Origin of the sequence: Labrys sp. KB_33_2, from assembly GCF_052114505.1 — a bacterium.
Lineage (GTDB): Bacteria > Pseudomonadota > Alphaproteobacteria > Rhizobiales > Labraceae > Labrys.
The window spans coordinates 569,711-624,762 of record NZ_JBFREW010000001.1 but is presented as its reverse complement, the minus strand read 5'-3'; the positions used below and the strand labels follow the sequence as shown (position 1 = coordinate 624,762).

The window sequence follows — 55,052 nt, the reverse complement described above, 5'->3', positions numbered from 1 at the left end:
GGCTCGCCGTCATCGTCGGCATCGGCCTCTACGCCCTTTCGGCCCATGTGGCGGCGATCCGGCCAGGCTTCCTGTGGACCCATCTTGGCAACTTCACCTCCTTTTTCAGCCGCATCGCCCCGCCGCTCAGCCTCGGCAATTTCGTCGGCGATGTCAGGGAATGGTATTGGGGCTTCGGCAAATGGCTGGTGCTGCTCGGCGATACGCTGCTCGTCGCCTATCTCGGCACGCTGCTCGGCGTGCTCGGTGCGTTCCTCCTGTGCTTTGCGGCTGCCGCCAATCTGACGCGTAGCCGGCTATTGCGCGCGCTGGTGCGCCGCTGGCTTGAGTTCTGCCGCACGGTGCCGACCATCGTCTTCGCCATGATCTTCTTGATCGCCTTCAAGTCCGGGCCGATGGCCGGCGCACTGGCACTCGCCATCCACACCATGGGCGCGCTCGGCAAGCTGTTTGCCGAAGTGGTCGAGAATGCCGACATGAAGCCGGTCGAGGGCACTGTCGCCACCGGTGGATCCTGGCTGGAAAGCATACGCTTTGCCGTGTTGCCCCAGACCCTGCCGAACTTCGCTTCCTATTCCCTGCTCCGCTTCGAGATCAATGTCAGGGAAGCCGGCGTGATGGGCTTCATCGGCGTGGGCGGCATCGGCCAGGAACTCCTGGTCGCCATCCGTACCTTCGCCTATGCCGACGTCAGCGCCATTCTTTTGATGATCATCGTCACGGTCTTCATCATCGATTTCGCCACAGAGAAGCTGCGCCATCGTCTGATCGGTCAGGAGGCGACACCATGAACAACGGCATCAACGGTTCGGCACCGCGTTCGGCAAGCCCTCTCGCCTCCCTCAGCCCCGAAAGGCTCGCCTCCGTGGCAGCCCGCCACCGTGCCCATTTCGAAATCTCCTGGCGGACACGTTTCCTGGCCGGAGGCGTGATAGTCGTCCTGCTCGCCCTTGCCGTCGTCGCCATGGTCCGGCTTGAGGTGACGCCGGAGCGGTTCTTCAGCGGGCTTTCGCGGCTCGGCACCTTCGTCGTGCAGATGTTCCCGCCCAATGACGAGGGTAAGTTCTGGTTCTTCGTGGAGGCTCTCACCGAGACGCTCGCCATCGCCTTTGCCGGCACGCTCACAGCGGCTGTGCTGGCTGCGCCCGTGGCCTTCCTGGCGGCACGCAACGTCATCCCCAATGTCTTCGTCCGCTTTGCCGTCCGCCGTAGCCTCGATGTGATCCGGTCCGTCGATGCGCTGATCTGGGCATTGGTGTGGGTCGGCGTCGTCGGCCTCGGTCCGTTTGCCGGCGTGCTCGCCATCATCTGCGTCGATTTCGGCGCCTTCGGCAAACTGTTCTCGGAAGCCATCGAAACCACCGACAACAGGGCGAGCGAGGGCGTGCTCTCCACGGGAGGCAATCGGATCCACCGCATCCGTTTCGCCCTGATCCCGCAGGTCCTGCCGGTCATGGCGAGCCAGGTGCTCTATTTCTTCGAATCCAATGTCCGCTCGGCCACCATCATCGGCATCGTCGGAGCCGGCGGGGTCGGCCAGTATCTCGCCGAATTGCTGCGGGTGCTCGACCTGCCGCCGCTTGGTGTGCTGATTTTCATGATCCTCGTCACTGTCGCCGTCATCGACGTGATTTCGTCGCGTCTCCGACTTGCGATCATCGGCCAGCCGCAGCGGCCCTGAGGCCTACCCCGCCAGGCCGAATGTTGCATCGAACGCCTTCGCGCCGATGGGCGTGAAGGCGATCACACGCCCCTCCTTGCGTCGGGCCCAATCGCGCTCGATCACCCAGTCGAGGAGCCTCGCGCCAAGGGCGCCGCCGAGATGGCTGCGGCGTTCGCTCCAGTCGAGGCAGCGTCGGCAGACAGGGCGCCGGCTCCTGGCCATGCCCGGGACGTCGAGCCCGAGTCCGACGAAGAAATCCTTGCCCATCGCCGTAACCACGGGATCCTCGTCGCCGCTGATCAAGCCCTGACACACGAAGCCATCCAGCAGGGCAACACCGCGTGCTCCGGCCAAATGGTCGTAGCAGATCCTGGCCGTCCGCATGGCTTCGTCACGCGGGCCGGTCCGCACTCTTATCGCACCGGTGCGCTCGGCCAATTCCATCAGGGCTTCCAGGACCTGGGCCACGTCGTGGCCGGACAGGCGGAAATAGCGGTGCCGCCCCTGCTTTTCGGCGCAGAGCAGGCCGGCGGCATCGAGCTTGGCGAGATGGCCGCTGGCCGTCTGCAGGCTGATGCCACCGGCCTCGGCGAGTTCGCTCACCGTCAGCGCCCGGCCGTCCATCAGCGCAGTGAGCATGTTGGCGCGCGCCGGATCGCCGATCAGGGCGGCAACCGAGGCGATCATCGGTCCGTCTTTCATACTACGACCATAGCCGAAGCATCGACGCTGCTCAATCGCCTAGCCTGTCCCGGTCTCTTTCAACCCGGGACACCATGATGATCGCCTGCTTCACCCGCCATGACGTCGCCCCCTTCAGGCTTGCGCCGCATGAGGGATCGGCGACGACGGCCCATGGGGCCGACAACGCCGGAGACCTTGCCAATTTGGAGATCGTGTCATGACGATGGCTCAGATTGGATGGATTGAGCGATCTTGTTTGCGAGGGAGCGAGACGGAGGGGAGCAAGCCACGGCCGACAACACCGCCGGCAATGCCGAAGAAGGGGTTGCGCGGTCTCTCCGATCGGTTGCTGCGCGACATCGGCGTGATCGACGGTCATGGGAAAAACGACCCGCCCCAGCCTGCCGCCTGCGCCCGAGACCTGATCGATCGCTATCGCTAGAGCATCGCGCCGAAAAGTGGAGACCGGTTTTCGGCAAAACGCATTTTAGCGGAAACCCCATAGGCGCTAACTTTGGGTGGTGGCACCAGTTTGGAGGGTCGATCTCCAGATCGACCATCTTGGAAATGTCGAGCGAGTTAAAGGACAAAGGTGGTCGATCTCGCTCCATCAATTGATGGAGCTGCGGAGATCGACCCTCCACGCTACCGGCGCCTCTGGCCGCAAAGTTAGCGCCTATGGCGGAAACGCCTGTTTGTTCCTGGGTTGGCATATCCAGCCATTGCCTGCTAAAGGGCTGCCTCGCCGTGGCGATCCAGCCGGCATCATGGCAAGAGCATCGAAATGAACAAGCATTCCAGCCTTCGGAGCGCTTCCGATCTGGAAGCCAGCGGGCTCATTTCCTCGGCTGAGCGTCTCGACATTGAAGAGGTGGCGCGGCGTTACTCGGTGGCGATCACCCCGGCGATGACCCACCTCATCACCGGCTCTCCCCAGGACGATGCCATCGCCGCCCAGTTCGTGCCAACCGGCCGCGAACTGATATCGAGCCCAGACGAACTCACCGATCCGATCGGGGATGACGCCTTCTCGCCCGTGAAGGGCATCGTGCACCGCTATCCCGACCGTGTCCTGCTCAAGCCGCTGCATGTCTGCCCGGTCTATTGCCGCTTCTGCTTCCGCCGCGAAATGGTGGGGCCAGAGGGCGATACGCTCACCAGCAGCGAACTCGACGCAGCCCTGGCTTACATCGCCAACAATCCTGCGATCTTCGAGGTCATCGTCACCGGCGGCGATCCTTTCGCGCTGTCGCCGCGGCGCATCGGCCGGATCGTCAAAGCACTATCGGCCATCGACCATATCGGGGTGATCCGGTTTCATACGCGCGTGCCGGTGGTAGCCCCCGAACGGATCACCGCCGAACTCATCGAAAACCTCGACAGCCCGAAGGGCGTGTTCGTCGCCCTGCACGCCAACCATGCGCGCGAACTCACCCCCGCCGCGCGGGAGGCCTGTACGCGGCTGGTGCAGGCGGGCATCGCCATGGTCAGCCAGACCGTGCTGCTCAAGGGTGTCAATGCCACGGCCGAAGCGCTATCGGCCCTCTTCCGGGCTCTGCTCGGCCTGCGCATCAAGCCTTATTATCTGCACCATGGCGACCTCGCCAAGGGCACCGGCCATTTTCGCACCAGCATCGCCGAGGGCCAGGCGGTGATGCGGGAGCTGCGCGGCAGCCTCACCGGCCTCGGCCAGCCCACCTATGTGCTCGACATTCCCGGCGGCCACGGCAAGGTGCCGATTGGACCGAGCTATCTTGCAGCCGAGAGCGAAGACGGCCATCTCGTCACGGACCCGCGTGGCGGCGTGCACGCCTATCGGGGCTAGAGAAAAATGACTTTTCCCCGAATTGTCATCCTTCTCTAACTCTTTGTTTTAACGCGTTTTCTTCATGGAAAAGTCCATCAACTTTTCTGGAAAACGCTCTAGGTGTTACCGTCAGTTCTGGACCACGATTTCGGTACGGTCGGCGGCGAAGAGGCTGAAAATCGCCTGGATCGGCACACCGTCACTATCGACATTGACGCCCTCCACCGTCAGTACCGGGCGGCCCGCCGCAATGTCCAGCCTGGCTGCCTCGTCTGGAGAGGCAAAGCGGGCGCCCAGACGCGTCGCCTGGCGCTTGTAGTCGTCGACGCCGCATTCAGCCAAAGCCGGTGTCACGGCCCCGAAGCGACGATAGGCATCGGCAAAGCCGGCAAAGCGCGGCAGAGGCAAGAAAGTGCTGCCGAACGCGATCGGCACGCCATCCGCCGAACGCAGGGTCAGCAGCCTGAGCACGAGACTGCCGGGCGCGATCGCCAGAAGGCTCGCGAGACGCGGATCGGCCTGGACTTCGCTGGCTTCCAACATCGTGCCCCCCGCTTCGCGCCCCTCCTGGGCCATGTTCTGGCTGAAACGGGTGCGCGCGCCGATCGGATAGGCGAGACGGGAAAGTTCGACGAAAGTGCCCCTGCCCTGCGCAGTGCGCACGAGGCCTTTACCGGCCAACTCGCTCAGAGCGCGGCGTACCGTATGCCGGTTGACGCCGAAACGGGCGGCCAGCACGGCCTCCGTCGGCAATTGAGCGCCGGGCGCCAGCATGCCGCCGACAATCTCGGCCTCGACGAGATCGGCAATCTTGCGCCAGGCCGCGATACCATCGCCGCGAAAGACCGCACCATCCATGGCGATGCCATCGCCCGGCAAAACCGTGCCTTCAGCGGTGGCGCGATCGTCTACTGCGCCCAGCGGCGAAAAATTCCGGGTCGGGACTGGTTTTGTCATGGAAGCGTTGCAAGGTTCCTCATATAGTTGTCTATATCACTAGACAACTTGCTTCGCCAGCCCTGTTTCGAGCCCAGCCTGTTGTGACCGAAGGCAACCCCCATGGTTCCGTCATGAATGAATCCTCTCCAGATCGTCATCGCCAGATGGCAGCCAATCCGGCTGCCGGAGTGAAGGCGCGCCAAGCCGTCATGCGCCTGTGCGCCCATGCTACCGGCCCCGAACTCGATCATGTTCTTTCGGCCCTGGCCCCGCTTCCGGCCCATGTGGCGCTGCGACCAGCCGCAACAGGCCTCGTCATGCTGCAGGGCAGGGTCGGCGGCGACGGTGGCGCCTTCAACCTGGGGGAAGCGAGCACCTCGCGTGCCACCGTCCGGCTGGAGAACGGGCCGATCGGCTTTGCCTATCATCTCGGCCGCGATCGCACCAAGGCCAGCGCCGCCGCCCTGATCGACGCACTCTGGCAAGACGAGCCCCGCCGCGATGCCGTGGAGCGGGCGCTGCGTCCTGTCGCAGCCCGCCTCGCGGCCGATGCGGAGGTTTCAGCCCGCCAAACAGCGGCAACCAGGGTCAATTTCTTCACCATGGTACGAGGAGAGGACTGATGACCAACCTTGCACTGGACCTCGCGCCCGGCTTCGCCAATGCCGCGCTCGAATCCCAGGCGGTCTTCCGGGCCTGCATGAATGCGCTGGCCCGTCCCGCCCGTCCCCTGCCCCTCCAAACAAACCTCGCACCGCCGGCGCCGCTGACGCCGGAACTGGCCGCCCTTGCCCTTGCCTTGGCCGATCACGAGGCCCCTATCTGGCTCGATGCAAGGCTGCAGGCACCGGCGGTGCGCGCCTTTCTCACCTTCCATACCGGAGCCCGCCTGACGGAGGATCCGCAGGAGGCGGCCTTCGCCTTGATCGCAGACGTGGCTGCCTGTCCGGATCTTGCCCATTTCGCCCAGGGCAGCGACGAATATCCCGACCGCTCGACCACGCTGCTGATCGCTCTCGAGCGGCTCGAGCCCGGCCGTGATTTCGTCTTCACCGGACCCGGCATCAAGACGGATGCAGGCCTGGTGCTGGCGCCGCTTCCTGCCGGCTTCCGCCAGCAGCTTGCCGCCAACCATGCCGGCTTCCCGTGTGGCGTTGATGTCGTCCTCGCGGCAGCGGGCAAGATCGCCGGTCTGCCGCGCTCGTCACAAATTCTTGGAGCAGACAAGAAAGTTGGAGTAGCCTGATGTATGTCGCCGTCAAGGGTGGCGAGGAAGCCATCGACAATGCCCATCGCCTGCTCGCCCATGTCAGGCGCGGCGACAAGGCGGTGCCCGATCTTGCCACCGATCAGATCCGCGAACAGCTCACGCTGGGCGTCGACCGTGTGATGGCGGAGGGCTCGCTCTATGATCGTGACCTCGCGGCGCTGGCGATCAAGCAGGCTCGCGGCGACCTGGTCGAAGCGATCTTCCTGGTGCGCGCCTATCGCACCACTCTGCCGCGCTTCGGCATTGGCGTGCCCGTGGACACCGACGAGATGGCCATCCGCCGCCGTATCTCGGCGACCTTCAAGGATCTGCCCGGCGGCCAGGTGCTTGGCCCGACCTTCGACTACACCCACCGCCTGCTCGACTTCATGCTGGCGGCCGGTGCCGAAATCGAACCGCCCCGGGAGAAACCCGCCACCGACGAGAAGACGCCACGCGTCAGCGACCTGCTCGGCGGCGAAGACTTGATCGAACGCAACGCCGATCCCGATCCCGAACGCCCGGTGGGCGACCTCACCCGCGAGCCCCTGTCCTTCCCGGCCGAGCGCGACCTCAGGCTGCAGGCGCTGGCCCGAGGCGACGAGGGCTTTCTCCTCGCGCTCGCCTATTCCAGCCAGCGCGGCTTTGGCCGCACCCATCCCTTTGTCGGTGAGATCCGTCTGGGAGAAGTGGAGGTGGAATTCGTGCCCGAGGAGCTCGGTTTTGCCGTGCCGATGGGGTCGATCACCGTCACCGAGTGCCAGATGGTCAATCAATTCGCTGGTTCTGCCGAGGCCCCACCGCAATTCACGCGCGGCTATGGCCTGGTCTTCGGGCAGGCCGAGCGCAAGGCGATGTCCATGGCGATGGTCGACCGTTCGCTCCGGGCGCGCGAATTCGGCGAGGAGATGACTGCGCCCGCCCAGGACGAAGAATTCGTGATGTCCCATTGCGACAACGTGCAGGCGACCGGCTTCGTCGAGCATCTGAAACTGCCCCATTACGTCGACTTCCAGGCCGAACTCGACCTGGTCCGGCGCCTGCGGGCCGAACATGCCGAACGCCGCAAGGCGGCACTGGCCGAAGTCGGACAGGAGGACGCAGCATGATCGAGACTCAGGCCCTGCCCACCGGCAGCGAGCGCATCCCCGCGGAGGCCGGCTACAATTTCGCCTATCTGGACGAACAGACCAAGCGCATGATCCGCCGGGCGATCCTCAAGGCCATCGCCATTCCCGGCTATCAGGTGCCGTTCGCTTCGCGCGAGATGCCGATGCCCTATGGCTGGGGCACCGGCGGTGTGCAGGTGACGGCCGCCGTCATCGGCCCTGACGACGTGCTCAAGGTGATCGACCAAGGCGCCGACGACACCACCAATGCCGTCTCGATCCGCCGCTTCTTCGCCAAGACGGCCGGCGTTGCCACCACCACCGCGACGCAGGATGCCACCATCATCCAGACACGCCACCGCGTGCCTGAGGCCCCGCTCAAGCCCGACCAGGTTCTGGTCTACCAGGTACCGATCCCCGAGCCGCTGCGCTTCCTGGAACCGCGTGAGACCGAGACCCGCAAGCTGCACGCCCTCGCCGATTACGGCCTGATGCATGTGAAGCTCTACGAGGACATCGCCCGCCACGGCCATATCGCCACCACTTACGCCTATCCGGTGGAAGTCGCCGGGCGCTATGTCATGGACCCCTCGCCGACGCCGAAATTCGACAATCCCAAGATCGACGATTGCGAGGCGCTGCAGCTCTTCGGTGCCGGGCGCGAGAAGCGCATCTATGCTGTGCCGCCGCATACTCGGGTGAGGAGCCTCGATTTTGAGGATCATCCTTTCAGCGTGCAGCGCTTCAAGCAGCCCTGCGCCCTCTGCGCCGCGCAAGGCGTCTATCTCGACGAGGTCGTCCTCGACGATCGCGGCGGCCGCATGTTCGTCTGCTCGGACACCGACCATTGCGAGACCAGGCGGGCAGAGGGACACAAGGGCGCGATGCTGGGCACGGCGCCCGAAACACTGAGCGGCCAGGGTGCGAATTCGCCCTTGCCGGCCGAAGCCGGGAAGACCGCACCATGAGCGCCATCCCTTCCTTATCCGTGCGCATCGGCGGCAAGGCGGACCTGCCCGCCGTGCTCACCCTTTACGGACAGCCCGATTTCAACGGCGACAACGTCCTGACGCTCGAGGAGGCCGAGGACAAGCTCCAGCGCCTCGGCCTCTATCCCGATTACACGCTCCATGTCGTCGAACAGGACGGCAGGATCATCGGCACCTTCTGCCTGATGGCGGTCGACAACCTCGCCCGGCGCGGCACCCCTTTCGCCGTGATCGAGAACGTGGTGATCGCTTCCGACAAGCAAGGCGAAGGCATTGGCCGCCTCATGCTGCAGGCCGCCTTCCGCCTGGCGCAGGAGAAGGGCTGCTACAAGGCCATTCTCGCCTCCAGCCTGCACAATACCGGCGCCCATGCCTTTTACGATTCACTCGGTTTCGAGCGTCACGGCGTGTCCTTCCGCCTATCCTTGCCGGAGAAAGTCGCATGACCTTCAACGATTCCCCGCTGCTCCAGGCACGCGGGTTGACCAAGCATTATGGCACGCGCCTGGGCTGTGCCGACGTCTCCTTCGACCTCTATGAGGGCGAGGTTCTCGCCGTGGTGGGCGAATCCGGATCGGGCAAATCGACCCTGCTCGGTCTCCTGTCCAGTGAAGTCGAACCGACCGCCGGTTCTGTGCATTATCGCATGCGCGACGGCGCCGCTCGCGACCTCTTCTCGCTGAGCGAGGCGGAGCGTCGCTTCCTGCTGCGCACTGACTGGGGCTTCGTGCGCCAGGATGCCCGCGACGGGCTGCGGATGGGCGTCTCGGCCGGCGCAAATGTCGGTGAGCGCCTGATGGCCGTCGGCGCCCGGCACTATGGCCGCATTCGCGAATCGGCCCTGGACTGGCTCGGCCGGGTGGAGATCGAGGCCGACCGCATCGACGACACGCCGGCAAGCTTCTCCGGCGGCATGCGGCAGCGCCTGCAGATCGCCCGCAACCTCGTCACCCGCCCCCGCCTCGTCTTCATGGACGAGCCGACCTCCGGCCTCGACGTTTCGGTGCAGGCTCGCCTGCTCGACCTCCTGCGCGGCCTCGTCGCCGAAACAGGTATCGCGGTCATCATCGTCACGCACGACCTCGCTGTCGCACGGTTGTTATCGCATCGCATCATGGTGATGCGGCAGGGCCGGGTGATCGAGACGGGCTTGACCGACCAGGTCCTCGACGACCCGCACGAGGCCTACACCCAACTCCTGGTTTCTTCGGTGCTGGCAGCATGACCTCCCCCATCCTTACCCTCGAAGGCGTTTCCAAGAGCTTCACCCTGCATCTCCAGGGTGGCCAGAGCATCGGCGTGATGCAGGATGTCAGCTTCACCGTCGCCCCCGGTGAATGCGTCGTGCTGGGCGGTCCGTCCGGAGCCGGCAAATCCTCGATCCTCAAGATGATTTACGGCAACTACCGCTGCGATAGGGGATCGATCCTGCTGCGCGAAGGCGAAGACGCCGTGGATATCGCCACAGCCGAACCTCGGCGTATCCTTGCTTTGCGCCGACGCACCATGGGCTATGTCAGCCAGTTCCTGCGTGTCATCCCGCGTGTCTCGGCCCTCGCCATCGTCACCGAGGCGGCGCGGGAAACCGGCATGGCCGAGGACGCGGCCATTGGGCGCGCCCAGGACCTGCTCCACCGGCTCAACGTGCCGGAACGACTGTGGCGCCTGCCGCCTGCAACCTTCTCGGGCGGTGAGCAGCAGCGTGTCAACATTGCGCGCGGCCTCGCATCCGACCGGCCCCTCCTGCTCCTCGACGAGCCAACCGCCTCGCTCGATGCGGCCAACCGGGCCGTCGTCGTCGAGCTCATCACCGCCAAGAAACAAAATGGCGTCGCAATTGTCGGCATCTTTCATGATGAGGATGTGCGCGAGCGAGTCGCAGACCGCGTGGTCGACGTCACCCAGTTTTCCGCAACCTCACTTGCCGCCTGAACGGACATTTCAATCATGCCTGATCTTGAGCAATTTGTTCTCTCAAACGCCCGCCTCGTCCTGGCGGATCATGTGATCGACAAGGGCTGGATCGCGGTCGACAAGGGCCGCATCGTGGACATGGGCGAGGGAGAGGCGCCGGAAAAAGGCCTGGACATGGCGGGAGACCATATCCTGCCCGGGCTGGTGGAACTTCATACCGACCATCTGGAAGCTCATTACTCGCCGCGCCCCTCGGTGCGCTGGCATGCCCTCAGCGCCGTGATGGCCTATGACGCCCAGATCGCCGCCGCCGGCATCACCACCGTGTTCGATTCCATCCGCCTCGGCTCCGAGACGGAGGAGGGCACGATCTCCAAGGAGGGCACGGCCCTGGCCGGGGCCCTGGAAGAGGCACGCCAGCACGGCCATCTGCGCGTAGAGCATCGCACCCATATTCGCTGCGAGCTCGCCACGCACGATGTCCTCACCGCCTTCCAGGCATTCCGGGAACTCTACCCCGTTCATCTGGCCTCGTTGATGGATCATACGCCCGGCCAGCGCCAGTTTCGCGATCTCGAAACCTGGATGAGCTTCTACTTTCCACGCCGTGCGCGCGGGGAGACCGATGTCGAGAGCTATATCAAGGCCAAGCTCGACAGGCATGCCCGCTTTGCTGCGCACAGCCGCACCAATCTGGTGGCATTGGCGCGCGAACATGGCATCGTGCTCGCCAGCCACGACGATGCGAGCGCGACCCATGTGGACGAAGCCGTGGCCGATGGCGTGGCCATTGCCGAATTCCCGACCACGCTCGAGGCCGCCCTCGCCTCCCACGCCGCCGGTATCAGCGTGATGATGGGTGCGCCGAACGTCGTGCGCGGTGGCTCCCATTCCGGCAACATCGCGGCGGCGGACCTTGCCGGCCAGGGTGTGCTCGACATCCTCTCCTCCGACTATGTGCCCGCCAGCCTGCTCCTGGCCGCCTTCCAGCTGCCTGAGCGGGTGCCCGCGATCGATCTGCCGGCCGCCGTGCGCATGGTCAGCGATACGCCGGCCCGCGCCACGGGCCTCGACGATCGCGGTCGGTTGGAAAAAGGACGGCGGGCCGATCTGGTGCGCGTGACCCAGGTTGCCTCGGGCGCCAGCACCACGCCGATCATCCGCCGCGTCTGGAACGAGGGCAAGATCGCGGCATGACCGACGAACCCGCTTTGATCCAGCCCAAACCTCGGTTCGGCAAACTGATCGCCATCGTCGGACCGAGCGGCGCGGGCAAGGATACGCTGATCGACGCGGCCCGTGCCCATTTCGCCGGCCATCCCGGCCTGATCTTCCCGCGGCGCGTCATCACGCGGGAAAGCAATTCGGCGGAAGATCACGAGACCCTGACCGAGCAGCATTTTGCCGAATTGGAGGCCGAGGGTGGTTTTTCGCTCTCTTGGCGCGCCCACGGCCTCAGCTACGCCCTGCCCCTTGAGGTGCGGCTGGCAACCGAAGAGGGCCGCCACGCCGTCTGCAATCTCTCCCGTTCCAGCCTGCCGGAGGCGCGCCAGCGCTTCGCCGGCCTCAGCGTGGTGCTGATCACCGCACCGGCCGAGATCATCGCCCAGCGTCTGGCTGCCCGCGGCCGCGAAAGCGAAGAGATGATCCGGGCGCGCCTGGCTCGCAAGATCGATCGCGAGGACACCCTCGCCCCCGATCTCATCATCAGCAATGACGGACCGGTGGAAGCGGCGATCGACAGGCTGATCGCCCATCTGCAGGCCGAACTTTCGGGGCAAGCTCAGGCGGTGGAGTAGGCTGGATCGGCCTATTGGGTGTTCAGGCTCGCGGGCCGGCAACAGATCCCCGCAAATCGAGCTGACAGGGCACTTCGACGGCCCGAGGCGCCTCGCCGGGTTCCGCCAGGCGCTGCATGAGCTGGGCCCAGGCAACTTCGGCGATCGCCTCCACCGGCTGTATCACCGCGGCGATCGGCGGGTGGGTCACCTGCATCCATTCGATGTCGTCGAAGCCCACAACCGACAGATCCCTGGGCATGACGAGGCCGCGTCGCTCCACTTCCCGCAGGGCCGCGAGCGTAGCAGGGCTATAGAGCGCGAAGACGGCCGTCGGCAGCTCTCCCCTGTCGAAACGTGCAGCCATGGCCTCCATGGCCGATGCGACATCGGGACCACACAGTAGAACTTCGACATTATCGGCGACGCCCGCCTGGTGTGCCGCTGCCATCGCGCCGTTGACGCGATCGCGCATATTGGTGAGGTCGAGAGAGGAGGGCCCGAGCAGGATGCGCCGGTGTCCCAGGGCCACGAGTTCGCGGATGACTGCAGCACTGGCCTCGATATTGTTGACGCTGACGCGATCGAATCCGGTCTCGTCCGGGACGCGATCGAGCAGGACCGTGGCGACCTTCTGATCGAGCAGCGAGCCTTCCGCCGCCGGGCGCCCATCCGTCGGCACGACGATCATGCCGGCGACGCGCCAGTCGAGCAGCGCCTCGGTCTGGGCGGCCTCCCGCTCGGCCTTCTCGGCGCTGGAAACGGTCACCAGACGATAGCCGCTGCCCTCCGCCAGACGCTCGAAATGGGCAACCATGGAACCGAAGAACGGATTGCGGAAGTCCGGGACGATCAGCCCGACGATCGAACGGCGCGACCGGCGCAGATTGGCAGCCAGCGGGTCCACCCGAAAGCCAAGTTCCCGAACGGCGGCATGAATACGCGCGACACTCTCGGCCTTCACTGCGCCGAGGCCGCGCAGCACTTTGGAAACGGTGGCAGGCGAGACATTCGCAAGCCGGGCAACATCATGAATAGTTGCCCGCTCACCCGGTATCTTGCGCGGCGGTTCGTTGGATTGCATGGCCCCCGCCCCTGTCACGAACGAACACTCACGCGATGATAACACAGATAAATCGATTTTCTTCTGTCAATTGGCTCCCTTCATTGAAGGCTGCCAATTGACGTATTGATATTAAATTACGCCGGATCGACCAGGTGTCAAAGGTCTTTCAAGATCTTCGAACCGAGCGCAATCCATTTGCGCTCAAGTCGCAAAGCGGAAATGCAGAACATCGCCGTCGACGACCACATAATCCTTGCCTTCCAGCCGGAACTTGCCGGCTTCCTTGGCGCCCGCCTCACCGTTGAGAGCGACATAGTCGGCATAGGCGATGGTTTCGGAACGGATGAAACCCTTCTCGAAATCGGAGTGGATCACGCCGGCGGCTTGCGGGGCGCGCATGCCCTTGGTGATGGTCCAGGCCCGTGCCTCCTTCGGCCCCACCGTGAAATAGGTGACGAGGTCGAGCAGTTCATAGCCGGTGCGGATGACGCGGTTGAGACCCGGTTCGCTCAAGCCGATGGCGTCGAGATAATCCTTCTGCTCCTCGGGCGGCAGGATGGCGATCTCACTCTCGATCTTGGCCGATACCACTACCGCCTTGGCGCCTTCCTCGGCAGCACGCTTCTTCACCTTTTCAGACAGGCCATTGCCCTTGTCGGCAGAGGCCTCCTCGACATTGCAGACATAGAGGACCGGCTTGGCGGTAAGAAGCTGCAGCATGTCGAAGGCCCGGCGTTCCTCCGGCTTGACGTCGACCAGGCGAGCCGGCTTGCCCTCACGCAGCAACACCAGCGCCCGGTTGATCAGGTCGAGGCTTTCCTTGGCCTCCTTGTCGCCGCTGCGCGCCTTCTTCTCCAGCGCCACCATGCGACGCTCCAGGCTGTCGAGGTCGGCGATCATCAGTTCGGTCTCGATGGTCTCGATATCGGCCACCGGATCGATCTTGCCTTCGACATGGGTGACGTCGCCGTCCTCGAAGCAGCGCACCACGTGGGCGATGGCATCGCATTCGCGGATATTGCCGAGGAATTGGTTGCCCAGCCCTTCACCCTTGGAGGCGCCGCGCACCAGGCCGGCAATGTCCACGAAGGTCAGCCGTGTCGGAATGATGGTACCGGACTTGGCAATGGCCGCGAGCTTCTCCAGGCGCTCGTCCGGCACCGCCACGTCACCGACATTGGGTTCGATGGTGCAGAAGGGATAGTTGGCCGCCTGTGCCGCCGCCGTCTGCGTCAGCGCATTGAACAGGGTCGACTTGCCGACATTGGGCAGGCCGACAATTCCGCATTTGAAACCCATGGTGATCGCTCGTTCATCTTGTAGCCGGCGCGCTTTTGCCGCCGACGAAATCCGTTAAGGCGCTGGGTAGATAGGAAGCAGCGCAACGTCAATGGCTCGGCCGAGCCGGACGGCTCGTCCAGCCGATTCTTCAAGCCCCTGCGAGCCAATGCAGACCGCGTTTGATCTGCAAGACTTCAAACACTTGCCGGCTTCATCTGCTTCACCCCTTCGTGGATGATGCAGATGAAGCCGGTTTGGTCGCACCGTGTCCCCTTGCCTCCATGAACAGGTGGACCTTGTTCTGGAAGCTCGCCTCCTCCCCGCTCGCCAGCAGCGGTGCCGCGTCTGCGCAGGCGGAGCACAGATCCTCGACCCAGGACCACTCCGCCTTGGCGAAGTCACTGAGCACGAAATGATGCACCAGCGCCTTGTCACCGGGATGACCGATGCCGAGCCGAGCGCGGCGATAGTCGTTGCCGCAATGGGCGGTGATCGATCTCAAGCCATTATGACCGGCATTGCCGCCGCCGACCTTCACGCGCAGCTTGGCGGGCGCCAGATCGAGTTCGTCGTGAAAGACGGTGAGATCGGTAAGACCGATCTTGAAGAAGCGCATGGCCTCGCCAACCGACTGCCCGCTTTCGTTCATATAAGTCTGGGGCTTGAGCAGCATGACACGCTCGCCGCCAATGCTGCCTTCGCTGATCTGGCCCTGGAAGCGAGCGCGCCAGGGCGCGAAACGGTGGCGCCGCGCCATCTCGTCGATGACGAGGAAACCGATATTGTGACGATTGCCGGCATATTTGGCGCCCGGATTACCGAGCCCGACAAAAAGACGCATGGTGGCCCCCACTAGAGCAAAGCGCGTTTAAGCGGATACGCTCTCTTGCTCTAGCTCCTTGTTTCCAAGCCAATCCAGCGGATTGGCTAGAGCGTCTTTGCGGTTCTGGGTGACTCCGTCGAATCGCCAAACGCTCTTGTGCGAATGGCCGGGACGAGCCCGGCCATCGCAGCAATATTCGAAGCCGGATTACTTCTTGGCGGCGTCGGCAGGCTCGGCAGCCACTTCGGCTTCGGGAGCAGCCTCTTCACCGGCCGGCGGCAGGATCGAAACCAGCGTCGCATCGTCCTGGCCGGCGTAGGAAACGCCTTCCGGCAGCTTGATCTGCGAGAGGTGGATCGAATCGTTGATGTCGAGAGCGGCAACGTCGACATCGATCGAATCGGGGATCTTGTCGGCCGGGGCCAGAACCGAGAGCGAATGCGTCACGATATTGACGGAACCGCCACGCTTCACACCCACCGAGGTGGCGGCGTTGACGGCATGGACGGGAACGTCGACGCGCAGACGCGAGCCGGCATCGATGCGCAGGAAGTCGACATGCTCGACGGTGTCCTTCACCGGGTCGAGAGCATAGTCGCGCGGAATAGCGCGGGTCTTGCTGCCATCCACCTCGATCTCGAACACGGTGGTGAGGAAGTGGCCGGCATAAACCAGCCGGTTGGTTTCCTTGGCATCGAGCGCGATGGAAACGGGGGGCTTGCCGGAGCCGTAGATCACGGCCGGCACCTTGCCTTCACGACGAACGGCACGCGCGGCCCCCTTGCCCACTTGCGTGCGAGCCGTGGCGGAAATCTGCTTCACGGACATTGTGTATTCCTAGGTTGTTCAAAGAAAAAGGCCGCTGGCGCGGCCGGTTCGGTCGTCCCGCATTGCCTCCAGGGGTGTCTGGTCGCGGAACGGCGTTCTCATAGACGTATCGGGGGCGAAATGCAAGAAGCGCGATATGCCTTGTGCCAGTTGTGCCTGGAGCGCGGACTTCCAGTCCGCTCTTGGAAACACGGCGTTCATGGAAAGAAGAGCGGATATCGCCCCATGACTTCATGGGGCTGTGATGTCCGCGCTCCAAGAGACGCCCCCCGTTCAATGCCCCTCGAAAGATACCAGTGTGTGGACCGGCACGCCGAGCGCCCGGATCTTGTCGGCCCCCTTCAGGTCCGGCAGGTCGATGATGAAGACCGCCGCCAGGACATCGGCACCGATTTCACGCAACAGCTTGACCGCCGCTTCCGCTGTACCGCCGGTGGCAATGAGATCGTCCACGACAAGGACCCGTTCGCCCGGCTTCACCGCATCCTTGTGGACCTCCATTTCGTCGAGGCCGTATTCCAGGGAATAGGCGATGCGCACGGTTTCGTGCGGCAGCTTGCCTTTCTTACGCACAGGCACGAAGCCGGACGAAAGCTGATGGGCCAGAGCCCCTCCCAGGATGAAGCCACGCGCCTCGATCCCGGCAACCTTGTCGATCTTGGCACCCGCCCAAGGCTGGACCAGTTCGTCGACCGCACGCCGGAAGGCCCAGGCGTCCCCCAGCAAGGTGGTGATATCGCGGAACGCCACTCCCGGCTTGGGATAGTCCGGAATGGTGCGGATCGCGTCCTTGAGGATGCGGGCCGTCGAGCCCGAGAGTTCTGTCTTGGCGGTCATAGTCTGCCTTCCGCGGATTCGATGCCGAAAAAGACCACGCCCTTGCCCAAGAGTCGAGGCCGGGCTGGCGCAGAAAGGCCCGCATTCCCCTTCACAGACGGCCGATTAAAATATGAAGGCCGGGGATCGTCGATCCCCGGCCTTCGTCAATCAAGTCTCGATCGAAGCCCTCAATGAGCGTCGGCCCAAATCTTCTTCTTGGTGTAATAGAGCAGGCCGGCCAGCACGATCAGGAAGATGATGACCACGAAACCGGTCTGCTTGCGCTTTTCAAGCGAGGGATCGGCGGCCCAGGCCAGGAAGGCCGCGACATCGTGGGTATACTGATCCACCGTCTGCGGCGTGCCGTCCGTATATTCAACCTGCCCATCGGCCAACGGCTTGGCCATGCCGATCGAAGCACCGAAGATCTTGTTGTAATGCCCGTTCGGCGGAACGGTGACACCCTCGGGTGGCTTCTCATCGTCCTTCAGATAGCCGTCGGTAATCAGGGCATGGATATAGTCCGGCCCCTGCTCCTGGTACTGGGTGAAGATGTCGAAGACGAAGCCGGGGAAGCCGGACTTCACGCCACGCGCCTTGGCGAGCAGCGACATGTCCGGCGGCACCGCGCCATTGTTGGCGACGGCGGCAGCCTGATCGTTCGGATAGACCAGCGGGAAATAATCCGCCGGACGGCCCTTGCGCTCGAGGACCTCGCCCTTGTCGTTGGGCGCGTCCATGACGGTGTATTCGGCAGCAAGCGCCTTCACCTGCCCCTCGGTGAAGCCGGGGCCGCCGGGATCGGACAGGGTGCGGAAGGCAACGCGATGCAGGCTGTGGCAGGCCGAGCAGACTTCGCGATAGACCTTGAAGCCACGCTGCAGCTGACCCTGATCATAGCGACCGAATGGACCCGCGAAGCTCCACTGCTGGCGGGTCGGCTGCTCGCCGCCCTCCGCCCAGGCGGGCTGGGACAGACCGGCAGCGCCGAACAGGGTGGCCAGGGCGACAGCCAGGCCGGCCACACGTGAAGGTTTGAACATCTCAATCATCTCGTTCGCCCCTCAGCCCTTGCTTTGCGATTCGGCGGTGTTTGCGGCCGGCAGGGGGATGCCGCCCGTTTTCGCCAGAATGGCATCGGCGATCGAAGCGGGAACCGGCTTGGTCTGCTCAAACAACCCCAGCAATGGCAGGGCGATGAGGAAGTAGGAGAAGTACAGCGCGGTCAGAATCTGGCCGATCAGTACCTTCGAGCCTTCCGGCGGCTGCGAGCCGATCCATCCGAGGCCGATGCAAATAGCCACGAAGATGAAGAACACCCAGCGAAACACCGGACGATAGACCGCCGAGCGCACCTTCGATGTGTCGAGCCAGGGCAGCAGCGCCAGCATGACGATCGCGGCGAACATCATGATGACGCCCAGCAGCTTGTCCGGGATGGAACGCAGGATCGCGTAGAAGGGCAGGAAGTACCATTCGGGCACGATATGCGCGGGCGTCTTGCCGGGATCGAAGGTGATGTAGTTCTCCGGATCACCCAGATAGTCCGGCATGTAGAACACGAAATACATGAAGAAGACGAGGAAGCAGGCGATGCCGAAGGCATCCTTCAGCGTCGCATACGGCGTGAAGGGTACCGAGTCCTTGTCTGACTTGATGTCGACGCCGGTCGGATTGTTCTGGCCGACCACATGCAGCGCCCAGATATGCAGCACGACGACGCCGGCGATCATGAACGGCAGCAGATAATGCAGCGAGAAGAAGCGATTCAGGGTCGGATTGCCCACCGAATACCCGCCCCACAGCCAGGTCACGATCGACTTGCCGAACACGGGAATGGCGGAGAACAGGTTGGTGATGACGGTAGCACCCCAGCCCGACATCTGGCCCCAGGGCAGCACATAGCCCATGAAGCCGGTCGCCATCATCAAGAGGAAGATGACGACACCGAGCAGCCACAGCACCTCGCGGGGGCCCTTATAGGAGCCATAATACATGCCGCGGGCAATGTGGAGATAGACGGCGATGAAGAACATCGAGGCGCCGTTGGCGTGCAGCTTCTGGATTAGCCAACCCCAGTTCACGTCGCGACGGATCAAGTCCACCGAGGTGAAGGCCAGGCTCGAATCGGAGACGTAGTGCATCGCCAGCACCACGCCCGTGAGGATCTGCGCACCCAGCATGAAGGAGAGGATGGCGCCGAAGGTCCACATATAATTGAGGTTACGCGGCGTGGGATAGGCGATGAACGAGGAGTGGACGAGCCCGCCGATCGGCAGGCGGCTCTCGAACCACCGTCCAAGGCCGGATTTCGGAGTCCAGGTCGAGGTTCCGCTCATGAATTGTGACCTTAAGCTTGTGCGTTCGATTCGGCGCCGATCATAATCTTGGTCGGGCTCTCGAAATTATAGGGCGGAACTTCCAGGTTGAGCGGAGCCGGACCCTGACGGATGCGTCCCGAGGTATCGTAGACCGAACCATGGCAGGGGCAGAACCAGCCATGATAGGCCCCCTCGTTGACCAACGGGATGCAGCCCAGATGCGTGCAGATTCCGACCACGACGAGCCATTGCGCCTGATCTTTCTTGACCCGGTCCGCATCGGCCTGAGGGTCCTTCAGATCCCCCAGCTTGACGTCCTCGGCCGCAGCAATTTCAGCCTTGGTGCGGTGACGAACGAAGATCGGCTTGCCGCGCCAGAAGATCTTCACCGACTGCCCCTCGGGAATCGGGGTCAGGTCAACCTCGACCGGCACGCCCGCCGCGATGGTTGCCTTGTCCGGATTCATCTGGCTGATGAAAGGCCAAGCTGCGCCAGCGACACCCACAGCACCGACCGCGCCGGTGGCAATGTAAATGAAATCGCGACGAGTGGGCTCTGCGGCGTGTTCGTTCGTGACTGACACGGATCGATCCTTCTCATACGTCGCATCCCGGCCACCGCCGGGATGATGGAGGAACCGGACGCATCAGTCCCGCACCATCCAACTCTGCCAAATCTCGGCCACCCCAGCCGCGCAAAACCGGATCGCGGCGAAACTGGGGCAAACCTTATCAAGGGGCTCATGCCACTCTGTTGCGAAGTTGTCTAGATCGTGCAGCCCGCAAATGGCGCTATGTCGCATGACATCAACGCCAATCATGCAGATTCTCCATGCCCGATACCGGGCAGGTGTCCTATGAAGGCACTCTTCGCTTTCCGCCACGAAAACCCGAATGCCCCTCACTCTCGCCCTCTTCCAGCCCGACATCCCCCAGAACGCCGGCACCATGCTGCGCCTATGCGCCTGCCTCGGGGTAAAGGCGGCCATCATCGAGCCGGCGGCCTTTCCCGTCTCGGACCGGGCCTTCCGCCGGGCCGGCATGGACTATCTCGACCGCCTCGCCATAGACCGCCACATTTCCTTTCCGGCCTTCGAGGCATGGCGAGCCGCGAACAAACAAAGGCTGGTGTTGCTGACGACCAGGGGCGCGGTGCCTCATACCAACCATGTCTTTCAACCGGACGACATCCTGATGGTCGGCAGGGAATCGGCCGGCGTGCCCGATATGGTTCATGCTGCAGCCGACGCGCGGGTGATCGTGCCGATGCGTCCGGGGTTGCGTTCGCTGAACGTGGCTGTCGCCGCCGCCATGGTGCTCGGCGAGGCCCTGCGCCAGACCGATGGCTTCCCTTCCCCGGCAGATTCTGCTTGATCGAACACCGGCCTTCCTCCGGCCGTCATTGATCCTGCGCAATTGCCTGCTGGTAGAAACGGACTATAGAGGCAGCATGACAAAGCCCGCTTCCGCCCCACTTTACGCCGAGATCGCCGCCCATCAGGCCGAGGCCCGTGTCTGGTTCGAATCGCTGCGCGATCAGATCTGCACCGCCTTCGAGGCCATCGAGGAAGCGTTGCCGCAGGCCCGAGCGCCGGCCGGCACCACAGCGGGACACTTCAAACGCACGCCCTGGCAACGCACCGACCACACGGGCCGCCCCGGCGGCGGCGGCGTGATGGCGATGATGCATGGCAGGGTGTTCGAGAAGGTGGGCGTGCATTGCTCGACCGTCCATGGCGAATTCTCGCCCGAATTCCGCACCGAGATCCCCGGTGCCGCCGAAGATCCGCGGTTTTGGGCCTCCGGCATCTCCCTGATCGCCCATCCCTGGAACCCCCACGTGCCGACGGTGCACATGAACACCCGCTTCGTGGTGACTACCAAGGCCTGGTTCGGCGGCGGCGCGGACCTGACGCCGATGCTCGACAGGCGCCGCACGCAGGAAGACCCGGACACCCAGGATTTCCACGCCGCCCTGCGCCGGGCTTGCGAGGCCCATCCCGTGGCGGACTATGCCCGATACAAGAAATGGTGCGACGACTATTTCTTCCTCAAGCATCGCAATGAGTCGCGCGGCATCGGCGGCATTTTCTATGATGGGCTGGCCAGCGGCGACTGGCAGGCCGATTTCGCCTTCACCCAGGCGGTGGGCACCGCCTTCGCCGCCATCTATCCGGAGATCGTCACGCGCAATTTCGACAAGCCCTGGACAGAGGCGGAACGCGACGAGCAACTGGTGCGCCGCGGGCGTTACGTCGAATTCAACCTGCTCTATGACCGCGGTACGCTGTTCGGCCTCAAGACCGGCGGCAATGTTTCCTCTATCCTGTCCTCGATGCCACCCACGGTGAAATGGCCTTGACCCGCTAAGCGGAATTTCCCGGAAAGGTCCGCAGCCTGCTTCTAAACCAAAGCGTTTTGCGATTTGACGGAATCGCCTCAAATCGCAAAGTCGCGTCGAAATGGTGAGTTAGAGCAAAGTGGGTTCGGAGAAACCGCACTTTGCTCTCGTGCAGCGCAGCCTGTTGCTGCCATCGACAAGATCGGGCCACAATGTCTCTGACAGATGCGCGTCGATCCCGGAGACCCTGCTGCATGCCCCGCCCGACGACCGCTCTGGAGGCTTTTGCCGCCGCCGTCTTTTTGACGATCTCGACCGGAACGGGCAACGCCCTGGCTCAGCCCTCGGGAGCTGCGGTCGCGAGCGCCTGCACGCTGCTGGCCGATGTGGCAACCGGCAAGCTGCTCACTCAGGAAGGCAGTTGCGACCAGCCGATTACGCCAGCCTCGACCTTCAAGATTGCCATCAGCCTGATGGGCTATGATTCGGGCCTGTTGAAGAACGAGCATGTGCCGGCCCTGCCCTTTCGCGAAGGCTATGCCGATTGGGTGCCGGAATGGCGTACCAGCACCGACCCCACGAGCTGGATGAAGAATTCGGTGGTCTGGTACTCGCAACAGGTCACGCGCAGCCTCGGCAAGCTGCGATTCAAGCGCTACGTCGCCGAATTCGATTATGGCAACCAGGACGTCGCGGGCGATCCGGGCAAGCAGAACGGCCTCACCCATGCCTGGTTGAGCTCGTCCCTGAAGATCACGCCGCTCCAGCAGCTCCGGTTCCTGGAGCGGATGGTGCGCCACCAACTGCCGGTCTCGAACCGAGCCTATGACATGACCACCCGCATCCTGGAACTGGCGCCACTGCCCAATGGCTGGGAAGTTCATGGCAAGACCGGTTCCGGCGCGCCCCGGCGCTCCGACGGCAAGCTCGACCTCGATCATGCCTATGGCTGGTTCGTCGGCTGGGCCAACAGGAACGGACGCAACGTAGCCTTCGTGCGCCAGGTGCAACTGGCCGGCAAAGGCGATATCCGAGCCGGCCTCCAGGCGCGCGATGCCTTCCTGGCGGAACTGCCTGCCCTGCTGGACCGGCTGTAACCGAGCCCACGCCGATCACGCCATGCCTCCATCACAGAAAATCCTCCCCGCCTAGATAATTTTGCAGGAATGAAGGGACGCGAACCCGCCCCTGTGGCGTCTGGTGGTTCTCGATCAAGGGCACCAGGATGCGCGGTGTCGCAATCGCGGTGTTGTTCAGCGTGTGGCAGAAGCGAACCCGTCCCTTCCGGTCGCGCCAGCGGATATTGGCACGCCGCGCCTGCCATTCATGCAGGCTGGAGCAGCTATGGGTTTCCCGGTAGCATGTGAGGCTCGGCACCCAGGTTTCGATGTCGTTCATTCGCACCTTGCCGGGGCCCATGTCTCCAGTGGAGCATTCGACGACCCGATAGGGCAGACCCAGATCCCGCAGGATGTTCTCGGCATTGGCGAGCAGCCGGGCGTGCCAATATGCGGTCTCCTCGGGATCGTCGCGGCAGATCACATATTGCTCCACCTTGTAGAACTGGTGGACCCTGAGCAGGCCGCGCACGTCGCGTCCTCCGCTGCCGGCTTCGCGGCGGAAGCAGGGAGAAAAACCCGCATAGAGCAGGGGTAAATCGCGCTCCTCGATGATCTCGCCGCCATGCAGGCCGGTCAGGGCGATCTCGGCCGTGCCGGCGAGATAGGCTCCGTCGCGCGGGAGTTCGAACGTATCCTCCCTGGCGAAGGGGAAATGGCCGGTATTGACGAAGGCGTCCCCACGAACCAAAGCCGGGACGGAGATGGGTTGGAACCCCTCTTGGGCGAGCCGGCGGGAGGTGTCGAACAGCAGAGCCTGCTCCAGCAGGGCAAGGCGCCCCTTCAGCACATAGCTTCGAGCCCCCGCAACCTTGGCGATCCGAGGCGGATCGATCCAGCCACGCCTGTCGGCAATGGCAACATGATCGAGCGGCGTGAAGGCAAAATCGGGCCGATCGCCAACGACACGCACCACCTGATTGCTCTTTTCATCCGGCCCTATCGGCGCCCCCTGCCACGGCAGGTTGGGAACCGTCAGCAAGAGCTCGCGCAGAGCCTGCTCCATCTCCGTCACACGGCCCTGGAGGGCGGAAAGCTCGCCGGCGATCGCCCGGGAATGTTCGGCACTGGCGGCACGCAAGGGCTCGGCAGCCGTGAGGAACTCGGCCGCGATCCGATTTCGTTCCGCCCGCAGGGTTTCAAGCCGTGTCTTGTCGCGACGCAGCGCAGCGTCGAGGGCCAGAATCTGATCCAGATCCACGGTCATGCCCTTGGCGTGGGCCGCCGCCGCGACGGCGGCGGCGTTGTTACGAATGAAAGCGATATCCAGCAATGTTGCCTCCTGATGCTGGCGGCGCGCAGCGGCAGGCGCAAACGAAAAGGCCCTGCCGGATGGCGGGGCCCTGGTTGAAACGCGATGGCGGAGAGAGTTCAGCGCATGCGACTGCAACCCGGCCCCGGGGGGTCGGACGAGATCAGCAGCGAGTTCGATCGATAGAACCTGAACATGATGTCACTCTGCCAGCGACGTCGACGAAAATCAATTGGCCCCTGCCGCGAAAGCCGCCCTTCTCAATCGGCGGTCGGCAAATGGCGCATGGTGACGAAGATCTGCCCGTCTGGCAGTTCTTCCCAGTATTCGATCTCGGTCATATAGGCTGCCTTGGGGTAGCGAGTAAACAGATCACGCGCCTTGGCGCGTGCTTCCTCGCGCGGCAAAGTAAAACTTTCGCGCCGGAACCCCAGCGACATCTGCGACCGTCGGTCTGCATGGCGCTTGGCCAGCGTCCCTGGCCGGATCTCGTCGCTACGCATTCTCGTATCCTCGGCCCATTCCGTTGAGGCAGGCCCGATCGGAAACCTGCATTTGCAATTTAGGGCCTCACGGCTCAAGAGTCGAATCGCAACGTCGCGTGCGGCAGGCGCTAAATCCTGCCCATCGAGCAGCATCAGCGCTTTGGAATCACCGGCCTTCCCGGGCCCAGAGCAGCGTGACGCCGCCGAGCAGCAAGGCGAGGCCCAGCAGCCCTGCGAAGAGTGGGATGGTGTCGATACCCTGCACCACCGATGCTTCGCTGCGCTTGAGGCCGATCCAGCCACTGCCACCGTAGGCGGAGCCGGCACCGACTGCGCGGACCGCCGGGATCGACAGGCCGGACGCGGTGGCGAGACGTTCCACGCTGCCGCCGGTCTCGCCAACCAGGCCCTTCAGCCTGTCAGGCGTGGAGAGCAGATCCTGGAATTCGCGTGGATTGGCGGGGCCGACATTGGTGATCGCCTGCAAGGCGCCGTCCTGGGCTCGCCACAGCCCCATCACGTCGGTGGAATAGACCGCGCTCCACAGGCCGGGCTTCTCCGCTTTGAGGGCGAGCCGGACCTTTTCGCCGTTCGGGCCAGTCAGTTCGACAGGCGCCGCCGTCTCCGCCATGGTCTGGCGCTCGATGGTGATATCGCGGCCAACAGCCCGTGCACGCAACGCTTCCTCGTCGAGATCCGGCTCCTTCAAGAGCCAGTGCGACAGGCGCCGCAGCAGATCGACATGGGGACCGCCGCCCTCATAGCCGCGCGCCCACAGCCAGGCATGGTCCGACAGCAGCAAGGCCACCCTCCCCTTGCCCTGATGAGCCAGCACGAGTAGCGGATCGCCCTGTGCGCCGGTCATCACAGCGCTGCCCTCGCGCAGCTTGGTCTCCACCGTGGTGAACCATTGGCCCCAGGCCGGCGGATTGGCATTGCCGCCCGGCAGGTCCCGCGTCACCGGATGGCGTTTGCCGAGCGGGCTGATCTCGGGCCGATAAGGCTGATAGAGCACATTGCCTGAAGGCGCGGCCGGCAGGATCTCTGCCAGGCCGGTGCCCCACAGACTGTTCTCTGAGGCGTAATCGGCGCCCGACGCGAGCAGAATGGCGCCGCCATTGCGCACGAATTCCGTCATGTTGTCGAAATAGGCGGCCGGCAGCAGGCCCTCCTGAGCATAACGGTCGAAGATGATCAGGTCGAAGCGGCTGATCTCCTCGTCGAACAGACGATGGGTCGGGAACTGGATCAGGGAGAGCTCGTTGATCGGGGTGCCATCACCCTTTTGCGGTGGCCGGAGAATGGTGAAGTGCACGAGTTCGACATTAGCGTCGGCCTTAAGCAGGTTGCGCCAGGTGCGCTCGCCTGCATTGGGTTCCCCCGACACCAGCAGGACGCGCATCTTCTCGCGGATGCCCTCGATCTGCAGCACGGCCCGGTTGTTCACGGGCGAGAGCTCGCCCGGCACGGTTTCGGCCTCGAGCTCGACCACGTTCACGCCGGCATGCTCGATCGGCACCTGCAGCGAGGACAATTCGCCGACCGGTACGGTGGTGCGCGCGATCTCCTCGCCATCACGGCGCAGGATCACTGCCGCCGTCGACGGCATGTTCGGGCCGCGATCGATGACCCGGAAGCGGATGGTGGTGGCCTGCTTCACCAGGCCGAAACGTGGCGCCTCGACCAGGGTGATCTGGCGGTCGCGTTCATCCTCGCGGCCCGTGATCAAGGCATGGAGCGGCGCCTTGAAGCCGAGGGCTGCCGCCCGTGCCGGCACGTCGTGGACCACGCCGTCCGTCAGCAGGATGGCGCCGCCGACCCGGTCGGGCGGCACGTCGGACAAGGCGGTGGCCAAGGGAGCGAAAAGCTGGGTGCCGTCAGCGCCGGAGTTGACGCCGCCGCCCGCTTCGACCACGCGCAGCTCGGTATTGCCCAACGCCTTGATCTGCCGGCTCAGCGCGTCGCGCGCCTCGTCCGTCTGCCGCGTCCTTTCGTCCAGCGACTGGGACGCGGAGCGGTCGACCACCAGCGCCACCACATTGGGCAGCACGGCGCGCTGCTCGCGCGTCAGAATGGGCCCGGTCAGAGCAAGGACGAACAGGCCCAGCACCAGCGTGCGCAGCCAGGCCCCGCGCAACCGCGCCAGCAGGCACAGCCCCGCGACGGCAGCAGCCAGCACGGCCAGTCCGATGACGACAGGCCAGGGCAGCAGAGGCAGGAATTGGAGGGAGAAATCGCTCATCAGCGTCCGAGCCTCTCCAGCAGATCCTGCACATGCACCTGATCCGCCTTGTAATTGCCGGTCAGCGCATACATCACCATGTTCACGCCGGCGCGATAGGCCAGCTCACGCTGGCGCTCCAGCCCGGTGGAAACAGGAAAGAGCGGGTTCATCTGGGCATCCACGGCCCAGGCCCCAGCCAGATCGTTGGAGGTGATGATCAGGGGCGATACGCCGTCTCCCCCCAGCACCGGCTTGTCGCTGTCCTCCGACGTCGGCGCGGTGGCCTGCACCCAGGTCTCGCCATTGTCATAGCGCCCGACGAATTTATCGAGCAGGTAGAAGGTCTTGGTCAGCACGTGCTTGGCCGGGATGGGCTCGAGTTCGGGAATGTCGAGCCCCGAGAGCAGGCGCTTGAGCGTTTCGCCGGCCGGCGTCGCTGCCCCGCCGGCATCCTGTTGTACCGCGTCGCGCGTATCGAAAATGACGGTGCCGCCCGATTTCATGAACGCGTCGATACGCGCCATCACCGCCGGCGGCGGAGGTTCCTTGCCCGGCACGATCGGCCAGTAGATCAGAGGATAGAAGGCAAGTTCGTCCTTGGCTGGATCGATACCATCGGGCGGCCCCGGCTCCAACGCCGTGCGCTCGGCGATATAGGCGGTCAGGCCCTTGAGGCCGGCGAGGCTGGTTTCATCCGTCTCCTTGTCGCCGGTCACGATATAGGCAAGGCGCGTCTTCAGTGCCGCGTCGAAGGGACGGCTCTGCGCCTGGGCGTCCGGCGGCGCGAGCAAGGTCAGAGCCAACACAACCAAAGCCGCCGAACCAGCGCCGGCGCGGGCAAGGCGCGTCCAGCCGCCCGCCATGAAGAAGACGATCAATGCATCGGCCAGCAGCAGCGCCAAGGCGACCAGCAGCAGGACGGGCCCAAGGGCGACCGGCTTGGCAACCGTATAATCGGCCAGGGAGGCATTCAGCGCCTTGTAGTCCAGGGGTTTCAACACGGCATTGGCTGCCAATGCATTGACGGCCACCAGACCATCGGGCGGCCCATAGAAACCGGGCGGATGATCGGGTCGGCCGATGCCGGGCTGGTCCACCCGCACGGGCTGGGCGGTCGCCGGCGGGACCTGGAAGGCCCCCAGCCCGTCGAGCGTCCGGCTCGGCGCCGCATAGACCGGTGCCGCAGCGCCCGCCGGCGTTGCGGATGCGCCCGCAACCGGCGCAGATTTGGCCAGCCCCACCACCTTGCGCAGCATCTCCACGAAGGTCCCCGACAAGACAAGATTGGACCAGGTAGTGTCCGCCGTCACGTGAAAGAGCACAACGACGCCATTGCCCCGTTTCTCGGCAGTGACCAACGGCGTGCCGTCGGCCAAGGCGGCCCAGGTCCGGCCGGGCAGATCGATATCGGGCTCGGCCAGCAATTGGCGCTTGACGCTGACGTCATCCGGCAAGGCCAGGCCGGCGAAGGGAGAGTTGGCGTCGAAACTGCCGAGCTTTTGCGGCTTCTCCCAGGAGAGCGTCCCGCCCAGCGTGCGCCCGCCCTGGCGCAACTTCACCGGCAGCAGCGTATTTTCGGCGGCGGCAAGACGCGAACCGGCGAAGCGTACCAGAACACCGCCATTCTCGATCCAGGCGGAAAGCTTGGCTTCCGCATCGCCGAGATTGCCGACATCGGCCAGCATCAACACCGGCAGCTTGTCGTCGAGAAAGCGGCCGATCGCCTCGGCCGGAGACGTTCCCTCGGCGGTCCTCACATCGGCATAGGGTTCGAGCGCTCGCGTGAGGTAGTAGTTCGCCGAGAGCAGGGGCTGGCTGACATCCTTGTCCTGCCCCGAGACGATGCCGACCATGCGGCGGCGCCAGGTGCGGTCGAGCAGTTGCGCCGCGCCGGCCGAGGCATCGCCGACGATTTCGAGCCGCGCCACATCGTTGCGGATGTCCACAGGCAAGTCGAGCTGGGCCGTCGTCTCGGCCGCGCCCGCCGGGAAGTTGAAATCGGCCTGGCCGACCGGCAGGTTCTTGAGGTCGAGTGCCCTGACCGTGCCGGACAAGGTGCGGTCGAGCTTGCTCATGCGCAGGACGCGCACCGAGATGCCGCTTGGCGAATTGGACGCGCCGGCGAGCGCCAGGGAGCTGCGGGCATCGTCACGATAGACCGTCACGCGCCCCTGCTTGCCGGCTTCCGACAGAGTGGCGAGAAAGACGTCGTCGCCGTCATCAGCCAGACCATCGGAGAACCAGACGATCTCGGTCTCTGGCGCGGCGCGCAGGAAGGAAGCGATGGCGGGCGCATAGGCACCGCGACTGGCCTGCCAGGGCTGGGGAGCCAGCGCCGCAAGGCGAGGACCGAGGCTCGCGGCGGGGCTGAGCGAGAGATCCGTGAGCGGTTCGGCCAGGGCCGCGATCGCCACCGGGCGGCGATCCTGATCGGCTGCTGCAAGCGTGGCCTGGATCACTTCCTGGCGCTTTGCCCAGGTCGCTGCGGAACCCCAGCCATTGTCGATAAGGAACAAGAGCGGCGCCGCACGCGTCGGCCCGGCCTGATTGAAAGGCCGAAGCGTCGGCACGGCCAGCATGGCAATTACCAAGGCGGCGAGCGCCAGACGCAGAGCCGTCAGCCACCAGGGGGAGCGTGCTGCCACGCGTCCGCGTGGCAACAGGCCGTAGAGCAGGCGCAACGGTGGAAAGTCGATGCGCTGCGGCCGCGGCGGCACCAGGCGCAGCAGAAGCCAGATCGCCGGCAGCAGGGCCAGCGCCGCCAGCATCCAGGGTGATGCGAGAGCCAGCGAACCTAGCATCGATCAAGCCTCTCGATCGCCACCATCACACACCCTCTCCCTGCTGCAGCAGCGGATGCAGGGCGAGCACGGCTTGGGAAGCCGGCTTGTCGGTGCGGTGCAGAGTCATGCTCCAGCCATAGCGGTGCGTGATCGCCCGCAGGGCATCGCGATGGGCCGAAAGCCGATCCTCATAGGCCTGGCGGATATCCTGCGCACGCGGGGCCTGGAACTTGGCTCCGGTTTCGGGATCGATGAGCTCGGTGCGGCCGGCGAAGGGGAAGGTCTCCTCGATGGGGTCGGCGATGACCAGGAGATGGCCGCGCGCACCGCGCGCCGCCAAGGCGGCGATGGTGCCGGCCGTCACCTCCGGCTCGTCGAGAAAATCGCCGATCAGGATGGCTTCGCTGCGGGGGCCGAGCGCGATACGCTCGGGCAGGCCGCTGCGCTCCGCCCTAGCGGGCAGAGCCGCCGTCATCAAGGCGAGGGCAAATTTTTCGATGATCGCCCGCTGCGAGGTCGGCCGGGCCAGGCCGATCAGGCCGACGCGCTCCCCCCCCTGCACCAAGAGGTCGGCAAAAGCCAGACACAGCACCAAGGCCCGTTCGAGCTTGGAGGTCTGCGCCAGGCTGGAAGCGAGATTCATCGAGATCGAACGATCGACCCACAGCCACAGGGTCTGGGCCGCGTCCCATTCATGTTCGCGCACATAGAGTTCGTCGCCGCGCGCCGAACGGCGCCAGTCGACATTGGCGGCGGCCTCTCCCGGAGCAAAGTGGCGGAACTGCCAGAAATTCTCGCCCTGCCCGGCACGGCGGCGGCCATGCAGGCCGTGCAGCGCCGTCGCCGCCACGCGGCGTGCCTCCAAGGCAAGTCTGGGCATGGCTTCGGCCAGATCGAGCGCAGCCTGCTGCAGGCCAGCGGATCTGACCGCCTTGTGCTCGTCGATCAGCCGCGTGGAAACCACCATCCGGCTCAGCCCAATTTGCGCGCGAGGCGCCCGATCACGCCCTCAATGCTTTCACCATCGGCCCGGGCAGCGAAGCTGAGGGCCATGCGGTGCTTGAGCACCGGTTCGGCGAGGGCAACCACATCGTCGATCGAGGGCGAGAACCGGCCCTGCACCAGAGCCCGCGCCCGCACCGCGAGCATCAGGGCCTGGCTGGCGCGCGGCCCCGGTCCCCAGGCGATCTTGCCGGCAAGGTCGGGGGTCTCGCCAGGACGGGCTGAGCGCACCAGCGTGAGGATCGCTTCCACCACCGATTCGCCAACCGGCAGCCGCCGGACCAGGCGTTGCGCGCTCAGAAGATCCTCGAAACTCATGGCAGGCCGCGCGGGGCTCTCCTCGACGCCAGTGGTGAAGAGCAGAATGCGCTTCTCATCCTCGCGATCGGGATAGGGCACGTCGATCTGCATCAGGAAACGGTCGAGCTGGGCTTCCGGCAGGGGATAGGTGCCTTCCTGCTCGAGCGGGTTCTGGGTTGCCAGGACATGGAAGGGCTTGGGCAGGTCATGGCGCTCGCCCGCCACGGTGATGTGATATTCCTGCATGGCCTGCAACAGGGCCGACTGCGTGCGCGGCGAGGCGCGGTTGATTTCGTCCGCCATCAGCAATTGCGCGAAAACCGGCCCGCGCACGAAACGGAAACTGCGCTTGCCGGTCTCGCTGGCATCGAGCACTTCGGTGCCGAGGATGTCGGAAGGCATCAGGTCAGGCGTGAATTGCACGCGCTTGGCATCGAGCCCGAGCACCACACCGAGCGTCTCGACCAGCTTGGTCTTGGCAAGGCCGGGCACGCCGACGAGCAGACCGTGGCCACCGGACAGCAAGGTGATCAGGGCGCCATCGACCACGGCCTCCTGGCCGAAGATCACGCCATGCACCGCTTCGCGGGCCTGCCTGATGAGATCAGCGGTGGTTTCCGCCGAACGGATGATGGCTTCGTCGAGATTGGTGGCAGTATCGGCCGTCATCATGCCTCGCAGGAAGGGCGCCGGGCGGCGGCGCTTAAGAATGGGAAGCTTGCACGATTCCCTTGTATCGCAGGATACTAGAGAGCAACTAAGGCAGGAGCGAGAGTTTCTCTGCCGTTTTCACGTCCGTTTTATCACCGAGTGATTTCGAATATGGCCCAGACCGATCTGGCCGGATTGACCAAAGCCATCAAGGAGGCCGGCAAGCAAGCTGGCGCCCGTCCCGTGCATCTGTGGAATCCTCCCTTCTGCGGGGATATCGACATGCGCATCGCAGCCGATGGCAGCTGGCACTACATGAAGAGCCCGATCGGACGGATCGAGCTCGTCAAGCTGTTTGCCTCGATCCTGCGCCGCGACGAGGATCGCTATGTCCTGGTGACGCCGGTGGAGCGCGTCGGCATCGTGGTTGATGACGTGCCCTTCGTCGCCGTGGAGATGCGCGTGGAAGAGGGTGCAAGCGGGCGAACTCTGGCCTTCCGCACCAATGTCGACGACTGGACCGAAGCCGGCCCGGATCATCCGATGCGGTTCGAGATCGGGGCTTCCGAAGGGCTCAAGCCCTATGTGCATGTGCGTGCCGGCCTTTGGGCCCGGGTCAACCGTGCTTTGTATTACGACCTTGCCGATCTCGGCGAAGTTCGCGAGATAGACGGTGTCGCCATGTTCGGCGTCACCTCAGGCGGCAGCTTCTTTGCCATGGCGCCCGCGGATGAAATCGGCGCCGAGGCATGATGTGTGAAGTCATGATGATGTGCCAAGCCCTGATGTGCCAAGCCCTGATGTGTCAGGTCCCGACATGCTGACCGCCCTTCCCCCGTCGACCCACCATCCCGAGCTCGAAGCCTTTCTCGAACGGGCCCGGCACCGGCTTGCCGCGGAGCCGCCAGTCGGGCTCCATCTCGACAGCGTGCCCGATCATGGCGATCACCGCTTCTCCCCCGGCCTGCTCGCCGAATTGCCCGCGACGCCCTCCAAGCCGGCCGCCGTGCTGATCGCGCTCATCGACCGGCCCGACGGGCCGACGGTGCTGCTCACCCACCGCTCGAGCGCGCTGCGCAACCATTCGGGCCAGATCGCCTTTCCCGGCGGTCGCATCGATCCCGACGACGGCAGCGTGCTCGCGGCCGCCTTGCGCGAGGCCGAGGAGGAGGTCGGCCTGTCTGCCAGCCTGATCAGGCCGATCGGCTATCTCGATCTCTATCTCACCGGCTCTGGCTATCGTATCGCGCCGGTGGTGGCTCTGGCCGATCCGGGCATGGTGCTGCGTCTCAATCCCGCCGAGGTCGACAGCGTGTTCGAATGCCCGCTGGCCTTCCTGATGAATCCGGTCAATCACATTGCCGAAAGCCGCGAATGGCGCGGCGCCATGCGCCAATATTATGCAATTCCCTGGCAGGACCACTATATCTGGGGTGTGACGGCGGGGATCATCCATACCCTCTACGAGCGGCTCTATGGCTGAGACGATGAAAGTCGCACGCTGATGTTCCGGCCTTTCCTGTTCGAGGCAGTACTGTTCATTCTGCCTTTCCTGATTTACGGGATCTGGCTGCTGCTGCGCGGCGAGCGGCCCGACGCCCCCGCACCGACGGGGATCCCGCTGCTGCGGCTGATCGCGCTTGGTGTGATGTGCATGGCGGCCGGCCTCGCTCTCTTTGCCCATTATGGCGGAGCTCCTGCCGGGAGTGCCTACGTCCCTGCGCATATGGAAAATGGCAAGCTGGTCGAGCCTGAGACGCGATAGCGCGCAAAGTGCGATTTCTCCGAATCGAGCCTTGCTCTAACCTATTGTTTTGACGCATTTTCTTAGTCGAAAGGCCTGTCAGCTTTTCCAGAAAATGCTTTTGGATGCATGATCGGATGGATGAGCGTTTTCCCTGGCTCGACCAGCCTCCCTTGTCGATGCTGCTTGCGGCTCTGAACCGCGACGGGGAAGAAGCACGGGTGGTGGGAGGAGCCGTGCGCAATGCCCTGCTGGGCGAGGCCGTCGCCGACTGGGACATCGCCACCACCGCCCTGCCCACCGAGACCCAGGCCCGGGCCAGGGCCCGGGGTTGGAAAGTCATACCAACAGGCATCGAGCACGGCACGGTGACCGTGGTCATCGACGGCCAACCCCTCGAAGTCACGACGCTGCGGGAGGACATCGAGACGGATGGTCGCCGCGCCATCGTGCATTTCGGCCGCGACTTTCGGGCCGACGCCTTCCGGCGCGACTTTACCATCAACGCCCTCTCGCTCTCCCCCGATGGCCGGTTGCATGACTATGCCAGTGGCCTCACCGACATTGCCGACCGGCGCGTGCGCTTTCTCGGCGATGCCGATCAGCGCATCGCCGAGGATTACCTAAGGATCCTGCGCCTGTTTCGCTTCCATGCCCGTTTCGGCACGGGACCGCTCGACGGGGCGAGTTTTGCGGCGGCGATACGCGGGCGCGCGGGCCTGCGCCAGCTCTCGGCCGAACGCATAAGGGCCGAACTCCTCAAATTACTCACAGCCCCCCAGGCGGCGGGGGTCCTCGCCGAGATCGACGATGCCGGCTTTCTCGGCATTCTGCTGGGGGGTGTGGCACGTGTCGAGGCGTTCCGGCGCATCGCAGGGCTGGAGGCCAGGGGCCTGGTGGAACCAGACGCTATCAGGCGGCTGGCCGCCCTCAGCCTGTTCACGCGCCTCGATGCCGAGCGTCTGGCGGCACGGCTGCGCCTTTCCAACGCCGAAGCCAAGCGCCTCGCGGCGATTGCCATGGTGCTGGAGCGCGTCAGGCGCGCTCCGACGCTTCCCATGGCCCGGGAGTGGCTCTATCGCCTGGGTCCCGAGCTTTATCGCGACGCCATGCTGGTCGCGGCCGCGCATCACGCCGACGAGGATTTTACCGAGGTTCTCATTTTGCCGGATCGCTGGGTCGTTCCCGATGCGCCCTTCAGCGGCAGGGATCTGGCGCGCCTCGGCATCGAGCCCGGCCCGCGCATCGGTCGCATTCTTGCCCGCGCAGAAAAAGCTTGGATCGACGGCGGCTTTGCCGAGGATGGCGCGCAGCGCCAAGCTATCCTGGAAGAAGCCGTGCGTAAGACCGCATAACCGGCTGCTCCGTGGGGATCAGGCGGCCGTGATCAGCAGCCGCGGGCAGCGCCCGTGACCCCCTCGAAGGCCCCCTCGACGAGCTCTTTCACCAGGAAACGCATCGGATCGACCGGTCCGGGCAGCAGTACTCTTCCCGGCGCGATGCGCTTGAAGCCGACACGGCTGTAATAGGGCTCGTCGCCCACCAGAATGACCAGCCGATGCCCGATCTTCGCGGCTTCGGTCAGGCTGGCCTGCATCAGCGTGAGACCGATGCCGAGCGAGCGGAACGCAGGCTCCACCGTCAAAGGTCCGAGCAGCAGGGCCGAGGTTTCGCCGACATGGATGGGCGTCAGCCGGATCGAACCCACGATCATCGAACCGATGCGTGCCACGAAGGACAATTTGGGATGGGGCGGCACTCCCTCGCGCAAGCGAAAGGCCGTGCGGGCGAAGCGTCCGGGACCAAAAGCCCGTTCGTGCAACTTGTCGATGACGGCGCCGTCGTCAGGCGTCTCCAGGGTGAGGTCGATGGCGATTTCAGGCATTTGCGATGGTTCCGACAGGCAGAGGCGCCCGCCGGCTCAACGGTTCAGGCGCGCGAAAGGGAGTGGAGCGAAACCACGGTTCGTCGTCGCAGCTGAAGGCTCTTCGTCATCATGGCCGGCGCGTACAACAAAAGCGGTCGCCTTACAACCGGATTTAGCGATCGAACGATATTTTGGCGCGCCGATCGTGCCATTTCGAGAATCGACCTGCTCCAGATGCGGCCGAAGTGGGTCACCGTGTCACCACAGGCCATCCGGCCGGCGCCGTCCCGCCACTTCATCGAGCCGGCGGCGGGTCGCCTTGGTGGTATCTTCCGGCAGGGCATTGAGGGCGAAGAAGCCTGCCTCGGCGATCTCGTGATCCGCCAGGCGGGGTTGCGCCTGGGCGTAGTGCCGGACCACGAAGAAGGCGACATGATCGCGACGGCTGACCTCCCGGTTCCAATAGAGGCCCTGCAGCTCAGGCGGCCCCTTGAGACGGATATGCCCCTCCTCCTCCAACTCCCGGGCCAAGGCTTCCAGCGCAGTTTCTCCGGTCTCGACGCCACCGCCCGGCAGATACCAGCCCGGCACATAGGTATGTCGCACCAGAAAGACCCTGTCCTCTCCGTCGAGCACGGCGGCACGCACCCCCAAAGTCATACCGCGCTGCATTCGAAAAAAGATCATGAAAAGCGGAGTCACCAGACGTCCGATCTTCTGTCGTAATGTAATTGAAGAAGAAATCATCCGTCGATGCTCAGTGATTGAAAGAGAACGGCTAAGGCTTGTTCGAGATAGCAGCGGCAAAAAACTTCCAGCACCCTGCCATCCCGCCCATGCATGGCTGTCCAGCGTGCCAAGCAGCCTTTATCGGATGGTAAAATACCTAATCTTACGTTATAGAAGCCGTGACCCTAATAGAGGAGACCCAGGGGCCTTCGCCCCGGTAGAGATCAATGTTGACCTATTTCCGGCTGCTTGCCAGCGCCGTTCGTATTCATGCCCAGACCCAGGCTACCCGCGACACTGTCGCATTGCTGACCTTCAGCAAAGCTTAACGATCGTCCCGCCGCACAACGGTGGTCGATGATCCCCGGCCGAAACGACGCCTGCCGTTCACGAGAACGCGCAGGCGTTTTGCGTTGACACAGACAGGTCCTATGGCCACGCTAGAGCAAAGCACGTTCACGACTGAACGCACTTTGCTCTAGCCTCTTGTTTCAACGCCTTTTTGCGGTCCTCGGTGGCTCCGTCGAATCGCAAAACGCCATAGCATCATCGGTTGTCGCTTCGTGATACCTGCCTCCCCGATTGTCTCCTGATGTTCAAGCTCGCGCATCTTTCAGACCCCCATATCGGGCCTTTGCCGCGAGCCAGGGCCAAGGAACTGGCGGGAAAGCGGGTTCTGGGCTGGATCAACTGGAATCGAGGGCGGCGCGACGTCCATCGCATGGATGTGCTGCAGCAGCTCCTCGCAGACCTGCATGCACAATCGCCTGACCACATCGCCCTGACTGGCGACGTGGTCAATCTCGCTCTGCCCGGCGAATACCCGGCGGCGCGCGCCTTTCTTGAAACGGTCGGCGCGCCGGACTTCGTCTCGCTGGTGCCCGGTAATCATGACGCCTACACCAAGGGCGGCGCCCTCCACTTGCTCTCGGCCTTCGATCCCTGGATGCGTGGCGACAACACCGGTGCCCATCCGCTCGACGAAGACGAACGCTTTCCCTATGTACGCATCCGCGGAAAGGTGGCTCTCGTCGGCCTGTCCAGCGCCATTCCGACAGCGCCTTTCATGGCGACCGGCAAGCTCGGCCCACGACAGATCGCCAAGCTCGGTCCCATTCTCGAACATCTGGAGCATGAGGGCTATTGCCGGGTGGTCATGCTGCACCACCCTGTGCGCCGCCAAGATGCCGGGCCGACCGCGATGCTGATCGATTGCGACCGGCTGAACGCCGTGCTGCGCCGGACGGGCGCGGAGCTCGTCCTGCACGGGCATATCCATACCGGACTGGTGCATCGTCTCAAGGGCCCGAAGGGAACGATCCCGGTGGTCTGCACGCCCTCGGCCTCGGCTGCGCCGGAGCGTGCCCGCTGGCCGGCCTCCTACAATCTCTTCTCGATCACCGGCAAGCAGAAGAACTGGAAAATCGGACTGACCGTCCGTGGCTTCGTAGCCGCCGGCCACCCGCCTGAAGAGCTGCGCTCGCAAGAGCTGGCCTGAAAAGCAGCGGAGACGCTAGGGGCGGACGAGGCCGCCCCTTTCAGACCTTCAGCCAGGATCAGCCGCTACGTGATTAATTCACCGACAGGCGATCACAGCAAACCGCGCTTGGCGAGATTACGCAGGAGGTGGCTGGCGCCGAAAGTCCAGGGCGGTGCATCCGAGCTGCGCACCATGCGATTGGTAAGCGAGCCGAGTTCCGGGGCCGCGATGGTGACGACGTCGCCGATCTTGTGGGTGAAGCCCTTGCCCTTCTCGTCGCGGTCGTCGATAGGCGCGAACATGGTACCCAGGAAGAGAACTGCACCATCGGGATATTGATGGTTCACGCCGATCATCTGGGAAACGAGGTCGCCGGGATCGCGGCTGATCTTGGAGATCGAACTGACACCCGTTAGCCGGTAGCCCTCGGGCCCGCGCACCTCGAGCGTCACATCGGCACGCCTGACATGATCGAGCGAGAAGGTGGAATCGAACAGGCGCACGAAGGGACCGATCGCCGCCGAGGCATTGTTGTCCTTGGCTTTGGAAAGCAGAAGGGCCGAACGCCCCTCGAAATCGCGCAGATTGACGTCATTGCCCAGCGTTGCTCCGACGATCTTGCCGGCCGAAGACACCACCAAGACCACTTCGGGTTCGGGATTGTTCCAGGTGGAGTTCGGATGAAGGCCGGCATCGGCGCCGGTGCCGACGGCTGCCATGGGCTGGGCCTTGCTGAAGATCTCGGCATCCGGTCCGATACCGACCTCCAGATATTGCGACCAGGCACCTTGGGCGATCAGCACCTCCTTCAACCGCGCCGCCTCGGCCGAGCCGGGACGCAGGCGCGCAAGGTCGTCACCGACCAGCTTGACGATCTCGGCCCTGAGGGATGCCGCCGCAGCCGAGTTCCCTCGCGCCTTTTCCTCGATCACCCGCTCGAGCATCGAAACCACGAAAGTGACACCCGCCGCCTTGATGGCCTGCAGATCGATCGGCGCCAGCAACCAGGGCTTGCGCAGGTCGCGGTTGGCCGGCGGCGTATTGGCGAGGATTTCGGCGAGGGGGCCGATCTCGGTCGAGGGGGCCGCCTTGGCGGCCTGGGCCGGATTTCGGGCCTCGCAGAGATCCCTGACCGTGGGGAAGCTGGAGGTGATGTCATGCAGACCATCCTCCTTGGCAACCACGACGGCCGGCCCTTCGACATCCGGCAGCCAGACACGCCCGATCAATGTCCCGGCGACACCGTCGACCGGGAGGGTATTTTCGGGGGTGAGCGTGAACGACATTGCGGGCCTCGCGAGTGGTGAGAACTCTATCAACCTGCCCTTAGCGTCAACCGTGCGGAGGGGCAAGACTTGCATAAGCGGTATACAAAGATATGCGCCCTATGAATGTGGACTAACTCAACAGCCATAAAGCGGTAGCCAAAATTGACTATCATCGTATTCTCATGATTTTTAGCGATCATCTAATATACAACGAGATGGATACAAAATATTTCAAAAAATGAAACGTTAATATTTTCGTATTAGGCTTTGTTTTAAAAGTTTAACACACAAAACTTAGCGTTTACGTCCCAGTTCGGCCATCTCCCACATGCGACTAGTCGGACGAATTCACCAGGATAGGGCGCATCTTAGGTATTAAAGTACGTGCTATGGAAGTTTCGAGATTGCAAAAAAGCTCCGAAAATCTTCCGGCGTGTCCAAGCTGGAATCATAAACAGGATTGCGTGTAGGAAAAGCCGCGATTTGGTCGGGATAATCGGCAATCAGACTTTCACTCGAAAGATCAATGCCCCCTACGTCGAAATCCGGCGGTACCATCACAGGGTAACCCCGCCTGTCACCACGCACCGGAACCAGCGCCTTGCGCCGGTCGCCGGCGCGGTACTGTTCGATCAACCCGGCAATTTCACGTTCCGTCAGGCGCGGCTGGTCGCCGACACATAACATGATACCGTCGCAGCCCCTTTTGGCCGCCAACAGGCCTGCCCGCTCAAAAGCACGCCGGATCGCCGCCGCCGGACCATCGGCCGAGGGCGAGTCCACGAATTCGACCGGCGTACGAACGAGCACCTCCTCGATGCGTTCCCGCTGGTGACCGGTCACGACAATGACATCGGCGATGACGCCGCGGATGGTCTCGACGACATGGCGGATCATCGGGCGGGCGGAAATGTCGAGCAACAGCTTGTTGCGCCCCATGCGTCGCCCCTCGCCGCCGGCAAGAACGATCGCAATGTAATTCGCCAAAGGCTGATCATCGTCCGAGGGCATGGATGACACTTCGCTCTTTGGGAAAGGCAAAGCCGAATACACGGTTTTACCATGCTTGGCCATCATGGAAGCGTCTCGCGTCGACGAAATCAATCACGGCCGCGCGGTTAACGCTTCTTTTTGAAAATGGCCGTTAAGCTGCGGCCATGTTGCGTCGCGTTGTGTGTTCTCTCGTGCTGGGTACGGTTCTCGGTAGCCTGGCTGGTTGCGGGTCGTTCTTCAATCTCGAAGAGCGTGAGCCCTGGCGTGCCCAGGCGGAGTCGCAGTGCCTGGCCTCGGGCGCGGTCCGGGAAAGCGCCGGCATTCGCATCGCCCAGGCGATCGAGGGGCCTGGGGTATGCGGTGTCGACCATCCCTTCCGTGTCACAGCCCTCAATACCAATGGCGGACAGTCCGCCCCGGTCTACGCGACCCTTCAGCCTCGGGCGCCAGAAACCGTGGCCCCGCAGCCCAATTACGCACCTCAGCCTCAGCAACAATATGCGCCTCCGGCTTCGGGGACACCAGACGGCTTGCTGCCACCCGCAGCCGTCGGCGACCAGACCGGCGCACTCGGCGATAGCGGCGCTTCCGCGCCGATGTCCTACCGGGCAGCCCCGTCGCCTGGTCCCGTCCGTATTGCCGATGGCGGCCCCTTCGCGGTTTCGATGGACCGCAGCCTGGTGCTGTCCTGCTCCATGATCCCGGCCCTGACCCGCTGGCTGGTTCAGGACGTGCAGCCAGCGGCGATGGCGAATTTCGGCTCACCCATCGTGGAGATGACGACGTTCGGCAGCTATTCCTGCCGCCGGCGCAACAACGGCCATTTCGGCCGCATGTCCGAACATGCTTTTGCCAATGCTGTCGACGTCAAGGGCTTCAAACTGGCCGACGGACGCGAGACGCGCATCCTGACCGGCTGGCGCGGCTCGGCCCAGGAGCGCAGCTTCTGGCGTGACATCGCCTTTGGCGCCTGCCCTAAATTCACCACCGTGCTCGGGCCCGGCGCCCCCTTGCACGACAATCATCTGCATCTCGATCTTGCACGTCATGGCGCGCGCAGCAAGAGCATCTGCCGTCCGCGCGCTCCCGCCGGCTGGGTGGCCGCCGCGCAACGTGGTGCCGGCGGTGCGCCGCCGCCTTCCGATGACTATACCGGCTCGATCCAGGAGGTTCCGGCCGGCGGCTACGACGAATAACGGCGCTCTAAGCCAGAAGCGCTGCCTCTTCCACCCCAATCACACCCAACCGCGTCGCCGCCAGCAGAAGATGGCGGCGCATGGCGTTGCGCGCATTGGCAGCCGAACACGCCTCGACCGCGCGGTAGATGTCGCCATGTTCCTCGATGACGCTGTCGACGTGGGCCGGGCCTTTCTGCAGGGTATTGTTGCGGGCGACGGTCACGCTCTGGTGCAGCAGCAAGGATAGATAGCGCTGGAAATCGGCAACCTTGCCATTGCCGCTCGCCGCCGCCACGGCCCGGTGAAACTCGATATCGGCGCCAACACCGAGATCCTGGCCGAGCTTGGTGCGGTCCATCTCCTCCAGCCAATGCCGGAGTGCGGCCAGGTCGTCCTGCGAACGACGGATCGCCGCAAGCCCGGCCCCCTCCACTTCGAGACACAGGCGCAGTTCGAAGATCTCGCGCAGGGCCACGCCGCTGCCGACTTCTGCGTCTCGGATCCGGAAGGAACGCTGCAGCGGGGCGGCGCTGACGAAGACCCCAGCTCCCTGCCGGCTGACCACGATGCCGTCGGCCTTAAGGCGGGACACCGCCTCGCGGATGACCGTGCGGCTGACGCCGAAGCTGGCGGCAAGTTCGGGTTCGGTGGGCAGGCGGGCCCCAGCTTCGAAGCGCCCCTTCTCGATGTCCTCCTGCAGTGCGGCGACCACCCGATCGGCCAGAGGAAGCGGGCGCCCCAGACGCCTGTCCGCCTCACCATCTTGCCCGGCAGGTTCCGGGGCCGGGCGCACTCGCTCTTTGAGGGCCAAACACCCCTCCTCTTCGGCTTTCGGACAGAGCCCTGCCCGGTTTCAGGATGTTATGCGGATCGATTGCTCGTTTCAAAACACACAGAAACAGAATTCATCATATGACCATGTCACCATGTGATATTGACATGTTCTTACCATTGTGGAAGCCTTCCGCCAACTTCGCAAGTCAGGACACACGACCCGATCGCGAGCATGGTTGCGCAGCCTGGCTGCCTCGCCTGGTCGAATGATCGTCGGCGCAGGAGGACATGACGATGGCACCCACCGATCGGGGCGCGAACGAGACCATCTTCACCCTGGAGGCAACGCAGCTCAAATTCGGCAACGGGGCGGTCGAGGAACTCGACTGGGAGCTCAAGCGCCTTGGGCTTCGCAAGATATTGCTGGTCGCCGACCCAAGGTTGCGCCGGCTAGGAATTACCGAACGTGTCACCGAAATCATCGCGCGCGCCGGCGTCGAGATCAGCGTCTTCGAAAGCATTCTCGTCGAACCAACCATAGAGTCGCTGGGGGAGGCTGCCGCCTTCGCTTCATCCCAGGACGTCGATGGCTTCGTCGCCCTGGGCGGCGGCTCCACCATCGACACCGCCAAGGTCGCCAACCTCATCCGCAGCCATGGCGGCGCCATTATCGACTATGTCAATGCGCCCGTCGGAGGGGGCCGCAAGCCACCTTCACCCCTGCGTCCCCTGATCGCCATCCCGACCACCTCCGGCTCGGGCTCGGAGGCGACCACGGTCGCCGTCCTCGATATTCCCGAATTCAAGATGAAGACCGGTATCTCGCACCGCTATATGCGGCCGACGCTGGCCATCGTCGATCCCGAACTGGCGCGCACCACGCCGGGAGCCGTCACGGCCTCATGCGGCCTCGACGTGGTCTGCCACGCGGTGGAATCCTTCATTTCCCGCCCCTTCGACGCCCGACCGCGCCCTGCCACGCCGGATGACCGTCCGCCCTATCAGGGCAGCAACCCGGTGGCCGACATCTGGTCCCTCAAGGCGATCGAATTCGGCGGGCATTTTCTCGAGCGCGCCGTACGCGACGGCAACGACCTGGAAGCGCGCGGCACCATGATGCTCGGCGCCACCATGGCAGGCATCGGCTTCGGCACGGCGGGCGTGCACATCCCCCATGCCTGTGCCTATCCCCTCGCCGGCCTCAAGCACAGCTACAGCGCCCCCGGCTACGAGACGAGCCACAATTTCGTGCCACATGGCTTCTCGGTGATCGTCACCTCCCCGGCGGTATTCCGCTTCACCTATGATGCTGCACCGGACAAGCACATCCAGGCTGCCGAGTTGCTCAATGCCGGACCGATCGCCAATCCAGGCCCGGACTCGCTGCCGGACACCCTGATCAGGCTGATGAAGGCGGTCGGCGCGCCATCGGGCATCGCCGAACTCGGCTATGGCGAGGAAGACATTCCAGCCTTGGTGCAGGGCGCGCTCAAGCAGCAGCGCCTCCTGGTCGGTGCCCCCAAACCCATCGACGCCGCCGGGATCGAGGCCGTCATGCGCCAATCCCTGCGCAACTGGTAGGCGTGCTGACGGAAGAAAGACCAGGAGGAAACCATGGGTGAGATCGAACTGCACATGTTCCAGTGCGGCACGCTGAAGTGCAAGCTGCACAACATCAAGATGAACCAGGGCGCCAACACCGACTACGAAATTCCGGTCCCCTGGTATCTGCTCAAGCATCCCAAGGGGCTGGTGGTGATCGATGGCGGCAATGCCGTCGAGTGTGCCAGCGATCCGCGCGGCTATTGGGGCGGCATTTCCAGGACCTATTGGCCGGTGATGCAGGAAAGCGATGGCTGCGTGCAGAAGCTGCAAGCCATGGGCATCCGGCCCGATGACGTCACCCATGTCGTGCAGTCGCATCTGCATCTCGACCATACCGGCGCGATCGGCCGCTTCCCCAATGCCGTGCATGTCGTCCAGCGCCGCGAATACGAATATGCCTACGCACCCGACTGGTTCGCGGCCGGCGGCTATATCCGCAAGGATTTCGACCGGCCTGGCCTGAAATGGCAGTTCCTGGAGGCCGAGGCCACCGATGGCTATGATTTGTTCGGCGACGGTACGCTCAAGATGATCTTCACACCCGGCCATGCCCCGGGCCATCAATCCTTCCTGGTCACCCTGCCCAACAGCGGCGCCATCCTGCTGGCGGTCGATGCCGCCTACACGCTCGACCATTGGAATGAGAAGGCCCTGCCCGGCTTCCTTGCCTCGACCGTGGACACGGTGCGCTCGGTGCAGAAGCTGCGGTCCCTCGCTGCCAAGACCGAGGCCAAGGTGGTCACCGGCCACGACCCGGACGCCTGGCCGGCCTTCAAGCAATCACCGGGCTTCTACGACTAAAGCCCCGACGGGCGCCTGGACTATCCAGGCGCCAACGGCAGACCTCGTCGAAAAGCATGACAGTTGATAGACCTGGAGATCTGGCGGCGTCGACAATCCGCCGAACTCCGAAAGCTGCTGCATGAAAACGCCCATTACAGCCCGCCAGCGTCTCGTCGATCATCTCGGGGGCATCGCCGGCTATAATGACAAGGGCTATCTGTGGAGCGGGCATACACCTGCCGAGGTACAGGCCAATCAGGACGAGGCGCAGGCCGTCATTCTCAGACTGATCGGTGAGGTCGGAGAGGCGGCCTTCAGCCGGAGCCTGCTCGCCAAACTTCAATCCGGTGCTGGAGCCCGCGATGATTCCGGCGATCTGGCCGAATGGGCACGCCGGGAGTTGCTGCCATGAGCGTTGGCGATCACCTTTCCAGGCCGCCGGCCATTTCCGAGCCGGCTTTCGCCGAATTGCTTACGGCCTATCGGGATCCGCGCCGACATTATCACGATATCGGCCATATCGAGGCCATGCTGGCGGGCTTTCAGGACTGTCGCCCCCTCCTCCATGATGCCGGAGCCATCGAACTCGCAATCTGGTTCCACGATGCCGTGTACGATGCAGCGGCCCCGGACAATGAGGAGCGCAGCGCCGATCTCGCCCGACAGGTTCTCGATAGGCGGCTCGAACCGGAAAGACTGGAACGGGTGGCAGCGCTGATCCTGGCCACCAAAAAGCATGAATTCACTGACGGCACAGGAGCTGAGGAGCGATCCGACCTGGCCTATTTCCTCGATCTCGACCTGCAGATCCTCGGCGCAGAAGCGGAACGCTTCGATGCCTATGAGGCCGCGGTGCGCCGAGAATATGCGCATGTGCCTGAAACGGCCTGGCGCATCGGGCGGACTGCCGTGCTGCAGCGCTTCATGGTCCGGCCAAGGCTCTATTTCAGCAATCTCTTCGCCGAAAAGCTGGAGGAAAGAGCGCGCGCCAATCTCGCGCGCTCCCTCGCAAACCTGTCAGGCGACCAGCCTCCTCAGGCCAGCGTGTAGCTGGTCTTCACCGTGGTGTAGAACTCCGCGGCGTAGCGGCCCTGCTCGCGCGAGCCGTAGCTCGAGCCCTTCCGACCGCCGAACGGTACGTGATAGTCGACGCCCGCCGTCGGCAGGTTGACCATCACCATGCCGGCCTGGACATTGCGCTTGAAATGCGTGGCGTATTTCAGGCTGGTGGTGGCAATGCCGGCGGAGAGGCCGAATTCGGTGTCGTTGGCGGCGGAGAGTGCCTCGTCGTAATCCTTGACGCGCACCACGGCGGCAACCGGCCCGAAAATCTCCTCGCGGGCGATACGCATGTCGTTGCTGGCGCCGGTGAACAGGGCCGGCGTCAGATAGAAGCCGGGCGCCTCGCGCTTTACCAGATCGCCGCCGAAGGCCAGGTTGGCGCCCTCTTCCTTGCCGATCTTGATGTAGTTCAGGTCCTGGTCGAGCTGGCTCTGGTCGACCACCGGGCCGATATGGGTGCCGCTCTTCATGGCGTCGTCGACGCTGAGGCCCTTGAGGCGCTCGACCAACGCCGCCACGAAGGCATCGTGGATACCGTCGGTGACGATCAGGCGCGAAGAGGCGGTGCAGCGCTGGCCGGTGGAGAAGAAGGCACCGTTGACGGCGGCCTCCACGGCCACCTTGACGTCGGCATCGTCGAGCACGACGAAGGGGTTCTTGCCGCCCATTTCGAGCTGCACCTTCTTCATCGGCGAAGAAGCGACGCAGGTCGCGGCAATCTTGCGACCGGTACCGACCGAGCCGGTGAAGGAGATGGCATCGACGTCAGGCGAGGACAAGAGCGCCTCGCCGACCACCGAGCCGCGGCCCATCACCAGATTGAACACGCCGGCGGGCAGGCCGGAACGCGCGATGATCTCGCCCAATGCATGGGCGGTGGCTGGCACGAGATCGGCCGGCTTCAACACCACGGTGTTGCCGTAGCACAGCGCCGGCGCGATCTTCCAGGCCGGAATGGCGGCAGGGAAGTTCCAGGGCGTGATCAGGCCGACCACGCCGATGCCTTCGCGTGTGACCTCGACGCCGACGCCGGGGCGCACCGAACCGATGATCTCGCCGGCCAAACGCAGGGCTTCACCGGCGAAGAATCCGAAGATCTGGCCGGCCCGCGCCACCTCGCCGATGCCTTCGGGCAGGGTCTTGCCTTCCTCGCGCGAAAGGATGGCGCCGAGTTCTTCCTTGCGCGCCAGGATCTCGTCGCTGATGCGCTTGAGCACATCATGGCGCTCCTGCAGGGTCGAGCGGCTCCAGCCCGGGAACGCAGCCTTGGCGGCAGCGATGGCTTTTTCGGCCTCGGCCTTGGTCGCCCGCGGGAAATGCCCGACGATCTCGGCGGTGTTGGAGGGATTCACGTCCGGCGCGAGATCGGACGAGGCGACCCATTCGCCGGCGATGAAGTTACGGGCGTGCAGTGTCATCGATGCAATCCTGAAGATAGAGAAACTGGCCGGACATTAGTCTAACCAATGCCCGGCGCAAACCGGCAGCTTGACGCGGCCAGCCATTTTCCAGCGCCACCTGTTCAGGCAGCCGCAACGGCCGTCACGCGCCGGCGCACGATCAGGAGGGCGATCAGCGCGGCGACGATGCCGGTGAGGCCGGAGAAGAGGAAGGCCTCGACATAGCTTCCCTGCAGCACCCGCATATAGCCGGCCAGGGCCGCGGCGCTGGCCGCGCCGATCTGGTGCCCTGCCGCGATCCATCCGAATACGACGGGGGCATCGCGATCGCCGAAGGCCTCGTTGGTCAGGCGCACGGTCGGCGGCACTGTGGCGATCCAGTCGAGGCCGTAGAACACGCCGAAGACGGTGAGCGTATAGATGTTGAAGCCGCTGAAGGGCAGATAGATCAGGGCAATGCCACGCAGGCCGTAATAGACGAAGAGCAGCTTGCGCGGATCGTAGCGATCGGTCAGCCAGCCCGAGAAAGTGGTACCGAAGAGGTCGAAGATCCCCATCATCGCCATCAGGCTGGCAGCCTGCACCTCGGGGATGCCCATGTCGCCGCAAAAGGAGATCAGATGCATGCCCACCAGGCCGTTGGTGGTGAAACCGCAAATGAAGAAGGTGGCGAAGAGATACCAGAAGGTGCGCGTGCGGGCCGCCCGCACCAGCGCGCCGAACGAAGCATCGATGAGACCGGTCTGGGCCTGCGGCGGCTCAACCGGGGCCGAGGGATCGGCGCCATAGGGGCGCTGACCGATGTCGCTGGGGTGGTTGGGCACCAGGAAGAAGGCAAGCGGAATCAAGACGGCGCAAGCGATCGCCACCGCCGCCACCACCAATTGCCAGCCACCGATCTCGGAGAGCTTGGCGAGCCCGGGCTGGAAGATCAGCGTGCCCGTTGCCGCGCTGGCCGCCATCAGCCCCATGATCAGGCCGCGATTGGTCTTGAACCAGCGATTGGCGATCGTGGCGCCGAGCACCATGGCGACGCATCCGGACCCGAGACCTGAGAGCACGCCCCAGGTCGCGATCAACTGCCAGGATTCCGTCATCAGCAGGCTGAGGCCGATGGAGCCCGCCATCAGCGTCAGGGCGATGACCAGCACCTGACGTATGCCGAAGCGGTTCATCAGGGCCGCGGCAAACGGGCCGACCAGGCCGTAGAGGAGGATGCCGATCGAACCGGAGAGCGAAATCGTGTCGATACCCCAGCCGAACGCCTTGTGCAGAGGCTGAAGCAGCAGCCCGGGAGAGGCTCGCACGCCGGCCGCCACCAGCAGGCAAAGAAAGATGACGGCGACCACGACGAAGGCATATTTCTGGCCGAAAGGCCGACGGCTCACGGGCTGCATCGGAAGACCTGCACTGTCGAGATTGACTTGATACGTACCGGTCTGTAACATCGTTGTTGGAAATTGGAAAGAGGCAAATGACCGGATCTGCAAACGTCGCTTCGCCGCCGCAGCCACGCGCGGCAGATCGCATCCTCAAGACCGCCCGCGAGCTCTTCTACAAGGAGGGAATCCGGGCTGTCGGCGTCGACACCATCGCCTCGGAAGCTGGCGTGACCAAACCCACGCTCTATCGCTGTTTCAACTCGAAGGACGAATTGGCCGCCGCCTATGTCCGGGTCTACGATGCCGAGTTCTGGGCCCGCTTCGAGGGTGCAGGCGTCGGCTTCGAGAACGACCCGCGCACCCATCTGCGCAACTACCTGACAGGCCTTGGCGAAAGGGCGACCCTGGCGGGCTATCGCGGCTGCGGGCTGAGCAATGCCGCGGTGGAATATCCGGAAGAGGACAATCCCGCCCGCATGGTCGCCGAGGGCGGCAAGGTATTGCTGCGCGAGCGCCTGGAAGGCATGGCCGAGCGCATGGGCGCCAGGAAGCCGGGCTTGCTTGCAGACGGGCTGCTGCTGCTGATCGAAGGCGCTTTCATCAGCGGCCAGATCTTTCACGAAGGCGGACCGGCCAGCTCCGTCGCCGTGATCGCCGACATGCTGATCGATGCAAGCCTGAAGGAATAGCGTCAAAAACGCTCACGCCGCCCCGAAGCGGCGGCGATAATCGCCCGGGGTGAGCCCCATCGTCCGCACGAAGATCTTGCGGAAGGAGACCGGGTCGCCATAGCCGACATTCCAGGCGATGCGATCGAAGGAAAGCCGCGTCGTCTCCAGCATGTCGCGGGCCTTGGCAACGCGAAGCTGCTGGCAGTATTCGACAGGCCTCAGACCCGTGGCCTTGCCGAAGCGGCGCAGGAACGTCCGTCTCTCCAGCCCTGCCTTGGTTGCCATAGCCGATACGTCGATCTCACCGGCATAGGCCTGCTGGAGCCAGTGCTGAACCACGAGAATGGGTTCGTCGCCATGATTGAGCCGGGGCGAGAACACACTGTAATGGCGCTGTTCGCGCCCCAGGGGATCCACCAGCATGGCACGCCCGGTCTCCACCATGACGCTGGTGCCGAGCAGCCTTTCCACCAGCTTCAGGCCGAGATCGGTCCAGGACATCAGCCCCGCTGCGGTAACGATATCGCCATCATCGATCACGATCTTGGCCGAATCCACCCGGACCTTGCCGAAACGCTCGGCGAGAAGCTCGGCATAGCTCCAATGGGTGGTCGCCTGACGCCCGTCCAGCAAGCCGGTTTCAGCGAGCAGGAAAGCACCGACGCAGACCGAGGCCAGCACGCTGCCGCGGCCATGGCAGCGACGAAGGAAGTCGGCCAGATCAGCGGTCCAGGCCTCGCTCGGCGGCTTTGCCAAGCTCGGCGGCAGAATGATCATGCTCGGGATTGCGCTGTCGTCGCCGTCACGATTGCGGACCTGGCCGCTGTCGTCACACTCCCAGCGGCTCACCCGCAGCAGCGGACCACTGCCTTCCCTGCGCTCCCTGGCGATCCTGTCGGCGATGGCGAAGAGATCGGCCAGACCATAGAGCGCTGCCAGCTGTACGTCGGGATAGGCCAACAGGCCGATCTCGGAGGGAGGCATGGTCATTTGTCACTTTCGCCCTGATTTTTGTCACATGTGCCAATCGGCATTCTGCCCGGGGCGTCCTATTTCAGCAATCACAACGTCTGTTGAAACTGGAGAAATACCCCATGTCCAAGCGTGCCTTGATCCTCGTTGATATTCAGAACGACTATTTCCCGGGCGGCAAATGGACCCTGTCCGGCATCGAGGCAGCCACCGCCAACGCCGCGCGCCTGCTGGAGGCGGCCCGGGCGAAGGATGAAGTCGTGGTGCATGTACGCCATGAAGCAGCCAAGCCGGATGCTCCCTTCTTCGTGGCCGGTACGCCGGGCGCCGAGATCAACCCGGGCGTAGCCAACCGCGCTGGCGAGCAGGTCGTCGTCAAGAACTTCCCCAATTCCTTCAGGGATACCGGCCTCAAGAAACTGCTCGACGATGCCGGCGTCACCGACGTCCTGATCGCCGGCGCAATGAGCCATATGTGCATCGAGGCGACGACCCGGGCAGCGGCCGATTTCGGCTATGCGGTCACCGTCGCCCATGACGCCGCGGCCACGCGGGACCTGGAATTCGGCGGCGTCACCGTGCCGGCTGCGCAGGTCCATGCCGCCGCCATGGCATCGCTCGCCTTCGGCTATGCCAAGCTCGTCTCGACCGACGAACTGCTGGCGGGGTAAGGGGGAGTAGAAAGAGGCGCGGCTTACCTTCTCCCCTTGCGGGACCTGGCACTTCCTTTGGAAGTGCCTTGGGTGGCATTGCGGTGCAATGACGGATGAGGGGTGTCGGCGAACGTTTGGATGGGGCATGTTTCACCCCTCATCCGCCCCTTCGGGGCACCTTCTCCCCCTGCGGGAGAAGGGCCTCGCGCTTCATTCGTCTCGGTCAGAACCGACGAATGTCGTAGTTTCGTGCCTCACACCCCCCAGCGCAGGGCCGGCGTATGCACCGGCGCATCCCACAGCGCCTTGGCCTGCTCGTCCAGCACCGACACCGTCAGCGAGCAGCCGGCCATGTCGAGCGAAGTGACATAGGAGCCCGTCAGAGAGCGGGCTACCTTGATGCCCTTGGCGTCGAGCCATTTACGCGCCCGATCCTGCATCAGATAGAGCTCCATCAAGGGCGTACCGCCGAAGCCGTTGACGAAGAGCAGGATTTCGGTGGCAGAGGTCAGCGACAGGTCGCCCACGATGGCGCCCAGCATCTCGTCGACGATGGCATCGGCACAAGCCAGCTTGACGCGGCGCCGGCCGGGCTCGCCATGGATGCCGACGCCCATCTCCATCTCGTCCTCGCCGAGGTTGAAGGTCGGCTTGCCGGCCGCCGGCACCGTGCAGGAGGTGAGCGCCACACCCATCGAGCGCGTATGGCTGTTGACGCGCGCGCCCAGCGCCTTGAGGCTGGCGAGGTCGTCGCCGCGCTCGGCCGCGGCGCCAAGCATCTTCTCGACGATCAGCGTGCCGGCGACACCGCGCCGGCCGGTGGTCCAGGTCGAGTTCTCCACGGCGACGTCGTCGTCGAGGATCAGGCTTTCGACAGGGCCCGACGCCATCTCCGCCGCCATGGCGAAGTTCATCACGTCGCCCTCGTAGTTCTTGACGATATAGAGCGTGCCGGCGCCGCCATCGACGGCCTCGGCAGCGGCCATCATCTGGTCGGGCGTGGGCGAGGTGAAGACTTGGCCGGGGCAGGCTGCGTCGAGCATGCCGAAGCCGACGAAGCCGGCATGCAGCGGCTCATGACCGGAACCACCGCCCGAAATCAGGGCCACCTTGCCCGGCTTGACCTGGCGGCGGCGCACGAATTTACGCTCTTCGCCCAGGGTGACGAGATCGGCGTGAGCCGCCGCGAATCCGTCCAGGCTCTGCGCCAGCACGTCGTCGACTGCGTTGATGAGCTTTTTCATTCCATGGGCCTCCCTTTGTTCTTGGTTAGGACGTGTCGGAGCAGGAACCGATCTCCGGCTGTCAATTCTGAACCTGGCTGTCTCCGGATTCATCGGATGCCGGTTCCTCCTCCCCCTTGCTCTTGCGATCGAGTGCACGCGTGTAGTGGACCAGGCTTGTGACGAAATCGAGAATGGCCTTATCCATCGCCTGATTGCGCCTGACATCGCCGAGATCCGGCAGGGTCAGCGTCAGGCTACGCCCTTGTGCCGGCCTGCCCTGAGCCTGCGTCCGCCCTGGATGGGCGGCCTGATAGGCCTTGAGGAATTCCGCCTTCTCGGCCGGCGCGAGGTGGCAGACTTCGAAAATGACGTCGAGGTGCTGGGCCGGGATCGGAATGGGGTAGCCGGGATTGGTGATCTGCGAAATGAAGGATCTGTTGGTGCCGAGCGCCGCAGCCAGTTTCAGCCTCGTGCCCGAGGGGCGATTGTCCAGCGCGCGCCGCAGCAGCGCCTTGTAGGCGGCTATCGAGCGCGTGCTGGCATCGCGGGCGTCAGACATGTTTGAGATCCGCAATCGCCGCCTTGACGGCTCCCACCAGAGCAGGCGGCACGGACAGGCAGGTCAGGCCGACGCCGAGCAGTTTCGGCACCAGGCGCACCTCGCCGGCGGCATCGCCACAGATCGAGACCGGAACCTTGCGGGCCTTGCCGGCCCCAACCGCGCGGGCCATCAATTCGAGCACGGCCGGATCGCCGGCATCGTTGAGGCCGGCGACATCGGCAATGTCGCGGGCTGCGGCCATGGTGTATTGCGTGAGATCGTTGGAGCCGATCGAATAGAAATCCGCCGGGAAACGCAGCGCCCCGAGGGCGGCAGCGGGAACCTCGACCATGATGCCGAGCGGCGGCCGGCGGCAGGGCGTGCCTTCGGCGATGAGGGAAGCCACCACCTCGTCGAGCAGGGCGGAGGCCTCGGCCAATTCTCCCGGCACCGTCACCATCGGCAGCATGATGCGGATCTCGTGATGCAGGCTGGCCCGCGCCAAGGCCCTGAGCTGGACGCGGAAGGTTTCCGGACGAGCCAGCGACAGCCGCAATCCACGCAGACCCAGGAAAGGATTGGACTCGCCATCGCTGGTGACCCCGGCGATCGGCTTGTCGCCACCGGCGTCGAGGGTGCGTATCGTCACCGGCCGCCCGGCCGCCCAGGCGGCGATGGCGACATAGGCGGCATATTGGGCTTCCTCGTCCGGCAGGGGGCGGCCAGGCTCGAACAGGAACTCGGTGCGCACCAGGCCGATGCCATCGCAAATCTGAGGCGAAATGCCCTTGAGATCATCCGGCGAGGCGACGTTGATCATGATGTCGACGCGAGTGCCATTGGGAAGAAACACCGGCTCGCTTTTCATTGTCTCCGCCCGGGCATCGGCTTCGTGCCGGCGTGCGAGGGCCGGGCCGAAATCGGCGAGCGAGGCACTGTCGGGATCGAAGGTCACCGTTCCCGCCGCCCCGTCGACGATGGCCTGGCTTGCCTCCCCGAGCACGCCTAGCCCGGTCACCATCGGCACGCGGCGGCTGCGCGCGAGCATGGCGACATGGGAGGATGGCGAACCGGCACCCAGGGCGATCGCGCCGCCCTTGCTCCAGTCGACCGACAGGAACAGGGATGGCGGCAGGTCCTCGCCCACCAGGACCGAACCGGGCGGCACCTTCTCGCTTTCGGCTGCTCCGGTGAGATGGGCGAGCACGCGGTCGCGGATATCGGCGAGGTCGGTGCCACGCGCGCGAAAATAGGCATCCTCGCTGCGTTCGTAATCGGCAATTTCCGCGTCGAGGGCCGAACGCCAGGCGTGAACGGGCCCCACCCCGGCTGCGATCGCATCGAAGGCGCCCTCCGACAGGGCCTCGTCCTCGAGCATGGCGATCTGGAAGCCGATGATGTCGGCTCCTTCTTCATCGACGGCCTCGACCAGGGACACCAGATCGACCAGCGCCGCATCGATGGCGGTCCGCAAGGCGGCGTCGCCATCTTCCTGCACTGGTGCTTTCGCGGTCCGCGGCCTCGGCTTGCCGATCATGAAGACGGGTCCGGAGGCAAGCCCAGGCGATGCAGGACGTCCCGCCATCCGCCGTTCAGTCATGACACCCTCCTTGGCAGCCCCCCGGATGCAGCATCGTCACTCTTCTCCGAACTTGTCCTCGATCAGTCCCAGAATAGCCGATAGCGCTGTCTCGGCATCCGGTCCGTTCGCTGCAAAATGCAGCACCGTGCCCTTGGGCGCCTTCACCCGCATCACCTTGACCGGGCTCTTGGCATCGACCCAGGGTCCCGCTGCATCGGTGGCCAGCTCGATGCTCGACTGGAAGCTCTTGGCGAGCTGGGTCAGCTTCACGCTCGGCCTGGCATGCAGCCCGATCGCGTTGGTCAGCTCGGCCTTGCCCTTCAATGCTCCGTTGATATCCGGCATATCGATCCTATCCATAGAGATCTTCGGCGGCGGAGCGAACCGCCGCCAGGGAGGAATTTCCGGAGGCCTCCGTTGCGGCGATGACCGCCCCTTCCACCACCGGCGCATTGCAGATGACCACGAGGTCGCGCTTGTGCTCGTCGAGCATCTCGACGGCCATCTCGGCGTTGGTCTCGGCACCGCCGAGGTCGACGACGACGGCGACGCCTTCCTGCGACCAGACGCTGTCGATGGCGGCGATGATCTTGGCGACATCGGTACCGAGTCCGCCGCCGGGGTCGCCGCCCGTCCAGGCGACGCGCACGCTATCGCCTACCATCTGCCTCACCATGTCGGCCGCGCCTTCGGCGACCTTGGGCGAGTGCGATACGATCACCAGGCTCACGGTCATGGCATCAGCCCTTGCTTGTTGAGTTCGTCCGCCACGGTGGCGATGAGCAACGAGGAAGATCGGGCGCCCGGATCCATATGGCCGACCGAGCGCTCGCCGAGGAAGGAAGCGCGCCCACGGATCGCCTGCATCGGCACCGTCTTGTCGGCGGCGGCGATGGCTTCCGCCTTGAGCGCGGCTGCGTCGGCACCGGCAGCCAAGGCCGCTTGCACCGGGACGAGGACATCGAGCAGCGTCTTCTGCCCGGCTTCGGAGCGGCCACGCGCCTTCACGCCCTCGACCGCCTTGGCGAAGGCGGCGACCAGCGCAGCTCGATCGGGCTCGGTGCCGACAGCCTTGCCAAATTCCATGAAGAAGGTACCGAAAAGCGGGCCGGAAGCACCGCCAACCTTCATCACCATGGCCATGCCCGCCGCCTTGAGCAGGTCCGGCCAGGATTTTTCGGCAAGGCCCGGCAATTCGGCGGTAACGGCCTCGAAGCCCCGCTTGAGATTCAGGCCGTGATCACCATCGCCGATCGCCTGATCGAGCGCCGTGAGTTCTTCGGAATGTTGGAATATGGTTGCTGCAACCGCACGAATGAGCTGCTCTCTTGCTTGGCTGTCCATCGTCCGGCCTCCGCCCCGCAGTCTTATGATGGCCGGTCATTGCCGGCTCGTGGTTTGCTTATTTGTTTAGTTGATCATCGAACCCTAAACATTGCAAGCGAAACTATCGCCTTGCGGCACCGGACTGAGGAACTCCTGCGGGCCACCCTGTACTGAACATTCCCGCGACGGCTGCGCGGTGCGTCCTCGACCACTCCCGCGCGAGCGTATCCCCTTCTGCCGTCACATTCCTGTATCCCCAGCCACCTAAGCAGGTGCCTATCTTAACGTCAGTATTGGTGCCATATCGCCATTGACGAAGCTTGCCCGGATGGCCAAGACTAGCGCCAAGCAAGATTTAGAAGCGCTAAGCAGATTCCCCCTGCTCGAGCA

General features: G+C 64.2%; 56 protein-coding genes and 1 pseudogene (1 of these 57 cut by a window edge). 28 read left to right on the top strand and 29 right to left on the bottom strand.

The genetic code is table 11. The annotated features are described in order from the left end of the window. Both phnE (AB4037_RS02970) and phnE (AB4037_RS02965) read left to right on the top strand, forming a co-directional pair. Window positions 1-791, top strand: the 3' portion of a protein-coding gene (phnE, locus tag AB4037_RS02970; RefSeq protein ID WP_441770471.1) for a phosphonate ABC transporter, permease protein PhnE. Its footprint begins 91 nt before the window's first position; the window shows 791 of its 882 coding nt (coding positions 92-882); its start codon lies beyond the left edge, outside the window; it ends in the stop codon at window positions 789-791. Then, the gene (gene phnE / locus AB4037_RS02965) at window positions 788-1,681 is read left to right on the top strand and encodes a phosphonate ABC transporter, permease protein PhnE (RefSeq protein ID WP_441770470.1); all 894 of its coding nucleotides are present in this window, start codon (window positions 788-790) and stop codon (window positions 1,679-1,681) included. The genes phnE (AB4037_RS02970) and phnE (AB4037_RS02965) overlap by 4 nt, the downstream gene beginning before the upstream one ends. Before the next feature lie 3 nt (window positions 1,682-1,684). Here the strand turns inward: phnE (AB4037_RS02965) and AB4037_RS02960 are convergent, their stop codons facing one another. Then, entirely contained in the window at window positions 1,685-2,365 is a 681-nt protein-coding gene (locus AB4037_RS02960) for an ArsR/SmtB family transcription factor (RefSeq protein ID WP_441770469.1), read from the bottom strand. Between the two features lie 74 nt (window positions 2,366-2,439). On the opposite strand from AB4037_RS02960, the gene AB4037_RS02955 reads away from it, so the two are divergent. Beyond that, window positions 2,440-2,568: a hypothetical protein gene (locus tag AB4037_RS02955; RefSeq protein ID WP_441770468.1), complete on the top strand. Its 129-nt coding sequence runs from the start codon at window positions 2,440-2,442 to the stop codon at window positions 2,566-2,568. Window positions 2,569-3,131: 563 nt separating this feature from the next. Next, window positions 3,132-4,172, top strand: a complete 1,041-nt coding sequence (locus tag AB4037_RS02950) for a lysine-2,3-aminomutase-like protein (protein WP_441770467.1) — start codon at window positions 3,132-3,134, stop codon at window positions 4,170-4,172. A gap of 111 nt (window positions 4,173-4,283) precedes the next feature. Here the strand turns inward: AB4037_RS02950 and phnF are convergent, their stop codons facing one another. Next, window positions 4,284-5,111 (bottom strand): phosphonate metabolism transcriptional regulator PhnF, encoded by an 828-nt coding sequence (gene phnF / locus AB4037_RS02945; protein WP_441770466.1) that lies wholly within the window; start codon window positions 5,109-5,111, stop codon window positions 4,284-4,286. 146 nt (window positions 5,112-5,257) lie between these two features. On the opposite strand from phnF, the gene phnG reads away from it, so the two are divergent. Genes phnG through phnN form a run of 9 tightly spaced genes read left to right on the top strand, consistent with a single transcriptional unit; the run spans window position 5,258 to window position 12,153 of the window. Beyond that, window positions 5,258-5,716: a phosphonate C-P lyase system protein PhnG gene (gene phnG, locus AB4037_RS02940; RefSeq protein ID WP_441770533.1), complete on the top strand. Its 459-nt coding sequence runs from the start codon at window positions 5,258-5,260 to the stop codon at window positions 5,714-5,716. Further along, window positions 5,716-6,339, top strand: coding sequence for a phosphonate C-P lyase system protein PhnH (gene phnH, locus AB4037_RS02935; protein ID WP_441770465.1), 624 nt, complete (start codon window positions 5,716-5,718; stop codon window positions 6,337-6,339). Before phnG ends, phnH begins: the two co-directional genes overlap by 1 nt. After that, window positions 6,339-7,451, top strand: coding sequence for a carbon-phosphorus lyase complex subunit PhnI (locus tag AB4037_RS02930; protein ID WP_434957507.1), 1,113 nt, complete (start codon window positions 6,339-6,341; stop codon window positions 7,449-7,451). Before phnH ends, AB4037_RS02930 begins: the two co-directional genes overlap by 1 nt. Beyond that, window positions 7,448-8,419, top strand: coding sequence for an alpha-D-ribose 1-methylphosphonate 5-phosphate C-P-lyase PhnJ (locus AB4037_RS02925; RefSeq protein WP_441770464.1), 972 nt, complete (start codon window positions 7,448-7,450; stop codon window positions 8,417-8,419). Before AB4037_RS02930 ends, AB4037_RS02925 begins: the two co-directional genes overlap by 4 nt. Next, window positions 8,416-8,886: a GNAT family N-acetyltransferase gene (locus AB4037_RS02920; RefSeq protein ID WP_434957509.1), complete on the top strand. Its 471-nt coding sequence runs from the start codon at window positions 8,416-8,418 to the stop codon at window positions 8,884-8,886. Before AB4037_RS02925 ends, AB4037_RS02920 begins: the two co-directional genes overlap by 4 nt. Beyond that, window positions 8,883-9,665, top strand: coding sequence for a phosphonate C-P lyase system protein PhnK (gene phnK, locus AB4037_RS02915; RefSeq protein ID WP_434957510.1), 783 nt, complete (start codon window positions 8,883-8,885; stop codon window positions 9,663-9,665). Before AB4037_RS02920 ends, phnK begins: the two co-directional genes overlap by 4 nt. Next, window positions 9,662-10,372 carry a phosphonate C-P lyase system protein PhnL gene (gene phnL / locus AB4037_RS02910; RefSeq protein WP_434957511.1) on the top strand — a complete coding sequence of 237 codons (711 nt, stop codon included), beginning with the start codon at window positions 9,662-9,664 and terminating at the stop codon, window positions 10,370-10,372. The genes phnK and phnL overlap by 4 nt, the downstream gene beginning before the upstream one ends. A 15-nt stretch (window positions 10,373-10,387) precedes the next feature. After that, complete coding sequence (locus AB4037_RS02905) at window positions 10,388-11,551, top strand: alpha-D-ribose 1-methylphosphonate 5-triphosphate diphosphatase (RefSeq protein ID WP_441770463.1); 1,164 nt, start codon at window positions 10,388-10,390, stop codon at window positions 11,549-11,551. Beyond that, window positions 11,548-12,153 carry a phosphonate metabolism protein/1,5-bisphosphokinase (PRPP-forming) PhnN gene (gene phnN / locus AB4037_RS02900; protein WP_434957513.1) on the top strand — a complete coding sequence of 202 codons (606 nt, stop codon included), beginning with the start codon at window positions 11,548-11,550 and terminating at the stop codon, window positions 12,151-12,153. The genes AB4037_RS02905 and phnN overlap by 4 nt, the downstream gene beginning before the upstream one ends. A gap of 22 nt (window positions 12,154-12,175) precedes the next feature. On the opposite strand, the gene AB4037_RS02895 is transcribed toward phnN, so the two are convergent. The 7 genes and pseudogenes from AB4037_RS02895 to petA form a co-directional block, all read right to left on the bottom strand. Next, a complete protein-coding gene (locus tag AB4037_RS02895; protein ID WP_434957514.1) occupies window positions 12,176-13,216 on the bottom strand; it encodes a LacI family DNA-binding transcriptional regulator in 1,041 nt (346 codons plus the stop codon). 183 nt (window positions 13,217-13,399) lie between these two features. Then, window positions 13,400-14,497, bottom strand: coding sequence for a redox-regulated ATPase YchF (gene ychF, locus AB4037_RS02890; RefSeq protein ID WP_441770462.1), 1,098 nt, complete (start codon window positions 14,495-14,497; stop codon window positions 13,400-13,402). 202 nt (window positions 14,498-14,699) lie between these two features. Then, window positions 14,700-15,320: an aminoacyl-tRNA hydrolase gene (gene pth / locus AB4037_RS02885; RefSeq protein ID WP_441770461.1), complete on the bottom strand. Its 621-nt coding sequence runs from the start codon at window positions 15,318-15,320 to the stop codon at window positions 14,700-14,702. A gap of 189 nt (window positions 15,321-15,509) precedes the next feature. Next, window positions 15,510-16,130, bottom strand: coding sequence for a 50S ribosomal protein L25/general stress protein Ctc (locus AB4037_RS02880; RefSeq protein WP_441770460.1), 621 nt, complete (start codon window positions 16,128-16,130; stop codon window positions 15,510-15,512). A gap of 273 nt (window positions 16,131-16,403) precedes the next feature. Continuing rightward, window positions 16,404-16,967, bottom strand: a complete 564-nt coding sequence (locus AB4037_RS02875; protein WP_434957518.1) for an adenine phosphoribosyltransferase — start codon at window positions 16,965-16,967, stop codon at window positions 16,404-16,406. A gap of 170 nt (window positions 16,968-17,137) precedes the next feature. Beyond that, a pseudogene (locus AB4037_RS02870) lies at window positions 17,138-19,288 on the bottom strand (cytochrome c1). Window positions 19,289-19,299: 11 nt separating this feature from the next. Continuing rightward, window positions 19,300-19,854 (bottom strand): ubiquinol-cytochrome c reductase iron-sulfur subunit, encoded by a 555-nt coding sequence (gene petA / locus AB4037_RS02865; protein ID WP_434957519.1) that lies wholly within the window; start codon window positions 19,852-19,854, stop codon window positions 19,300-19,302. Between the two features lie 310 nt (window positions 19,855-20,164). On the opposite strand from petA, the gene AB4037_RS02860 reads away from it, so the two are divergent. From AB4037_RS02860 to blaOXA, 3 genes are all read left to right on the top strand, one after another. Then, complete coding sequence (locus tag AB4037_RS02860) at window positions 20,165-20,644, top strand: tRNA (cytidine(34)-2'-O)-methyltransferase (protein ID WP_441770459.1); 480 nt, start codon at window positions 20,165-20,167, stop codon at window positions 20,642-20,644. A 76-nt stretch (window positions 20,645-20,720) separates the two neighbouring features. After that, entirely contained in the window at window positions 20,721-21,632 is a 912-nt protein-coding gene (hemF, locus tag AB4037_RS02855; RefSeq protein WP_441770458.1) for an oxygen-dependent coproporphyrinogen oxidase, read from the top strand. A 233-nt stretch (window positions 21,633-21,865) separates the two neighbouring features. Continuing rightward, complete coding sequence (blaOXA, locus tag AB4037_RS02850; RefSeq protein WP_441770457.1) at window positions 21,866-22,708, top strand: class D beta-lactamase; 843 nt, start codon at window positions 21,866-21,868, stop codon at window positions 22,706-22,708. A 31-nt stretch (window positions 22,709-22,739) separates the two neighbouring features. Here the strand turns inward: blaOXA and serS are convergent, their stop codons facing one another. The 6 genes from serS to AB4037_RS02820 all read right to left on the bottom strand — a co-directional run bounded on the left by serS (window position 22,740) and on the right by AB4037_RS02820 (window position 31,444). After that, window positions 22,740-24,002 carry a serine--tRNA ligase gene (gene serS, locus AB4037_RS02845; RefSeq protein WP_441770456.1) on the bottom strand — a complete coding sequence of 421 codons (1,263 nt, stop codon included), beginning with the start codon at window positions 24,000-24,002 and terminating at the stop codon, window positions 22,740-22,742. A 239-nt stretch (window positions 24,003-24,241) separates the two neighbouring features. After that, a complete protein-coding gene (locus tag AB4037_RS02840; protein ID WP_434957524.1) occupies window positions 24,242-24,484 on the bottom strand; it encodes a hypothetical protein in 243 nt (80 codons plus the stop codon). Between the two features lie 148 nt (window positions 24,485-24,632). After that, window positions 24,633-26,708, bottom strand: a complete 2,076-nt coding sequence (locus AB4037_RS02835; RefSeq protein ID WP_434957525.1) for a hypothetical protein — start codon at window positions 26,706-26,708, stop codon at window positions 24,633-24,635. Beyond that, window positions 26,708-29,491, bottom strand: a complete 2,784-nt coding sequence (locus AB4037_RS02830; RefSeq protein ID WP_434957526.1) for a DUF4159 domain-containing protein — start codon at window positions 29,489-29,491, stop codon at window positions 26,708-26,710. Before AB4037_RS02830 ends, AB4037_RS02835 begins: the two co-directional genes overlap by 1 nt. A gap of 25 nt (window positions 29,492-29,516) precedes the next feature. Beyond that, window positions 29,517-30,437 (bottom strand): DUF58 domain-containing protein, encoded by a 921-nt coding sequence (locus AB4037_RS02825; protein ID WP_441770532.1) that lies wholly within the window; start codon window positions 30,435-30,437, stop codon window positions 29,517-29,519. An 8-nt stretch (window positions 30,438-30,445) separates the two neighbouring features. Then, window positions 30,446-31,444 (bottom strand): AAA family ATPase, encoded by a 999-nt coding sequence (locus AB4037_RS02820; RefSeq protein ID WP_441770455.1) that lies wholly within the window; start codon window positions 31,442-31,444, stop codon window positions 30,446-30,448. Between the two features lie 153 nt (window positions 31,445-31,597). Here AB4037_RS02820 and AB4037_RS02815 point away from each other — a divergent pair, with 153 nt between their 5' ends. From AB4037_RS02815 to AB4037_RS02800, 4 genes are all read left to right on the top strand, one after another. Then, window positions 31,598-32,179: a DUF1285 domain-containing protein gene (locus AB4037_RS02815; protein ID WP_441770454.1), complete on the top strand. Its 582-nt coding sequence runs from the start codon at window positions 31,598-31,600 to the stop codon at window positions 32,177-32,179. 64 nt (window positions 32,180-32,243) lie between these two features. After that, window positions 32,244-32,909, top strand: coding sequence for a CoA pyrophosphatase (locus tag AB4037_RS02810; RefSeq protein ID WP_434957529.1), 666 nt, complete (start codon window positions 32,244-32,246; stop codon window positions 32,907-32,909). A gap of 21 nt (window positions 32,910-32,930) precedes the next feature. Next, a complete protein-coding gene (locus AB4037_RS02805; protein ID WP_434957530.1) occupies window positions 32,931-33,191 on the top strand; it encodes a DUF6111 family protein in 261 nt (86 codons plus the stop codon). Window positions 33,192-33,307: 116 nt separating this feature from the next. After that, window positions 33,308-34,525: a CCA tRNA nucleotidyltransferase gene (locus AB4037_RS02800; RefSeq protein WP_441770453.1), complete on the top strand. Its 1,218-nt coding sequence runs from the start codon at window positions 33,308-33,310 to the stop codon at window positions 34,523-34,525. Between the two features lie 32 nt (window positions 34,526-34,557). On the opposite strand, the gene AB4037_RS02795 is transcribed toward AB4037_RS02800, so the two are convergent. Both AB4037_RS02795 and AB4037_RS02790 read right to left on the bottom strand, forming a co-directional pair. Then, window positions 34,558-35,055: a GNAT family N-acetyltransferase gene (locus tag AB4037_RS02795; protein ID WP_441770452.1), complete on the bottom strand. Its 498-nt coding sequence runs from the start codon at window positions 35,053-35,055 to the stop codon at window positions 34,558-34,560. A 240-nt stretch (window positions 35,056-35,295) separates the two neighbouring features. Then, window positions 35,296-35,697: an NUDIX domain-containing protein gene (locus tag AB4037_RS02790; RefSeq protein ID WP_441770451.1), complete on the bottom strand. Its 402-nt coding sequence runs from the start codon at window positions 35,695-35,697 to the stop codon at window positions 35,296-35,298. 661 nt (window positions 35,698-36,358) lie between these two features. On the opposite strand from AB4037_RS02790, the gene AB4037_RS02785 reads away from it, so the two are divergent. Further along, window positions 36,359-37,264 (top strand): metallophosphoesterase family protein, encoded by a 906-nt coding sequence (locus tag AB4037_RS02785; RefSeq protein ID WP_434957534.1) that lies wholly within the window; start codon window positions 36,359-36,361, stop codon window positions 37,262-37,264. Window positions 37,265-37,356: 92 nt separating this feature from the next. On the opposite strand, the gene AB4037_RS02780 is transcribed toward AB4037_RS02785, so the two are convergent. Together AB4037_RS02780 and AB4037_RS02775 are read right to left on the bottom strand one after the other, a co-directional pair. Next, on the bottom strand, window positions 37,357-38,532 hold the full coding sequence (locus AB4037_RS02780; protein ID WP_441770450.1) for a fumarylacetoacetate hydrolase family protein: 1,176 nt from the start codon (window positions 38,530-38,532) through the stop codon (window positions 37,357-37,359). 369 nt (window positions 38,533-38,901) lie between these two features. Continuing rightward, window positions 38,902-39,591, bottom strand: coding sequence for a nucleotidyltransferase family protein (locus AB4037_RS02775; RefSeq protein WP_441770449.1), 690 nt, complete (start codon window positions 39,589-39,591; stop codon window positions 38,902-38,904). An 80-nt stretch (window positions 39,592-39,671) separates the two neighbouring features. Between AB4037_RS02775 and AB4037_RS02770 the strand changes: the two genes are divergently transcribed. Further along, window positions 39,672-40,703: an extensin-like domain-containing protein gene (locus AB4037_RS02770; protein ID WP_434957537.1), complete on the top strand. Its 1,032-nt coding sequence runs from the start codon at window positions 39,672-39,674 to the stop codon at window positions 40,701-40,703. Window positions 40,704-40,710: 7 nt separating this feature from the next. Here the strand turns inward: AB4037_RS02770 and AB4037_RS02765 are convergent, their stop codons facing one another. Next, a complete protein-coding gene (locus AB4037_RS02765) occupies window positions 40,711-41,496 on the bottom strand; it encodes a FadR/GntR family transcriptional regulator (RefSeq protein ID WP_434957538.1) in 786 nt (261 codons plus the stop codon). A gap of 251 nt (window positions 41,497-41,747) precedes the next feature. Between AB4037_RS02765 and AB4037_RS02760 the strand changes: the two genes are divergently transcribed. The 4 genes from AB4037_RS02760 (at window position 41,748) to AB4037_RS02745 (ending at window position 44,897) form a co-directional block, all read left to right on the top strand. After that, a complete protein-coding gene (locus AB4037_RS02760) occupies window positions 41,748-43,040 on the top strand; it encodes a hydroxyacid-oxoacid transhydrogenase (RefSeq protein WP_441770448.1) in 1,293 nt (430 codons plus the stop codon). Between the two features lie 33 nt (window positions 43,041-43,073). Then, the gene (gene attM, locus AB4037_RS02755) at window positions 43,074-43,865 is read left to right on the top strand and encodes an AttM family quorum-quenching N-acyl homoserine lactonase (RefSeq protein ID WP_434957540.1); all 792 of its coding nucleotides are present in this window, start codon (window positions 43,074-43,076) and stop codon (window positions 43,863-43,865) included. Between the two features lie 121 nt (window positions 43,866-43,986). Continuing rightward, window positions 43,987-44,259 carry a hypothetical protein gene (locus AB4037_RS02750; protein ID WP_434957541.1) on the top strand — a complete coding sequence of 91 codons (273 nt, stop codon included), beginning with the start codon at window positions 43,987-43,989 and terminating at the stop codon, window positions 44,257-44,259. Continuing rightward, complete coding sequence (locus AB4037_RS02745) at window positions 44,256-44,897, top strand: HD domain-containing protein (RefSeq protein WP_441770447.1); 642 nt, start codon at window positions 44,256-44,258, stop codon at window positions 44,895-44,897. Before AB4037_RS02750 ends, AB4037_RS02745 begins: the two co-directional genes overlap by 4 nt. On the opposite strand, the gene AB4037_RS02740 is transcribed toward AB4037_RS02745, so the two are convergent. Together AB4037_RS02740 and AB4037_RS02735 are read right to left on the bottom strand one after the other, a co-directional pair. Beyond that, a complete protein-coding gene (locus AB4037_RS02740) occupies window positions 44,882-46,327 on the bottom strand; it encodes an aldehyde dehydrogenase family protein (RefSeq protein WP_441770446.1) in 1,446 nt (481 codons plus the stop codon). The two genes, AB4037_RS02745 and AB4037_RS02740, sit on opposite strands and share 16 nt — an antisense overlap. A 104-nt stretch (window positions 46,328-46,431) precedes the next feature. Next, window positions 46,432-47,706 carry an MFS transporter gene (locus AB4037_RS02735; RefSeq protein WP_441770445.1) on the bottom strand — a complete coding sequence of 425 codons (1,275 nt, stop codon included), beginning with the start codon at window positions 47,704-47,706 and terminating at the stop codon, window positions 46,432-46,434. A 77-nt stretch (window positions 47,707-47,783) separates the two neighbouring features. Between AB4037_RS02735 and AB4037_RS02730 the strand changes: the two genes are divergently transcribed. Further along, window positions 47,784-48,380: a TetR/AcrR family transcriptional regulator gene (locus AB4037_RS02730; protein ID WP_434957545.1), complete on the top strand. Its 597-nt coding sequence runs from the start codon at window positions 47,784-47,786 to the stop codon at window positions 48,378-48,380. 12 nt (window positions 48,381-48,392) lie between these two features. On the opposite strand, the gene AB4037_RS02725 is transcribed toward AB4037_RS02730, so the two are convergent. Continuing rightward, a complete protein-coding gene (locus tag AB4037_RS02725) occupies window positions 48,393-49,352 on the bottom strand; it encodes a GlxA family transcriptional regulator (protein ID WP_434957546.1) in 960 nt (319 codons plus the stop codon). A gap of 104 nt (window positions 49,353-49,456) precedes the next feature. Between AB4037_RS02725 and AB4037_RS02720 the strand changes: the two genes are divergently transcribed. Then, window positions 49,457-50,005, top strand: coding sequence for a cysteine hydrolase family protein (locus tag AB4037_RS02720; protein WP_441770444.1), 549 nt, complete (start codon window positions 49,457-49,459; stop codon window positions 50,003-50,005). A 236-nt stretch (window positions 50,006-50,241) separates the two neighbouring features. Here the strand turns inward: AB4037_RS02720 and dhaK are convergent, their stop codons facing one another. The 6 genes from dhaK to dhaL all read right to left on the bottom strand — a co-directional run bounded on the left by dhaK (window position 50,242) and on the right by dhaL (window position 54,680). After that, window positions 50,242-51,231 carry a dihydroxyacetone kinase subunit DhaK gene (dhaK, locus tag AB4037_RS02715; protein WP_441770443.1) on the bottom strand — a complete coding sequence of 330 codons (990 nt, stop codon included), beginning with the start codon at window positions 51,229-51,231 and terminating at the stop codon, window positions 50,242-50,244. A gap of 61 nt (window positions 51,232-51,292) precedes the next feature. Continuing rightward, window positions 51,293-51,772 carry a hypothetical protein gene (locus AB4037_RS02710; protein WP_441770442.1) on the bottom strand — a complete coding sequence of 160 codons (480 nt, stop codon included), beginning with the start codon at window positions 51,770-51,772 and terminating at the stop codon, window positions 51,293-51,295. Further along, window positions 51,765-53,354 carry a putative PEP-binding protein gene (locus AB4037_RS02705; protein ID WP_434957550.1) on the bottom strand — a complete coding sequence of 530 codons (1,590 nt, stop codon included), beginning with the start codon at window positions 53,352-53,354 and terminating at the stop codon, window positions 51,765-51,767. Before AB4037_RS02705 ends, AB4037_RS02710 begins: the two co-directional genes overlap by 8 nt. 36 nt (window positions 53,355-53,390) lie before the next feature. Continuing rightward, the gene (locus AB4037_RS02700; protein WP_441770441.1) at window positions 53,391-53,681 is read right to left on the bottom strand and encodes an HPr family phosphocarrier protein; all 291 of its coding nucleotides are present in this window, start codon (window positions 53,679-53,681) and stop codon (window positions 53,391-53,393) included. Between the two features lie 7 nt (window positions 53,682-53,688). Beyond that, on the bottom strand, window positions 53,689-54,072 hold the full coding sequence (dhaM, locus tag AB4037_RS02695; protein WP_434957552.1) for a dihydroxyacetone kinase phosphoryl donor subunit DhaM: 384 nt from the start codon (window positions 54,070-54,072) through the stop codon (window positions 53,689-53,691). Continuing rightward, a complete protein-coding gene (dhaL, locus tag AB4037_RS02690) occupies window positions 54,069-54,680 on the bottom strand; it encodes a dihydroxyacetone kinase subunit DhaL (RefSeq protein ID WP_434957553.1) in 612 nt (203 codons plus the stop codon). The genes dhaM and dhaL overlap by 4 nt, the downstream gene beginning before the upstream one ends. Window positions 54,681-55,052: the final 372 nt, after the last annotated feature.

Coding starts and splice junctions, on each gene's coding strand:
- AB4037_RS02785 (WP_434957534.1), top strand. CDS start 36,359: ATGTTCAAGCTCGCGCATCTTTCAGACCCCCATATCGGGCCTTTGCCG.
- AB4037_RS02895 (WP_434957514.1), bottom strand. CDS start 13,216: ATGCAATCCAACGAACCGCCGCGCAAGATACCGGGTGAGCGGGCAACT.
- blaOXA (WP_441770457.1), top strand. CDS start 21,866: ATGCCCCGCCCGACGACCGCTCTGGAGGCTTTTGCCGCCGCCGTCTTT.
- phnL (WP_434957511.1), top strand. CDS start 9,662: ATGACCTCCCCCATCCTTACCCTCGAAGGCGTTTCCAAGAGCTTCACC.
- AB4037_RS02725 (WP_434957546.1), bottom strand. CDS start 49,352: ATGACCATGCCTCCCTCCGAGATCGGCCTGTTGGCCTATCCCGACGTA.
- AB4037_RS02735 (WP_441770445.1), bottom strand. CDS start 47,706: ATGCAGCCCGTGAGCCGTCGGCCTTTCGGCCAGAAATATGCCTTCGTC.
- AB4037_RS02770 (WP_434957537.1), top strand. CDS start 39,672: ATGTTGCGTCGCGTTGTGTGTTCTCTCGTGCTGGGTACGGTTCTCGGT.
- dhaK (WP_441770443.1), bottom strand. CDS start 51,231: ATGAAAAAGCTCATCAACGCAGTCGACGACGTGCTGGCGCAGAGCCTG.
- AB4037_RS02800 (WP_441770453.1), top strand. CDS start 33,308: ATGGATGAGCGTTTTCCCTGGCTCGACCAGCCTCCCTTGTCGATGCTG.
- AB4037_RS02955 (WP_441770468.1), top strand. CDS start 2,440: ATGATGATCGCCTGCTTCACCCGCCATGACGTCGCCCCCTTCAGGCTT.
- AB4037_RS02880 (WP_441770460.1), bottom strand. CDS start 16,130: ATGTCCGTGAAGCAGATTTCCGCCACGGCTCGCACGCAAGTGGGCAAG.
- AB4037_RS02740 (WP_441770446.1), bottom strand. CDS start 46,327: ATGACACTGCACGCCCGTAACTTCATCGCCGGCGAATGGGTCGCCTCG.
- AB4037_RS02705 (WP_434957550.1), bottom strand. CDS start 53,354: ATGACTGAACGGCGGATGGCGGGACGTCCTGCATCGCCTGGGCTTGCC.
- attM (WP_434957540.1), top strand. CDS start 43,074: ATGGGTGAGATCGAACTGCACATGTTCCAGTGCGGCACGCTGAAGTGC.
- AB4037_RS02750 (WP_434957541.1), top strand. CDS start 43,987: ATGAAAACGCCCATTACAGCCCGCCAGCGTCTCGTCGATCATCTCGGG.
- AB4037_RS02805 (WP_434957530.1), top strand. CDS start 32,931: ATGTTCCGGCCTTTCCTGTTCGAGGCAGTACTGTTCATTCTGCCTTTC.
- AB4037_RS02745 (WP_441770447.1), top strand. CDS start 44,256: ATGAGCGTTGGCGATCACCTTTCCAGGCCGCCGGCCATTTCCGAGCCG.
- AB4037_RS02950 (WP_441770467.1), top strand. CDS start 3,132: ATGAACAAGCATTCCAGCCTTCGGAGCGCTTCCGATCTGGAAGCCAGC.
- AB4037_RS02815 (WP_441770454.1), top strand. CDS start 31,598: ATGGCCCAGACCGATCTGGCCGGATTGACCAAAGCCATCAAGGAGGCC.
- AB4037_RS02820 (WP_441770455.1), bottom strand. CDS start 31,444: ATGACGGCCGATACTGCCACCAATCTCGACGAAGCCATCATCCGTTCG.
- dhaL (WP_434957553.1), bottom strand. CDS start 54,680: ATGGACAGCCAAGCAAGAGAGCAGCTCATTCGTGCGGTTGCAGCAACC.
- hemF (WP_441770458.1), top strand. CDS start 20,721: ATGACAAAGCCCGCTTCCGCCCCACTTTACGCCGAGATCGCCGCCCAT.
- AB4037_RS02790 (WP_441770451.1), bottom strand. CDS start 35,697: ATGACTTTGGGGGTGCGTGCCGCCGTGCTCGACGGAGAGGACAGGGTC.
- AB4037_RS02700 (WP_441770441.1), bottom strand. CDS start 53,681: ATGCCGGATATCAACGGAGCATTGAAGGGCAAGGCCGAGCTGACCAAC.
- AB4037_RS02710 (WP_441770442.1), bottom strand. CDS start 51,772: ATGTCTGACGCCCGCGATGCCAGCACGCGCTCGATAGCCGCCTACAAG.
- dhaM (WP_434957552.1), bottom strand. CDS start 54,072: ATGACCGTGAGCCTGGTGATCGTATCGCACTCGCCCAAGGTCGCCGAA.
- AB4037_RS02835 (WP_434957525.1), bottom strand. CDS start 26,708: ATGAGCGATTTCTCCCTCCAATTCCTGCCTCTGCTGCCCTGGCCTGTC.
- AB4037_RS02960 (WP_441770469.1), bottom strand. CDS start 2,365: ATGAAAGACGGACCGATGATCGCCTCGGTTGCCGCCCTGATCGGCGAT.
- AB4037_RS02780 (WP_441770450.1), bottom strand. CDS start 38,532: ATGTCGTTCACGCTCACCCCCGAAAATACCCTCCCGGTCGACGGTGTC.
- AB4037_RS02930 (WP_434957507.1), top strand. CDS start 6,339: ATGTATGTCGCCGTCAAGGGTGGCGAGGAAGCCATCGACAATGCCCAT.
- AB4037_RS02860 (WP_441770459.1), top strand. CDS start 20,165: ATGCCCCTCACTCTCGCCCTCTTCCAGCCCGACATCCCCCAGAACGCC.
- AB4037_RS02810 (WP_434957529.1), top strand. CDS start 32,244: ATGCTGACCGCCCTTCCCCCGTCGACCCACCATCCCGAGCTCGAAGCC.
- phnF (WP_441770466.1), bottom strand. CDS start 5,111: ATGACAAAACCAGTCCCGACCCGGAATTTTTCGCCGCTGGGCGCAGTA.
- AB4037_RS02795 (WP_441770452.1), bottom strand. CDS start 35,055: ATGCCTGAAATCGCCATCGACCTCACCCTGGAGACGCCTGACGACGGC.
- AB4037_RS02830 (WP_434957526.1), bottom strand. CDS start 29,491: ATGCTAGGTTCGCTGGCTCTCGCATCACCCTGGATGCTGGCGGCGCTG.
- AB4037_RS02760 (WP_441770448.1), top strand. CDS start 41,748: ATGACGATGGCACCCACCGATCGGGGCGCGAACGAGACCATCTTCACC.
- AB4037_RS02840 (WP_434957524.1), bottom strand. CDS start 24,484: ATGCGTAGCGACGAGATCCGGCCAGGGACGCTGGCCAAGCGCCATGCA.
- AB4037_RS02905 (WP_441770463.1), top strand. CDS start 10,388: ATGCCTGATCTTGAGCAATTTGTTCTCTCAAACGCCCGCCTCGTCCTG.
- phnG (WP_441770533.1), top strand. CDS start 5,258: ATGGCAGCCAATCCGGCTGCCGGAGTGAAGGCGCGCCAAGCCGTCATG.
- AB4037_RS02925 (WP_441770464.1), top strand. CDS start 7,448: ATGATCGAGACTCAGGCCCTGCCCACCGGCAGCGAGCGCATCCCCGCG.
- AB4037_RS02730 (WP_434957545.1), top strand. CDS start 47,784: ATGACCGGATCTGCAAACGTCGCTTCGCCGCCGCAGCCACGCGCGGCA.
- ychF (WP_441770462.1), bottom strand. CDS start 14,497: ATGGGTTTCAAATGCGGAATTGTCGGCCTGCCCAATGTCGGCAAGTCG.
- phnE (WP_441770470.1), top strand. CDS start 788: ATGAACAACGGCATCAACGGTTCGGCACCGCGTTCGGCAAGCCCTCTC.
- AB4037_RS02875 (WP_434957518.1), bottom strand. CDS start 16,967: ATGACCGCCAAGACAGAACTCTCGGGCTCGACGGCCCGCATCCTCAAG.
- AB4037_RS02920 (WP_434957509.1), top strand. CDS start 8,416: ATGAGCGCCATCCCTTCCTTATCCGTGCGCATCGGCGGCAAGGCGGAC.
- AB4037_RS02775 (WP_441770449.1), bottom strand. CDS start 39,591: ATGATGGCCAAGCATGGTAAAACCGTGTATTCGGCTTTGCCTTTCCCA.
- phnK (WP_434957510.1), top strand. CDS start 8,883: ATGACCTTCAACGATTCCCCGCTGCTCCAGGCACGCGGGTTGACCAAG.
- phnN (WP_434957513.1), top strand. CDS start 11,548: ATGACCGACGAACCCGCTTTGATCCAGCCCAAACCTCGGTTCGGCAAA.
- phnH (WP_441770465.1), top strand. CDS start 5,716: ATGACCAACCTTGCACTGGACCTCGCGCCCGGCTTCGCCAATGCCGCG.
- AB4037_RS02720 (WP_441770444.1), top strand. CDS start 49,457: ATGTCCAAGCGTGCCTTGATCCTCGTTGATATTCAGAACGACTATTTC.
- pth (WP_441770461.1), bottom strand. CDS start 15,320: ATGCGTCTTTTTGTCGGGCTCGGTAATCCGGGCGCCAAATATGCCGGC.